At 36.1% G+C, this 57,671-nt stretch carries 52 protein-coding genes (2 of these 52 only partly in view); 27 read left to right on the forward strand and 25 right to left on the reverse strand.

Going from position 1 to position 57,671, the window contains the following annotated elements:
- On the forward strand, positions 1 to 468 hold the 3' portion of the coding sequence (locus HYG87_RS00855) for a DEAD/DEAH box helicase (RefSeq protein ID WP_211533359.1). It extends 2,331 nt beyond the left edge of the window; only the last 468 of its 2,799 coding nucleotides appear in the window; its start codon lies off the left edge, out of view; its stop codon occupies positions 466 to 468.
- A 211-nt stretch (positions 469 to 679) separates the two neighbouring features.
- Here HYG87_RS00855 and HYG87_RS00860 read toward each other — a convergent pair whose 3' ends face one another.
- Positions 680 to 1,189 (reverse strand): PsbP-related protein, encoded by a 510-nt coding sequence (locus HYG87_RS00860; protein ID WP_211533360.1) that lies wholly within the window; start codon positions 1,187 to 1,189, stop codon positions 680 to 682.
- A 318-nt stretch (positions 1,190 to 1,507) separates the two neighbouring features.
- On the opposite strand from HYG87_RS00860, the gene HYG87_RS00865 reads away from it, so the two are divergent.
- The 3 genes from HYG87_RS00865 (at position 1,508) to HYG87_RS00880 (ending at position 9,908) form a co-directional block, all read left to right on the forward strand.
- Entirely contained in the window at positions 1,508 to 2,488 is a 981-nt protein-coding gene (locus tag HYG87_RS00865; protein WP_211533361.1) for a ribonuclease H-like domain-containing protein, read from the forward strand.
- Between the two features lie 169 nt (positions 2,489 to 2,657).
- Positions 2,658 to 7,649, forward strand: coding sequence for a DUF3320 domain-containing protein (locus HYG87_RS00870; RefSeq protein WP_249164864.1), 4,992 nt, complete (start codon positions 2,658 to 2,660; stop codon positions 7,647 to 7,649).
- 165 nt (positions 7,650 to 7,814) lie between these two features.
- Positions 7,815 to 9,908, forward strand: a complete 2,094-nt coding sequence (locus tag HYG87_RS00880; RefSeq protein WP_211533362.1) for a PAS domain S-box protein — start codon at positions 7,815 to 7,817, stop codon at positions 9,906 to 9,908.
- 71 nt (positions 9,909 to 9,979) lie between these two features.
- Here HYG87_RS00880 and HYG87_RS00885 read toward each other — a convergent pair whose 3' ends face one another.
- Complete coding sequence (locus HYG87_RS00885; protein WP_249164865.1) at positions 9,980 to 10,750, reverse strand: hypothetical protein; 771 nt, start codon at positions 10,748 to 10,750, stop codon at positions 9,980 to 9,982.
- A 277-nt stretch (positions 10,751 to 11,027) separates the two neighbouring features.
- Between HYG87_RS00885 and HYG87_RS00890 the strand changes: the two genes are divergently transcribed.
- Positions 11,028 to 11,309: an ATP cone domain-containing protein gene (locus HYG87_RS00890; RefSeq protein WP_211533363.1), complete on the forward strand. Its 282-nt coding sequence runs from the start codon at positions 11,028 to 11,030 to the stop codon at positions 11,307 to 11,309.
- 116 nt (positions 11,310 to 11,425) lie between these two features.
- Here HYG87_RS00890 and ppcA read toward each other — a convergent pair whose 3' ends face one another.
- Entirely contained in the window at positions 11,426 to 12,883 is a 1,458-nt protein-coding gene (gene ppcA / locus HYG87_RS00895; protein ID WP_211533364.1) for a phosphoenolpyruvate carboxylase, read from the reverse strand.
- Between the two features lie 429 nt (positions 12,884 to 13,312).
- Between ppcA and HYG87_RS00900 the strand changes: the two genes are divergently transcribed.
- The gene (locus HYG87_RS00900) at positions 13,313 to 14,515 is read left to right on the forward strand and encodes a transposase family protein (RefSeq protein ID WP_211532611.1); all 1,203 of its coding nucleotides are present in this window, start codon (positions 13,313 to 13,315) and stop codon (positions 14,513 to 14,515) included.
- Positions 14,516 to 14,605: 90 nt separating this feature from the next.
- On the opposite strand, the gene HYG87_RS00905 is transcribed toward HYG87_RS00900, so the two are convergent.
- The 4 genes from HYG87_RS00905 to HYG87_RS00920 form a co-directional block, all read right to left on the reverse strand.
- The gene (locus HYG87_RS00905; RefSeq protein WP_211533365.1) at positions 14,606 to 15,406 is read right to left on the reverse strand and encodes an ATP-binding protein; all 801 of its coding nucleotides are present in this window, start codon (positions 15,404 to 15,406) and stop codon (positions 14,606 to 14,608) included.
- Between the two features lie 239 nt (positions 15,407 to 15,645).
- The gene (locus HYG87_RS00910) at positions 15,646 to 18,654 is read right to left on the reverse strand and encodes a PAS domain S-box protein (protein WP_211533366.1); all 3,009 of its coding nucleotides are present in this window, start codon (positions 18,652 to 18,654) and stop codon (positions 15,646 to 15,648) included.
- 192 nt (positions 18,655 to 18,846) lie between these two features.
- Positions 18,847 to 19,908 carry a TIGR00341 family protein gene (locus HYG87_RS00915; protein WP_211533367.1) on the reverse strand — a complete coding sequence of 354 codons (1,062 nt, stop codon included), beginning with the start codon at positions 19,906 to 19,908 and terminating at the stop codon, positions 18,847 to 18,849.
- An 82-nt stretch (positions 19,909 to 19,990) separates the two neighbouring features.
- Positions 19,991 to 20,965, reverse strand: coding sequence for an ARPP-1 family domain-containing protein (locus tag HYG87_RS00920; RefSeq protein WP_211533368.1), 975 nt, complete (start codon positions 20,963 to 20,965; stop codon positions 19,991 to 19,993).
- 730 nt (positions 20,966 to 21,695) lie between these two features.
- On the opposite strand from HYG87_RS00920, the gene HYG87_RS00925 reads away from it, so the two are divergent.
- Positions 21,696 to 22,574, forward strand: a complete 879-nt coding sequence (locus tag HYG87_RS00925) for a type II CAAX endopeptidase family protein (RefSeq protein ID WP_211533369.1) — start codon at positions 21,696 to 21,698, stop codon at positions 22,572 to 22,574.
- A gap of 121 nt (positions 22,575 to 22,695) precedes the next feature.
- On the opposite strand, the gene HYG87_RS00930 is transcribed toward HYG87_RS00925, so the two are convergent.
- From HYG87_RS00930 to HYG87_RS00945, 4 genes are all read right to left on the reverse strand, one after another.
- On the reverse strand, positions 22,696 to 22,875 hold the full coding sequence (locus HYG87_RS00930) for a hypothetical protein (RefSeq protein ID WP_211533370.1): 180 nt from the start codon (positions 22,873 to 22,875) through the stop codon (positions 22,696 to 22,698).
- On the reverse strand, positions 22,872 to 23,219 hold the full coding sequence (locus HYG87_RS00935) for a ribbon-helix-helix domain-containing protein (RefSeq protein ID WP_211533371.1): 348 nt from the start codon (positions 23,217 to 23,219) through the stop codon (positions 22,872 to 22,874). The genes HYG87_RS00930 and HYG87_RS00935 overlap by 4 nt, the downstream gene beginning before the upstream one ends.
- A gap of 368 nt (positions 23,220 to 23,587) precedes the next feature.
- On the reverse strand, positions 23,588 to 23,914 hold the full coding sequence (locus tag HYG87_RS00940; protein WP_211533372.1) for a HEPN domain-containing protein: 327 nt from the start codon (positions 23,912 to 23,914) through the stop codon (positions 23,588 to 23,590).
- A complete protein-coding gene (locus HYG87_RS00945; protein ID WP_211533373.1) occupies positions 23,907 to 24,209 on the reverse strand; it encodes a nucleotidyltransferase domain-containing protein in 303 nt (100 codons plus the stop codon). The genes HYG87_RS00940 and HYG87_RS00945 overlap by 8 nt, the downstream gene beginning before the upstream one ends.
- A 729-nt stretch (positions 24,210 to 24,938) precedes the next feature.
- Here HYG87_RS00945 and HYG87_RS00950 point away from each other — a divergent pair.
- Positions 24,939 to 25,118 carry a Glu/Leu/Phe/Val dehydrogenase dimerization domain-containing protein gene (locus HYG87_RS00950; RefSeq protein ID WP_211533374.1) on the forward strand — a complete coding sequence of 60 codons (180 nt, stop codon included), beginning with the start codon at positions 24,939 to 24,941 and terminating at the stop codon, positions 25,116 to 25,118.
- 23 nt (positions 25,119 to 25,141) lie between these two features.
- On the opposite strand, the gene HYG87_RS00955 is transcribed toward HYG87_RS00950, so the two are convergent.
- The gene (locus HYG87_RS00955; protein WP_211533375.1) at positions 25,142 to 27,064 is read right to left on the reverse strand and encodes an alkyl/aryl-sulfatase; all 1,923 of its coding nucleotides are present in this window, start codon (positions 27,062 to 27,064) and stop codon (positions 25,142 to 25,144) included.
- A gap of 259 nt (positions 27,065 to 27,323) precedes the next feature.
- On the opposite strand from HYG87_RS00955, the gene gdhA reads away from it, so the two are divergent.
- Positions 27,324 to 28,658: an NADP-specific glutamate dehydrogenase gene (gdhA, locus tag HYG87_RS00960; RefSeq protein WP_211533376.1), complete on the forward strand. Its 1,335-nt coding sequence runs from the start codon at positions 27,324 to 27,326 to the stop codon at positions 28,656 to 28,658.
- A 678-nt stretch (positions 28,659 to 29,336) separates the two neighbouring features.
- Positions 29,337 to 29,627 carry a nucleotidyltransferase family protein gene (locus HYG87_RS00965; protein ID WP_211533377.1) on the forward strand — a complete coding sequence of 97 codons (291 nt, stop codon included), beginning with the start codon at positions 29,337 to 29,339 and terminating at the stop codon, positions 29,625 to 29,627.
- 53 nt (positions 29,628 to 29,680) lie between these two features.
- On the opposite strand, the gene HYG87_RS00970 is transcribed toward HYG87_RS00965, so the two are convergent.
- Both HYG87_RS00970 and HYG87_RS00975 read right to left on the reverse strand, forming a co-directional pair.
- Complete coding sequence (locus HYG87_RS00970; protein WP_211533378.1) at positions 29,681 to 30,109, reverse strand: hypothetical protein; 429 nt, start codon at positions 30,107 to 30,109, stop codon at positions 29,681 to 29,683.
- Positions 30,106 to 30,285 (reverse strand): hypothetical protein, encoded by a 180-nt coding sequence (locus HYG87_RS00975; RefSeq protein WP_211533379.1) that lies wholly within the window; start codon positions 30,283 to 30,285, stop codon positions 30,106 to 30,108. The genes HYG87_RS00970 and HYG87_RS00975 overlap by 4 nt, the downstream gene beginning before the upstream one ends.
- A 160-nt stretch (positions 30,286 to 30,445) precedes the next feature.
- Between HYG87_RS00975 and HYG87_RS00980 the strand changes: the two genes are divergently transcribed.
- On the forward strand, positions 30,446 to 30,754 hold the full coding sequence (locus tag HYG87_RS00980) for a nucleotidyltransferase family protein (RefSeq protein WP_211533380.1): 309 nt from the start codon (positions 30,446 to 30,448) through the stop codon (positions 30,752 to 30,754).
- Between the two features lie 94 nt (positions 30,755 to 30,848).
- On the forward strand, positions 30,849 to 31,121 hold the full coding sequence (locus HYG87_RS00985; RefSeq protein WP_211533381.1) for a HepT-like ribonuclease domain-containing protein: 273 nt from the start codon (positions 30,849 to 30,851) through the stop codon (positions 31,119 to 31,121).
- A 385-nt stretch (positions 31,122 to 31,506) separates the two neighbouring features.
- Here the strand turns inward: HYG87_RS00985 and HYG87_RS00990 are convergent, their stop codons facing one another.
- Both HYG87_RS00990 and HYG87_RS00995 read right to left on the reverse strand, forming a co-directional pair.
- The gene (locus HYG87_RS00990; RefSeq protein WP_211533382.1) at positions 31,507 to 31,797 is read right to left on the reverse strand and encodes a hypothetical protein; all 291 of its coding nucleotides are present in this window, start codon (positions 31,795 to 31,797) and stop codon (positions 31,507 to 31,509) included.
- 52 nt (positions 31,798 to 31,849) lie between these two features.
- The gene (locus HYG87_RS00995) at positions 31,850 to 32,212 is read right to left on the reverse strand and encodes a hypothetical protein (RefSeq protein WP_211533383.1); all 363 of its coding nucleotides are present in this window, start codon (positions 32,210 to 32,212) and stop codon (positions 31,850 to 31,852) included.
- Between the two features lie 252 nt (positions 32,213 to 32,464).
- Here HYG87_RS00995 and HYG87_RS01000 point away from each other — a divergent pair, with 252 nt between their 5' ends.
- The 4 genes from HYG87_RS01000 to HYG87_RS01010 all read left to right on the forward strand — a co-directional run bounded on the left by HYG87_RS01000 (position 32,465) and on the right by HYG87_RS01010 (position 34,433).
- Positions 32,465 to 32,800: a DUF5518 domain-containing protein gene (locus HYG87_RS01000; protein ID WP_211533384.1), complete on the forward strand. Its 336-nt coding sequence runs from the start codon at positions 32,465 to 32,467 to the stop codon at positions 32,798 to 32,800.
- Positions 32,801 to 33,049: 249 nt separating this feature from the next.
- Complete coding sequence (locus HYG87_RS11025) at positions 33,050 to 33,178, forward strand: hypothetical protein (RefSeq protein WP_256438692.1); 129 nt, start codon at positions 33,050 to 33,052, stop codon at positions 33,176 to 33,178.
- 26 nt (positions 33,179 to 33,204) lie between these two features.
- Positions 33,205 to 33,399 (forward strand): P-II family nitrogen regulator, encoded by a 195-nt coding sequence (locus tag HYG87_RS01005; RefSeq protein ID WP_211534175.1) that lies wholly within the window; start codon positions 33,205 to 33,207, stop codon positions 33,397 to 33,399.
- Positions 33,400 to 33,539: 140 nt separating this feature from the next.
- Positions 33,540 to 34,433 carry a tetratricopeptide repeat protein gene (locus tag HYG87_RS01010; RefSeq protein WP_211533385.1) on the forward strand — a complete coding sequence of 298 codons (894 nt, stop codon included), beginning with the start codon at positions 33,540 to 33,542 and terminating at the stop codon, positions 34,431 to 34,433.
- A gap of 102 nt (positions 34,434 to 34,535) precedes the next feature.
- Here HYG87_RS01010 and HYG87_RS01015 read toward each other — a convergent pair whose 3' ends face one another.
- Positions 34,536 to 34,754: a TRAM domain-containing protein gene (locus HYG87_RS01015; protein ID WP_211534176.1), complete on the reverse strand. Its 219-nt coding sequence runs from the start codon at positions 34,752 to 34,754 to the stop codon at positions 34,536 to 34,538.
- Between the two features lie 212 nt (positions 34,755 to 34,966).
- Positions 34,967 to 35,653, reverse strand: coding sequence for an SGNH/GDSL hydrolase family protein (locus HYG87_RS01020; RefSeq protein ID WP_211533386.1), 687 nt, complete (start codon positions 35,651 to 35,653; stop codon positions 34,967 to 34,969).
- Between the two features lie 137 nt (positions 35,654 to 35,790).
- Here HYG87_RS01020 and rnc point away from each other — a divergent pair, with 137 nt between their 5' ends.
- Together rnc and HYG87_RS01030 are read left to right on the forward strand one after the other, a co-directional pair.
- Positions 35,791 to 36,450, forward strand: coding sequence for a ribonuclease III (gene rnc, locus HYG87_RS01025; protein WP_211533387.1), 660 nt, complete (start codon positions 35,791 to 35,793; stop codon positions 36,448 to 36,450).
- A 60-nt stretch (positions 36,451 to 36,510) separates the two neighbouring features.
- The gene (locus tag HYG87_RS01030) at positions 36,511 to 36,933 is read left to right on the forward strand and encodes a rhodanese-like domain-containing protein (protein WP_211533388.1); all 423 of its coding nucleotides are present in this window, start codon (positions 36,511 to 36,513) and stop codon (positions 36,931 to 36,933) included.
- Positions 36,934 to 37,161: 228 nt separating this feature from the next.
- On the opposite strand, the gene HYG87_RS01035 is transcribed toward HYG87_RS01030, so the two are convergent.
- Entirely contained in the window at positions 37,162 to 37,371 is a 210-nt protein-coding gene (locus HYG87_RS01035; RefSeq protein WP_211533389.1) for a hypothetical protein, read from the reverse strand.
- Positions 37,372 to 37,430: 59 nt separating this feature from the next.
- Between HYG87_RS01035 and HYG87_RS01040 the strand changes: the two genes are divergently transcribed.
- A complete protein-coding gene (locus tag HYG87_RS01040) occupies positions 37,431 to 37,829 on the forward strand; it encodes a DUF2085 domain-containing protein (protein WP_211533390.1) in 399 nt (132 codons plus the stop codon).
- A 143-nt stretch (positions 37,830 to 37,972) separates the two neighbouring features.
- Positions 37,973 to 40,411 (forward strand): PAS domain S-box protein, encoded by a 2,439-nt coding sequence (locus HYG87_RS01045; protein WP_211533391.1) that lies wholly within the window; start codon positions 37,973 to 37,975, stop codon positions 40,409 to 40,411.
- A 93-nt stretch (positions 40,412 to 40,504) separates the two neighbouring features.
- Here HYG87_RS01045 and HYG87_RS01050 read toward each other — a convergent pair whose 3' ends face one another.
- On the reverse strand, positions 40,505 to 40,807 hold the full coding sequence (locus tag HYG87_RS01050) for a carboxymuconolactone decarboxylase family protein (RefSeq protein WP_211533392.1): 303 nt from the start codon (positions 40,805 to 40,807) through the stop codon (positions 40,505 to 40,507).
- A gap of 98 nt (positions 40,808 to 40,905) precedes the next feature.
- On the opposite strand from HYG87_RS01050, the gene HYG87_RS01055 reads away from it, so the two are divergent.
- Genes HYG87_RS01055 through atwA form a run of 3 tightly spaced genes read left to right on the forward strand, consistent with a single transcriptional unit; the run spans position 40,906 to position 43,502 of the window.
- Positions 40,906 to 41,274, forward strand: a complete 369-nt coding sequence (locus tag HYG87_RS01055; RefSeq protein ID WP_211533393.1) for a NifB/NifX family molybdenum-iron cluster-binding protein — start codon at positions 40,906 to 40,908, stop codon at positions 41,272 to 41,274.
- Positions 41,275 to 41,306: 32 nt separating this feature from the next.
- The gene (locus tag HYG87_RS01060) at positions 41,307 to 41,897 is read left to right on the forward strand and encodes a DUF134 domain-containing protein (protein WP_211533394.1); all 591 of its coding nucleotides are present in this window, start codon (positions 41,307 to 41,309) and stop codon (positions 41,895 to 41,897) included.
- A gap of 12 nt (positions 41,898 to 41,909) precedes the next feature.
- Complete coding sequence (atwA, locus tag HYG87_RS01065) at positions 41,910 to 43,502, forward strand: methyl coenzyme M reductase system, component A2 (protein WP_211533395.1); 1,593 nt, start codon at positions 41,910 to 41,912, stop codon at positions 43,500 to 43,502.
- Between the two features lie 103 nt (positions 43,503 to 43,605).
- Here the strand turns inward: atwA and HYG87_RS01070 are convergent, their stop codons facing one another.
- Positions 43,606 to 44,169 (reverse strand): methylated-DNA--[protein]-cysteine S-methyltransferase, encoded by a 564-nt coding sequence (locus tag HYG87_RS01070; RefSeq protein WP_211533396.1) that lies wholly within the window; start codon positions 44,167 to 44,169, stop codon positions 43,606 to 43,608.
- A gap of 197 nt (positions 44,170 to 44,366) precedes the next feature.
- On the opposite strand from HYG87_RS01070, the gene acs reads away from it, so the two are divergent.
- Positions 44,367 to 46,271: an acetate--CoA ligase gene (acs, locus tag HYG87_RS01075; protein ID WP_211533397.1), complete on the forward strand. Its 1,905-nt coding sequence runs from the start codon at positions 44,367 to 44,369 to the stop codon at positions 46,269 to 46,271.
- A gap of 523 nt (positions 46,272 to 46,794) precedes the next feature.
- Positions 46,795 to 47,595 carry a nitroreductase family protein gene (locus HYG87_RS01080; RefSeq protein ID WP_211533398.1) on the forward strand — a complete coding sequence of 267 codons (801 nt, stop codon included), beginning with the start codon at positions 46,795 to 46,797 and terminating at the stop codon, positions 47,593 to 47,595.
- Positions 47,596 to 47,791: 196 nt separating this feature from the next.
- On the opposite strand, the gene HYG87_RS01085 is transcribed toward HYG87_RS01080, so the two are convergent.
- Complete coding sequence (locus HYG87_RS01085) at positions 47,792 to 49,951, reverse strand: response regulator (protein ID WP_211533399.1); 2,160 nt, start codon at positions 49,949 to 49,951, stop codon at positions 47,792 to 47,794.
- Between the two features lie 465 nt (positions 49,952 to 50,416).
- Positions 50,417 to 50,635, reverse strand: a complete 219-nt coding sequence (locus HYG87_RS01090; protein WP_211533400.1) for a TRAM domain-containing protein — start codon at positions 50,633 to 50,635, stop codon at positions 50,417 to 50,419.
- Between the two features lie 426 nt (positions 50,636 to 51,061).
- Between HYG87_RS01090 and HYG87_RS01095 the strand changes: the two genes are divergently transcribed.
- Positions 51,062 to 51,874, forward strand: coding sequence for a DUF368 domain-containing protein (locus HYG87_RS01095; RefSeq protein WP_211534177.1), 813 nt, complete (start codon positions 51,062 to 51,064; stop codon positions 51,872 to 51,874).
- A gap of 108 nt (positions 51,875 to 51,982) precedes the next feature.
- On the forward strand, positions 51,983 to 52,582 hold the full coding sequence (locus tag HYG87_RS01100) for a GNAT family N-acetyltransferase (protein WP_211533401.1): 600 nt from the start codon (positions 51,983 to 51,985) through the stop codon (positions 52,580 to 52,582).
- Between the two features lie 34 nt (positions 52,583 to 52,616).
- Here the strand turns inward: HYG87_RS01100 and bchH are convergent, their stop codons facing one another.
- Positions 52,617 to 56,198, reverse strand: coding sequence for a magnesium chelatase subunit H (gene bchH / locus HYG87_RS01105; protein WP_211533402.1), 3,582 nt, complete (start codon positions 56,196 to 56,198; stop codon positions 52,617 to 52,619).
- A gap of 96 nt (positions 56,199 to 56,294) precedes the next feature.
- Positions 56,295 to 57,671, reverse strand: partial view of an ABC transporter ATP-binding protein gene (locus HYG87_RS01110; protein WP_211533403.1) — the 3' portion only. It continues 105 nt past the right edge of the window; the window shows 1,377 of its 1,482 coding nt (coding positions 106-1,482); its start codon lies beyond the right edge, outside the window; its stop codon occupies positions 56,295 to 56,297.

Genomic DNA, 57,671 nt, shown 5'->3' on the forward strand with positions numbered 1-57,671 from the left:
GAGTCCTATATAGAATTTGATAGTGTGGATAAACTTAAGTGTAGATCCCTGGAATTAATGGAATCTGAGAAACTGGATGAAGCACTATTTCTGGTGGATAATGCCCTGGATATGCAACCTGAAAGTTGGGAACTATTAAAAATAAAGGGCCAGCTTCTGGACTTAAAAGGGGATAGTGCTCAGGGAGTTGAATATTTATCTAAAGCCCTGCAATTAAAACCCTCGAATTTACAGTTATCTTACCTTTTATCCATTGCCCTCTACCACAGCGGAGAGTATCTGGAGGCTAAACTCAATTTACTGGATATTATTAAAAAGGATCCTCAGTTTTATAATGCCTGGTATCTTTTAGGGGTGATATTACAATCCCAGGGGGATATACCAGGAGCTATACAGTACTTCAGCCGGGTTTTAACCTTAAACCCGGACCATGAGCAGGCTTCAGATAGTCTGCGCAAATTACTGTAATTTTAATAATAAAACCACTTTTAATCTTACAAAATAGATCCCGGATTAAAATTTGATTTCATAGCACGTATAATCAACTAAAAAAAACACTTTATGGTCATCAGGATAACCAAAAAAGGAATAAGTTTTTAATGACCTTTTTAGGAGTACAAAATTCTTAAAATATAGAATATTATTATTTTTCTAAAAATAAAAAAATAAAATTAAAAATTTAAGTGGTTTTGAAAGTGTTTAGAATTCTCTCAAAGGTTTCTATGCCACTCTTCTCAGAGGTATATACTGTAATATATAAATCTTCATTTTTTATCCAGAAGGCTACATTAGTGTATATACCATCAGTGGGGTTGGGTGATGAGAGTAATTTGGCACTTACACCATCCACCATGATATCTTTTTCGTTGGTTAATCTTAGTTCAGTTTTATAGGTTTCTATAAGGTCATTTATCAATTTATCTTTGTCTGCTGCTGATAAAACACCAACATCCACTACTACAAAACCAAAGATTTCATTATCTTTACCAAAAGCTACTCCTGATTCACCAAAAGTATCTACCAGCATGGGGTCATTACTCTGATCAGTCCAGGTCCCGGGATAATCAAAGCTTACTCCCATCCCGGAGTAAGTTTTATTGGAGGACCAATCATCACCCTCACTGGTACAGCCAGCTACCAATACGGAACATACTATTAATAACATACTCAAAATCTGTATTTTCTTCAAAGGCAACACCTTAATTTTGTTTTTTAATAATAACAAATTAATAGGTTATAGTTAATAAATATGCTGATTATGTTTTATAGACAAATGTTAACTCCAGTAATCAGCCTTCTTCCGGAATGTTACCTGCTTTATTCTCCCCCAAAACTTCTTAATAGTTTTTTTTGGGGAACTTAATTTATGGTACTAATCCCATTTTTTATGCCGGAATTATTTTAAATTAATTTCCACATGCTCTCTAAAACTATTTTAAGGATTAAATAATAATTAATAAGCAAGATTATCTGATATTGATTTTAAGATTTATTTAAGATGATTAAAATGCCACTCCACCAGAATAATAGTCACCAAGACCATCTCCGGGAATCATTAGACCCGGTGACTGATTTAAAGCGCCGTCTTTTAAATGAATACCAGGATAAAACCCTGGATGAGGTTTTTGGTGGAGAGGAAATAGAAACCACTTATGGAACTACTTATCTCATAAAATCCCGGGATAAAATTGATTTTTGTCTAAAAAAGTGTGATGACATAAAAAAATCAATGATAGGTGATCTTAAACTCATCCCGGGTATTGGTCCGGCCACCGAATCTCGCTTAAAAAAAGAAGGATTCACCGATATAGAAAAACTACAAAATCACCCTAAAATTGGCTGGAAAGCTGAAATGTTCCTTAATAAACTGGAAGAGAAGGATAGTTCCTCTATTATAGAACTGGTTAAAAAAAACTACCCCTCCTCCCATGAACGGGTGCTGGAGTGTGCCGGATATAAAAACCCGGAGCATTTTATTTTTATGGATATTGAAACCCTGGGATTAAACCACCAGCCAGTTATCCTTATGGGGGAAGCCACCCTGAAAAAAAATGAAATAGAGGTCCGGCAGTACCTGTGCCGTGATCTGGGTGAGGAACCCGCGGTTTTATCCGGGATAACCTCTCATTTATGTGAGGAATCTGCTTTTGTATCTTTTAATGGGGCCAGTTTTGACTTACCCTATATCAAAAACCGATTCGACTACTTTCAAATAGAACAGGATCTTTCCAGAACTCATTTTGATTTATATCATTATTCCCGTCGTTTTTGGGGATCTTATCTACCAAACTGTCGGCTTACCACTATAGAAAGGCATTTATTTGATATAGAACGGGTGGATGATGTACCAGGTAGCCACATACCCGGTTACTATAAAACCTATCAAAAAGAGGATAATATCGGCCCTCTGGTACCTATCATTGAACACAACCGGATGGATATTGTTACCCTGGCCCTTATCCTGTCCCGGATGCATGATGAAATTTAAGGTTAAATACATTACTCCCGGGTTGTGAAGATACACCTATTTGTTTCTATCCTCAAAATATTTATTAGATAAGTTATTTAAGTAAATATCACAAACAATGTACCTTGCCCGGGCCTGGTAATTAAATAAAATTGAATAATTTTTAAAAATTAATATGAGGGAACTTAAGATGGGGAATAAAAACACAGCCGCTATTCAAAAAGAATTTAAAAGTCTAAGGAGGAAACTCCTGGATTTAAGTATGCGTAACCAGCTTTTAAAATTTCGCCCACGTTCCCGTACTATTGAGGTAGTAGAAGGTGACCTCAACCATATCTATGATTTTCTACTTTTAAAAGAAAAGAAAATGCAATTTTTACCTCGTAAAGAAGCAATAGAAGAAGAGAAGGAAGATGAAGTTGAAATAGAAAATAAGAGTTCTGATTTATGGGAACTACCTCCTGTTGAAGTGGAAATCACAGAAGAAAATAAGTCCCGATTTTTAGAAACTGATTTAACCCCTTCTGAACTACAAAGAAGACTTTTTTATATTAATCAAAGGGCCCGGACCATGCTTCAGGAGCAGGGATATAATATTCTCTATTTAGGGCTGGGTTTTTTAGAATGGACTGAACCACATGAACCAGATGTGCGCAAGGCCCCTCTGATATTAATCCCCGTAATCCTGGAAAGAAGAAAGGTAGGCAAATCCTTTTCCATACACTGGGATGGTAATGATATACTAACCAATATATCCCTCCAGGCCAAGTTAAAGGAAATGGACCTGGATTTACCGGAATTTAAAATGCCTCTTACCCCGGAGGGTGTGGAAAAATACTTAAAAAAAGTAAAAAAATCCATAAAAACCATGAAAGACTGGCAGGTCCTGGAAGAAATCCAGTTAGGATTTTTTTCATTTACAAAATTTGTAATGTACCGGGACCTGGACCCGGCCTCCTATAAAGAAGGGGTGGATATCACTGAAAAACCATTAATAGAGGCCTTGTTCAATCCAGACCCCCATAAAAGAAAATCAACTTTCCAGGAAAGTGAAGTGGATAGTAAACTTCAGTATGAGAACGTCTACCACGTTATGGATGCTGATTCTTCCCAGATTGCAGTTATTGAAGATGTAAAATCCGGAAATAACCTGGTGGTGGAAGGACCTCCAGGTACAGGTAAGTCCCAGACCATAGTAAATCTCATAGCTGAACTTATGGCCCATGGAAAAACAGTACTGTTTGTCAGTGAAAAAATGGCGGCACTGGAAGTGGTTAAAAACCGGCTGGATGGTATCGGCCTGGGTAAATTCTGTCTGGAACTCCACTCCCATAAAACCCGTAAAAAAGACGTATTACAGGAATTGGAATCATCTTTAAATGAATCATCCCCAGAAGAACTGGATATTGAACGACAGTTAAACCGGCTAGAAACCCTGCGGCGACAGTTAAATGATTATAACCAGGGATTGCACCAGCCGCTCTACCAGATAAGATTATCTCCTTTCCAGTTATTTGGGATGAAGGAAAATGCTGAAAAACACTTTAAAAATCTACCCCCGGTAAGAATCCCTTCTCCAGAGACTATAACCCCGGAAGAATGGGAAGAATCAATTATTGAACTGGAAAACCTGGCTAAATTAGCCCAGTTATTACCTCCTCTTTCAGATAATACCTGGTCTGGTACCGACCCGGGGATGATTTTACCTCCTGATGCTCAGGGTATAGAATTACTTATTCAGGAAACCCGGGATCTTTTAGAATCCTTACGTAAAAAGGTACGAGCCATGGAGGACTGCTATGGGATTAAACCATCTAAGAATTTTAATGAATTTGAAAAATCCATTCAAGCCGCTGATGTGCTGGCACAGTCCCGACCAGTTGACCTGGCAGTTTTAAATTCAACAGTATGGGATGAACATGAAAATGATGCTTTCCTGCTTTTGGATAAACTTAAAAAACTGCACAGCACCCGTAATATTCTGGATAAATTTCATGACTCCGCCCGGGAAAAAGACCTGGACCGTCTCCTGCAGGAGTACCTGGAACAATCTTCCAGTAAAATTAAATTCTTAAGTGGTAAATACCGTAAAATAAAAAATGAAATAGACTCCCTTTACCTTAAAACACCCCCCACTAATGATTATGAGATAATACAGGATTTAGAATCTTTAAAAGATTACCTTAATTTGTACAATGAACTCCTAAGCCATGAAGTGAAGGCCCGTAAATTCTTTGGCTCTATGTGGAACCTGGAAAACGCTTCTTTGACTGATCTTAATGCCACCGCCCGCTGGATAGTGCTCTTGCGAAAACTGGTCCAGGATAAAATTATCACCGATAAAACTATTGAACTGGCAGCCCAGGGAATAGAAAAAAGCAAAGTACTCTCCCATAAAAAAGAGGTTTTAATAGATGCTGATCGCTTCAGTATCAGGTTAGATAAACTAAAAAATCGTCTTAACACCCACAGTCATGTCATATTTAATAAAGAAGGAGAATATGTTACTTATAATCAGTGGAAATCTAAATTAAAGGACTGGCAGGAAAACTTAAGTATTTTACCCTTATGGTCCCAGTACCTGGAAAAGAAAAGATTGTGTATGAAAACCCGGGCGGCGGCCTTCATACCCTCTGTGGAATCAGGTCAAATAAAACTGGAAGATGTGGAAAGTGCCATGGAGGGTAACCTCGCTGATAGTTTACTGGCTATGGCCTTTAAAGAGTTATCCATACTCTATACTTTTATTGGAGATTTGCACCAGGGAAGAATTAAGGAGTTCCAAAAACTGGACTCCCGTATTATTGAATTAAATCGTAAACGATTATTCCATAAATTGAACCAGGAAATGCCCCTGGTATTTGGAGGTGCTGCACCTAATTCCCAGGCCAGTATCTTGAGTGGGGAGCTCACCCGTAAAAGAGGACACCTGCCTTTAAGAAAATTATTAAGCAAGGCGGGTGGACTCATAAAACAAATCAAGCCATGTTTTATGATGAGTCCCTTATCCATTGCCCAGTACCTGGATCCCACCACTTCCCGGATGCAGTTTGATGTGGTTATCTTTGATGAGGCCTCCCAGGTGAAACCAGAAGATGCCCTGGGAGCTTTCTTAAGGGCTAAAACTGCAGTGGTAATGGGTGATACCAACCAGTTACCCCCCACATCTTTTTTTGATCAAATGATATCTTCAGAAGAAGAAACAGAGCAAATAGCTACTGCAGCTGATATGGAAAGTATTCTACATTTATGTAAGCGCAGTTTCCAGGTTAAAATGCTCCGCTGGCACTACCGCAGTCGGCACGAATCACTAATAGCAGTTTCCAATAAGGAATTCTATGACAACCACCTCCTGGTATATCCTTCACCCTGCCATGAAAGTCAAGAACTGGGATTAAAACATGAGTATCATCCAGAAACAGTATATGAACGAGGAAAAAGTAGATCTAATCCTTTAGAAGCTAAAGAAGTGGTTAACATGATTTTTAACCACTTCCAGGAATATGGTGATACCCGGAGTTTGGGGGTGGGCACCTTCTCGGTGGCACAGATGAATGCCATTTTAGAAGAACTGGAATTAAAACGTAAAGAAAACCCTGCCATGGAAAAGTACTTCCAGGAAAAAAATAAGGAGCATTTCTTTGTTAAAAATCTGGAAACCATCCAGGGAGATGAAAGGGACGTAATATTAATCTCCATTGGTTATGGTTTTGATGAAAATCATAAAATATCCCTTAATTTCGGACCTCTGAATCAGGAAGGTGGTGAAAGGCGTTTAAATGTGCTTATTACCCGGGCCCGTGAAAAATGTGTGGTCTTCTCTAATTTCCAGTCCATGGATCTCCATGTAAATTCCGGCACTCCTTTTGGGGTTCGTGCCCTTAAAAACTTCCTTCAGTACGCTGAAACCGGAACTATGGAAAGAGAATCAGGAAAAGATGAATACCAGAGTACCTTTGAAAACTCTCTCTACCAATTTTTAGTGGATAATGAATTGGATGTAGAGCGTAATGTGGGTTGTGCTGGATTCCGGGTGGATCTGGCTATCCTGGATGAGCAAAATCCTGGTAGATATCTCCTGGGAATTGAATGTGATGGGGCCATGTACCATAGCTCCCCGGTTGCACGGGACCGGGACCGGCTCAGGGAACAGATTCTGGAGGGACTGGGATGGAAGATAATTCATGTGTGGTCCACTGACTGGTACCGTAACCGGGAAGAGACCCAGAAAAAAATTCTTGTGGCCATAGAGAAGATTAGAAATGATTTAATTAAGGAGGAAGTGCCGGATATCTGGGAGGATGTTCTGGGTGAAGGGGAGAAAATAGAAGGAAATGGGGGAGAGTCATTAGATTCAGATTCAAATGGAGGGGAAGTATCAGTTAATGTGAACCAGCCTACGAAGGTAGATTATATGGCTGAGGATATAAGTACCCCTCAAGATGAGGATTTAAATGATAAAGAACCGGTTACTGGTTTTAATCCTGATGCAGGTAATGATACTGGTGATAGTTTTGATAAAGAACCAGGTACCGGTATTAGTTCTGATTTAGATGATGATTCTACTTTTAATCCTAATGTAGATAAAGATCCTGTTTTTACCCCAAGAATAGATGAAGTACCCGAGGATGCTCCTCCCCGGCTGGAGGATAAACTGATACCCTACCAGACCTATGATACTATTAGTCTTAATAGTGGAGATGATCTGTACAAGTCTTCCATACCCACCATATCTTCGGTGGTGAGTGAGATTGTATCCACAGAAGGACCTATACATTCAGAAGAGGTAATTAGAAGAATCAGAGAAAGTTGCGGACTAAGAAGAGCCGGTAGTAAGGTGCGAAATATCATTTCCAGTGGAATGGAAATGGCAGAAAACAATGGTAACATCCGCCGAAGTGGTGATTTCCTTCTTTTAAATGATACTTCCCGGATAGATGTGCGCCAAAGGAAATATAAAGTAGATATTACCTATATATCTGCTGAAGAGATAAGAGAAGCACTGAAAATGGTCTTAGAATTTGAAAAAGAAATTAATAAAAGGGAACTAATTATTAAAACCTCCCGGTTATTTGGGTTTAAAACCACCAGTAAAAAAACCTTTGACCGTATAGAGAATGTTCTGGAAGATATGTTAAATAAAGGAGAATTAAAGAATAATGATGGTTTAATCTCCTTTTAGATACTATTATTGGTATTAAGGAGCTAATTTAATCTCCTTTTAACTAATTTATCTTTGGATTATATAGATAAATGAATATCCTTAGATATTTTGTATTAGCGGTAAGTATTAGATACTATTGGGATTAACTTTTTAAATAACAAAAACAATAACTATTAGAGACTTATGTTCAATGAATACTCTCTTATTTCACTCTTAGCAGCCCTCACCTCTTTTTTTATTGGGAATTTCATTTATTTTCGTAACCCAGAAAACTCTCTTAATCGGGTAATAGCAATTTTTAGTGTTATGGTTTCATTTATGGCCATAACTGAATTTGCCTACCGACTGGTAGAAAATCCAGAGTCTGCCTTATTCTGGTTAAAGGTGAGTACATTATGGCCCCTGATACCTGCTATTATGCTGCAGATTGCACTCATATTTACCAACAGAGGACATATCTTAAAAAATAAATTTGCCTACCCTTTAATCTATGGACCTGCCCTTATATTCATATTATTTGGTTTTACCACCGATCTTTTAATTGGACCCCCTATACTAGAATACTGGGGTTGGACTTACTCCATACCAGAAAACCCCATCATATATTATTTATTTTCAGCCTGGACCGTAATAATATCTTTAAGTGCATCTATTCTGGTTTTTTCGTATTACTTTAAAGCCGAAGGTATGGATAAAAAACAGGCACTCTACCTGGCTTTAGGCTTATTTACCCCTCTGATATTAAGTTTAATCACTGATTTTATTTTCATTGAACTATCCATCCCCATCCCGGAGTTTACCCAGACCATGCTCACCCTGGGTCTAATATTCATTGTCTATGGTATCTGGAGGTATAATTTTCCTTTACTCACCCCCACTCTGGCGGCAGAGAAAATAATTTCCACCATGCCTAATTTCCTGCTACTACTAGACCGCAAAGGGCGCATATCCAAGATAAATAAGAGTATAATCTCCCAGCTGGGTTACAGTGAAAAGGAACTTCTAAAAGAAAGTATTTATGATATTTTTACCCTGGAAAATAAACCACAGCTGGAAAAGGCCATCAAAAATGGAGAGAGCTTCAATGGAGAATGCACTATTATATCAAATTCAGGTAAGGCCGTGGAGGTATTAATTAATCTGGCCCCTATTTACAGTATCATAAAAGAACCTACCGGTTTTGTAATTATTGGTACGGATATCACCCAGCGTAAAAAAGCCTTACAAGAAATTTTGGAAAGTGAATTAAAATTTAGAAGTGTAATAGAACAAACTTCTGATGGGGTGGCCCTGGCTAATCATAGGGGAGAGATTATCTACTGGAACCGTGCCCTGGAGAACATCACCGGATACAGTAAAGAAAAAGTAACAGACCGTTATCTTTATGAAATATTGTATAAAATGATGACTCCCGAAAATAAAGAACTGATAAGTGAAGAAAAAATCCAGAAGATCTTTAAAAAGGCCTTTGCATCATCGAAAATCCCCAATAAATTACATGTGGAAGAAAAGGTGATAATGCGTGCTGATGGTGACTTCAGGGATACTCAGGTAACTAATTTCTTTTTAGAAAAAACGAATCCTTCCCTTTTTTGTACTGTAGTCCGGGATATAAGTGATAAGAAAAAAGCAGAAAACATTCTTAAAAATTCCCTTAAGGAAAAAGAGGTTATGCTTCGAGAAATCCATCACCGGGTGAAAAATAACCTGCAAATTATTTCCAGCCTGCTGAATTTACAAACAAATTATGTAAAAGATGAAGAGGCACGAGATTTATTTAAAGAAAGTCAAAACCGGGTTAAATCCATGTCCATGATTCATGAGAGTTTATATCAGTCCCGGGACCTGGCCCAGGTAGATTTTTCTATTTATATCTCCCGGCTTTCCTCCGAATTATTCTCCTCCTATGGAGTAAATTTTAATCAGATTCGATTGGAAACCAGTGTGGAAAAAATCAATCTGGATATTAATACCGCCATACCCTGCGGATTAATCATCAATGAACTGCTTTCAAATGCCATTAAATATGCCTTCCCCCACCAGGAGGGGATAATAAAAATTAATTTCCTCCAAAAAGAAGATTTATATGTACTGGAAGTATCAGATAATGGGGTGGGATTACCAGATGATATTGATTTTACCGGGACAAACACCCTGGGTTTAAGGCTGGTTAGTTCCCTGGTGGATCAGCTGGATGGTACTATTCATCTGGATAAAACAAAAGGCACCAGCTTTATTATGGAGTTTCCTGAATTAGAATATGAACCCCGTTTATAATAGTTATTTTTAAGCCTTATCTAAAAAAAAAATAAATTAAAATTATTTTTAAGTGAGGGAAATGGGATAAATTATTTTTCACTTTCCTCTAATTTACAGCTTTTTTCATTATCAGGGAGGCTTTTTTCATTATTAGCTTCATCTTCTTTTTTTAATCCCTCAAAATGAGCAATTCCATCCACCCACTCCACACATTTACCCTTTTTTTCCGCTCTTTTTATGAGCACTACCCCCAGTAATGCCCCGGCAATACCACCTATTAGATCTGTAAATAGATCATACATGGTGTCGCTGAGGGCGTCCATGGTAGGTGATCCTTGAGTTAATCCGGTGGGGAATACATGGGAGATATGCAGATAGAGGAAGTTATCATAGAAGTACTCCACCAGTTCCAAAAGGGCCCCTATCCCCAGGGTGACCATGACTATTAAAAAGGCCATAATCCAGTAATTGGTCCTTAATCGGCCATATAAGTAGGCAGTGTACATGAACATCATACCACTTAAAGCTACAATCATGGGGATGGTAAAATGCATGAATTTATCATAGTTATCAATTCTACCATACAATCCAAAGGTGTTTCCCAGGATGTACTCTAAAATCACCACCACCAGAAAGAGTATCTCCACTTCCACCGGAATAATCTGCAGGTGCTTACGGTTAAATAGAGTGGGAAGATAAATCACCCCTAATGCTAAAAGGGTCATCAAACCAAATACCTTGGTACCTCCACTACCAAATATAATGATACTGCTCCCTAAGAGTAGAAGTGATATACGCATAATTATGAGAAGTTTCTTTTTCCAGGGACTAATTTTAACATTAGGATTGGTAAAACTCATTTTTTTCACCTGAATTTTATAATACAAACCAGTTTCTAAAAATAGATTATTTTGTAATTAATCGGAATGATATTTAATATTTTATCCAAATATCAGCATTTATAATTCTTTATATTAAGTTATCTTTTGAAATCTTAAATGATTTAGCTAATTTATGGTAATTATAAACATTATTTATAAATTTAAAGCATATAAATTACAGGGGGAAGTAATAATTTCTACTAAAAAATAAATTTTAATCCTATAAAGTTTATATTAAATAGCACAAGGTGATTAAATGGTGAAAGTAATTAAAAAAAGAGGTTCAGTGGAAGGATTTAAACCATCTAAAATAAAAAAGTCACTGGAAAAAGCAGCTATTGATGCTGGTTACAGTGTTAATGAAAAAAAAGAAATACTCGATTCGGTATATGCTACTATAAATAAAAAATTAGATGAAAAAGATGAAGTTAAAACAGATACCATCAGAGCCTGCCTTTTAAATGAACTGGATAAATGTGAACCCTATATCGCCCGTTCCTGGAGGAGTTTTGATAAGCGATATAAATCCCCGCTTTAACCTGAATTTTTCATCCCCTTAATACCTTGAGATTTAATATAGGGCTTTTATATTATTTCTTTATAATTCCCCCCTTATGATTAGAGGAAGATTTATTTCTATCTTTTCTGGCTTAATTAACCCAGGAACTTCCTCAAATTGGCCCCTCTTAAGATCTTCTCTCCCATTCCTTCAGTTTGATTGGTGGATAGGGATTTATTAATATCCCTGGTTAATTCCAGGTGGGAGTGATCCTGATCGATTTCAGGGTAATAAAGGTTAAGATATTCTTTTAGTTTTGGATTTAATAGTTTAGAATCCCGGTCCAGGTATTGAATTGCTTTTTTAAGGTCCAGGTCAAAGTTTTTATAAACCTCTTGAAGATAATCCCGATCAGCATCAGTTATTGCATTTAAACCCAGGACTTCGGGAGGTATTCCCAGAGAATAAAGAGCACAGGTAAAGGTTATGGCCCGGGGAAGTGAAATTTCACCAATGCTGCGGGAATAACCAAATAAACCAATATGTAATTTTCTTTTCCTGCGGCTGGGTACATACTTCGCCACCCGGTTAATAATAGGGGCCAGTTTGATTATCTGTTTTTCATATTCTGCAGCATATCTATCTATGATATCCAGTGTTTTTTCTTCATCCATTTCATGAGGGGTGGTGGTTTTCCGTTTTTTTAACTTATTTATAGCATCCACCACTTCTGCATGGGGGTGATCATATTTAAATGATGACTGTAGAGTCAGGGTATGGGCACTGGGATATTCTAATCCCACTTCTTCTACCCGGGACGGCTCCAGGTTACCTCTAAATGGAGCAGAGCCCATACCAATTATGGGATAAATATCAATGCCCAAATCTTCGGATAGTATATTAAATCGCTCCAGTGCAATCTTATTTAATAAAACAGCGCTTATTATACCGTAATTCATGGCAGGGTCAGATCTGGCTAAGAATACCCTTTGATATTCCACATTTTTATCTTCCAGATAGTTCCGGGTAATAGAATCGGCCTGGAGCATGCCAGGTTTATCCTCAAAAAGAGGTATTACATTAATGTTTTCTGGTTTGAATTCACCAATCCAGTCTTTAATAGTAATGTCTCCTTTTTTAAATGGCTGGTTTTGTTTTCCCACCACAAAATCAAGGTAGTACTGGTAAATACGGTCCAGACATTTAGTAGAAGCAGCCATAGGGAGTATCACTTCAAATACCGGAGCCCTTTCCTCCCCATAAAACAAGCGGGCAGTATCATAGGAACGGGGTATGCTTTCCAGGGTCTCCAGTAAGATTTTGGCCTCTGCTTTTTCCACGGTGGGATTGGGAACCCTTAATGTAAGAAAGAAGTCTTCCCCTAATTTATTATCTCTGAAAAATGGTTCATATTTGGTTAATAATTTTTTAACCACGTAATTATCCACTTCTTTTCCTTCACAGTCCCACATTTGTTCATCACAGCCTAAGTGGGAAAAAACGTAGTAGGCTTCAGCTATTTCATCTTCACCACTAATTTCATTACCCTCAGCAAAAAAGGGAGGGTTGACATTATCCGGGTGCTGGGTACTCATACATTTTGGGATTTTCATTTTTTTCACCAGATAGTAGGGAATATCCTGTCTGGATAATTCTATCTCGCCATAGTTTAATTATTTTTTAATACCACAGAGGTTCTTAATTTAAAGTAAATCTCACTTTTTTTATATTCACTTACTATTTATAATGATTAATAATGATTAGTTTTTGCTGCTACTTAAATCTTACCCGGGAGATAAAATTAAATTTGAATTAATTAATCTGTAAATTAAGAATAAACTAATATTAACCATTAATAAGATTATTTAAGATTTAAAAGAAATATTACAATTTAAGACTTGCTAAAAAGAGACTGTAAAGTTTATGGGTGTTGAGGGTTTGCGGAAAAAAATTTCAAAATCTTATTTTCTAGATCCTCTGACCCCATAATTCAAAATTAAAGAGGTTAAATATAAGTATTAAGTGAGAGTAGATATATTATCATGCGAAATCAAATATTAACTACTCTCAATTGTAATATTGACTCCATACAACTTAAACTTTCCGATTTTTTCACAGGAAAAAATGATTTTGAAACAATTCTCAATGATAGATTAAAACCGGTTAAAAACACTCAAAATATTAATCAGAAACTTTATCTCCATGAAAATAATCATTTCGAATATATTAACCTACTTTGCCCATATTGTGGTTCAAAAAATGTTATTAAACAAGAATATCGTCAAAGAAAACTGTTAATTGACGATAAAGAACCTTTAAATGTTTATTTAAGAAGATATCTGTGTAAAACTTGTGGGCGAAAATTCACCACAAACATTAAATCGATTATAAAACCTTATAAACGATATATTAACTTATTTAAAGATAAATTAGAATGTTTTTTGGAGACAGGTTACCGTTCGCTTCGAAAAACTCAGAAAGATCTGCAGAACTTCCTGGAAAATTCACCATCACACCAAACCATCAGAAATTGGCTTACCATAAACAATAAAAACATGATCAAAAACACTGAACGCTTTTATTCAGGATATTACACTTATGATGAGCAATTTTTACGAATTAATGGCCATAGAATGTACAGATTAACATTATACGATCAAATACGCAACATTCCAATAGCCGAACAAATAGTCCCTAAAAGAACACCACAAGCCATTACACAGTTTATAGAAGAATCAACTATTAATCAACCATTAATATCAGTCACCACCGACCATATGCCACTTTATAAAAATATAATGGATTATATTGGTGTTAAACACCAATTATGCGTATTTCACTTGTTTAAAATGATTGGTGACAAATTATACAAAAAATTACGCAGTAAAAAAGTCACAGAACGTGAAAAAATCAGTTTATGCCTATATTTCACCGATATCAAAAACATATTCCGCACATACAACTCAAAAACCAGTCAAAAAAGACTAGAAAAACTATTAAACGATTTCAATAGAATTCCACGTTTATTACAGCGTTTTATTAAACAAAAAATCATTCCAGACTATAAAAGACTCACCACGTTCATGGAAAACAATAAAATACCACGAACATCTAATACTGTGGAAAATTACTACAGACAAACAGAACCAGAACAAATAAAAAAGAAATACAAAACCAAAAAAGGAATACTCACTTATCTACACTACAAAATGAAAAATTGGACAAAAAAGCACATAAAAAAATAACAACACCCACAAACTTTACAAACCCGCTAAAAAAAATTATTTTAATAGGGGGAACTGGACTTACCTTGAGGGAAAAAAGGAAATTTTAAATTAAATTATCTCCCCACTTATAGAAATGGTGTAGTCCTTGATAATTATATTTTTTCCTGCTTTTTCCAGGGCCCGCTGCACAATTACCCCTATCCCGGAACAACAGGGCACCTCCATATGTACCACCGAGATGGAATTAATGTCCTGAGTGGCAAATATTTGAGATAGTTTATCCACGTACTGGTCTATGGTCTTATCAAGTTTAGGGCAGAGGATAATCAGAACCTTATCCTTTAAGAATCTTTCATGGAAGTTTGGATAACTAAAGGGCACACAATCAGCAGTAATAAGTAGATCTGCATTTTTAAGATAAGATGCCTGGGGGTTTAATAACTGTAACTGTATGGGCCAGTTACGAAGTTGTGCCTGAAAAATACCCACCTCTTTATCCTCCCCGGGTTGAATTTCCTGGGCCAGGGAGCTGGGACAGCCACACTCCATGGTTTCATAATCAGGTATTTCTATTTCGTTTTCTTTTAAATAGTCCCGGGCCTGATTTAGATATTCTGTTTCCCCGTGCTCATGTAAATGTTGTAAATGGGCTTTTATAAGGTTGGATCCTCCTTTAACAATATTTTCCATCACCTTATATTCATCATAGGGTTCTGCTTCCCTTTTTATAACCTCAATGGCTCCTTGAGGACAAGTTCCAATACACGCCCCTAATCCATCGCAGAATAAATCACTTACCAGCCGGGCTTTACCATCAATAACCTGCAAGGCCCCCTCAGGACATCCCGGTATACAGCTACCACAACCATCACATTTTTCTTCATCAATCTGGATGATTTCTCTTTCCATGGTTACCACTCCCTGTAGTATAAGTATTGAAATTGAAACCGTTTTTAATATATAATTATGTGCTTTTCAGGTAAATCTATTTTATTCTCCTAAAGAATAAGGCAACTTCAAAAATAGATGGTAAGAAGAAATAATAATTCGCCGGTTTTAATAGGTAATTTAATCCGGTTATTATAAAATTAATTCGCCAGATTTTAATAGGAAATTAATCCGGTTATTATAAATGTAGAGGAAAATAATTACAGCCGGTTTTTATAGGATAGTTCCTTGAAGTTGATAGTATAAACTGTTCCAGAAGTCTCTTCCAGTTCCAGAGTTCCTTCAATTTGTTTTACCAGGCTTATCACAATTTGCAGTCCCAGGGTCTCCACCCGATCCAGATTAAATCCAGGTGGCAGACCAATACCATCATCACCAATCACCAGCTGATACTCACCAGATGGTAGTGATTTAAATTTAATGGTTATAGTTCCTTTATTGCCATCAGGAAAAGCATATTTCAGGGAATTGGTTATCAGTTCATTTAAAAGGAGTCCGCAGGGTATGGCAGTATCCAGATCCAGGGATATGTTATCAATATCCAGATTCAGTTGTACTATACCGGGATGGGTGGTATAATTGTAAAAAAGGGCCTCGGTTAAACTTTTCACATAATCATAAAAGTTTATCCTGGATATATTAGGTGATTTGTAAAGTTTTTCATGTATAAGGGCCATGCTACGTACTCTGTCCTGGCTTACCCGGCAAAACTCCTGGGCTTCTTCCTCCTGGGTTTCTGCTGACTGTAGATTAAGTAAACTGGCAATAATCTGCAGATTATTTTTTACCCGGTGGTGGATTTCCCTTAAAAGCAGTTCTTTGTCCTTAATAGAATTTAGAAGATCATCTTTAAATCTCATCCTTTGAATGGCCAGGGCATAAAATTCAGCTAACCTTTTCAGGGCTTCCAGATCATTGTCATCATAATCATGGCGGGAATTGGCCAGTGCAATCTGTCCCAATAATTCTTTTTCAGCCATAACAGGAACGGAAATAAAGTTAGTAACTTTAATATGGCCTGAAGGTGTCCCTCGGGAAGTTTTATGGGTTTCTGGTTGGTTAGTATATATACCCTTACCCGTATTCAGGCTATGGCCCCATAAAGCAGGATAATTGCCATTTTTAGAAGGAGGAAATCGAATTTTATCATCTAAATCCACCATTTCACACCCCACCATCATACTGCTATGGGTTAAAACTACCATGTCCTGATTTTCAGGGTCCACCATACCCACATAACCATTCTCACTGTGGGTGAGTTTTAAAGATTCCTGGAGTATGATATCTGCCACATCCTCCATGGAAGAACTATCAGAAATAAGGGGAGCATATATTCGGGAGAGTGACTGGTTAATTTCCAGTTCCCTTTTTAAATCCTCCAGATATATTTTTTCCCGACTGATATCCTGGGCAGCACCATAGATACGCCAATTTCCATTTTCTTCCACACACTCTATATGGTTTCTAAGCCAGATTATCTGCCCCTGGCTGGAGATAATCCGGAATATCTTAATATTTTTCTCACCGGGTTTTATATCCTGTAACTGTTGTTGTGCTTTGGGAGTATCATCCGGGTGCACGGTGAACATCCAGCCAAATTGATTATCCATATCTTTTTTACTAAATCCTGTTATATGGTAAAAAGAACCGGTAATCCAGTCCACCCTGTATTCTCCATCCTTCTGGATGCAGGAATAGGCAAAATCAGATATCAGTTCACCCACCATACGATGTTTGTGTTCTGATTCTTTTAAGAGATTTTCAGCCCTTTTTCTTCCAGTGATATCCATTACAATAGCCTGAAGCAAATATTCTTCACCTATTTTCAAGCGATTTAGACTAACCTCGGTAAAAAATACAGTGCCGTTTTGTTGCTGGTGTTTCCATTCAAAGTGCTGGGGTTCACCAGAGAGGGCTTTTTCCATCAATTTTTTGGCTTTCAGATCTGAAGGTGTTCCATCTTCCTGGAGTGGTGGAGAAAAATCAGCAGGGGTTTTACCCAGTATATTCTCTTCTAAAACCCCAAAAATCTCTAGAACTTTTTGATTACACTCCATAAAAAAGCCATCACGAATTAAAAAGATTCCACTTTCTGCATTATCAAAAAGAGTATGATATTTGTTTTCGCTGATTAAAAGCTCTTCTTCCACCTTTTTACGGGAACTGATATCATTGATAAAGGAATAATAATATTTCAATTCTCCCTCATGGTTGTAGGAGGGGTGGGTTAATATTTCTATGGGTACCCGGGTACCATCTTTTTTAAGATATTCTTTTTCATAGCGTACCGGAAGACCAGTTTTTTCCATTTCCTGCAGGATAATCTTTTCCTGATGACGACATTCTGGTGAGGTTAAATCTTTATCCCAGTTTAAGGACTTTATTTCATCAGGACTGTAACCAACCAGTTCATTAAAAGCAGGATTATTAAACAATATTTTTCCATCAGAAAGCCCGATAACAAATGCCTGAGAAGATTTACTCAATACTTCAGCATATAATTCTTCCCTGAGGCGGATTTTATGTTCTCTTTTTATATTATTAAGCCAGATTTCCACTTCCTTTTCTGCCAGGGGAGTATCCTGGAATTCATGGGCCGGTACATGATAGAAGTTCTTATAAATTTCACCTCCATTTATCAAATACGGATGAGTCATAATCACTCCTTTTATGATTTCCGGGTCAAATTTTTGCATATCAAACTGGCAAATGGCTAAAGATGGATATTTAGAAGTAAAGTTCTGGTTTAACTGGCTCTCATATTCCATTAATCTATCTAATCCGGATTGATCATGCAGCACCCAACTCATCTCTCCACAAATTCTTAGAGCTTTAAAGCCCTTATCCTTGGCTATCTGAGCTTCAGTTTTAATTAAATGGATCCTGGTATCAGAATTAAAATCACCATCTTTAGTGTAGGCCTCACTTTCATCCAGAATAACTAACTGTCCTGATTTTTCACAGAAATTTACTTCCACTCCCTCTTTTTTTAAATACTCCTGTAGCTTATTATCCTGGGAAGAGTCCCGGATATACACACATTTTTCACCCTTTTCCAAGCCCCACTTAATAAAAGGAATAATAGTTTCTTTCCATTCCCGGGGGTTATTATAAAGAAGAGCTATATGCTGATGTGGTTTTAGAGAGTTTAAATCATCCTCTAAAGTGCTAAAGCTTTTAATTTCTCCTAAATAGTTATCTTTTTCCAAAGAGTATCCCCCATATTATATTCATAAATATATTATTTTTTTAATATAAGTATTATAATAATTATGATGCCCCGAATTTGATCCTGTAGAGTGAATTTGTTATTAACTCCCGATTCTCAGTTTATTCTTATTTAAGATTATAATTTGTTAGAACCCTCTAAATGACTTAATTATTTTTTTATTTAGCCCATTTTAACCTAATAGTAAAAGATCCAGTGCTCCCCGGTACTGTAAAATCAATACCATGAGTAACAGTAAGAGTGCAGTCCACAAAATCAGGGATAGTCTTATCATTTTCCGGGATTTACTTATCTGCTCGGGATAGATGGCTTTTATACCCTGTATCTTAAAGGTTAAAACTCCGGCCAGATTTACACAAACCAGGTTAATAAAGAATAGTAGAAAAGCACCCGAAGCCAGGGCATATTCTCCAGAACCAAATAGTAAACCAGAGGTTACCAGTGGTGGTAAAAGAGCCACCGCCACCATGACTCCGATTAGAGTGGTGCTAAATCCCACTGTAAAGGCCAGAGCACCGGCAATACCTGAGGCAAAAGCCAGGGTTATACTCCCCAGATTGGTACGGGCCCGTAATAATATTTCTGGAACTGAAGGGTCCACGCTAAATAACATTCCCAGAAGCAGGGATAAACTAAAGGCAATTACAACACCCACATAGTTACTTTTAATGGAATCTTTAGCTAACTGCACATCCCCCAGATTGGTGGCCAGAGACAGGGCCATGTTAGGCCCTAAAAAAGGGGCAATTACCATGGCCCCGATTATCACCGCTACATTGTTATTCAAAACGCCGATGGCAGATACAATAGCCGATAGGATAACCATGGTGATGTAAATAGGGGATAATTTAGAAATATCTGACAAACTGGCATATAATTCATGGCGACTTAAGCGGTTAATCAATTCCTGGGGATCCAGACGGTCTTTCAAATCATCCAGGGTGGTATCGGTAACTTCATCCTCTTTTTTATTAAAAATAGGTTCTGGAACTGGTACTGATGCTTCAATAGGTAAAAGGTTTATTCTAAAACCCTCTAAATAAGAGAAACGTTTTTGCAAAGTATTTATTAATGATTCAGTTTTGGCCCGGCGTATAATCACATGATAAATAATCTCATTTTCCCGGGAACTGACTTGCCAGGAGTTTAGTACATCATATCTATGGATGATACTCTTTAGTTCATCTAACTCCTTTTTCTCAGGTAGTATGATTATAATTAAGCGATAAGCCATAAAATCACTAATATATTATGTTAATTTAATAATTAATTTTTTGCTATAACCTCCCGGGGTGAATTTTAAGTATAATTATTAACTACCTCCTGGCCCTGAATCTGCGCCTTTTAGAAAAACTCTCCATATATTCTACGGTCCTTTCTTTTTTGAAAAAAGCAGTATGTATAATCTTATCATTATGGATTAAGGCAGATCCAATAGTGTTTTTACTCTGGAATCTATGATCCTTTCCATAGCCCACGGATTCGTGCACCTCTTCACTGGATTTTAGTAGATCATCTAAGAATTCAGTGAAAAGAGATTCTTCCGGTTTTATGGAATTATCTTTCTTTAAAGCTGCTTCCAGAGCATAACTTTTCACCAGCTTAGGGTGAAGTAGATTATAGGCCGCCCGGGATGATATGATATCCAGGCCCACCACTTCCCCATTTATCATCACCAGTATTCCGTTTTGATTATCTAAACTGGAAAAAGCTTCCAGGTATTTATTCAAATCTTCTTTTTGGGATAGGTAAACATCACCCAGAGCACGGGTGGGGGATTCTACCTGGGCATCCCGGGAAATTTCTTCAATATCACTCCAGAGAGCTGTCTGATTGGAAAGGTACTCTCCACATGAGTTAAGGGATAAGGATACTGATGCTGATTTTCTACGCCGAATCTTGCTGGCTGCTACATGCCCTGAATCAGAAAACTGATTGCTGTTGTAACTCCATCTACCCTGCTCGGTACAGCTTACCGGTATAATGGTTTCAGATTTTTCTTGTAGGAGTATGGATGTATTTAAAACCCGGTTTTGCTTAGCACCCCAGACTTCCTCCCCATCCACTAAAAGAACCGGAATATCCCCCTTATTATGAACTTTTAATTCCGGGACAGATCCCTGCTGGCTTATTTCACTAATATGTAAAGAATTTGATTCCAGAGCTTCTTGCAGGGTTATGTAAGTAGAATCTTCTATTTTCCCCACTAAAGGCAGAACTGCCATATTGGCATGGGACTGAATTTTACCCATTTTCAGAGTGGAGAAATATTCCGATAATACTTCATTCATTTTAAGTTACACCTCATTTTAATTATTTTCATACAATTTTAAGTGATTAGTATAAAATTACAGACTATGATAGACAATTATTTAAAATTTAATAATTGTAATAATGAATACTATTATTTTAATAAATAGTATACAACTTATATTATTGCTCCGGATAATGTTGAACTAATATATTATATTTAATTAATAGTATATAAAATTATATATTAAATATATAATAATTAAATATTATATGTAAAATTTTTTATTTTAATTACTAATCCAGATAATAATTCAAATAATATTTTTTTTAGTAACTTAATCTCACTAATCCTAAAATCATAAGTTTGATGGTATAAAGAGTATTAAACACATAAACACTTCATGAAAAATAGATATTTTTATTGAAAATTTGCTGATTTTAAAAAATGAAGAAATCACTGAAAATGAATTAACTGGTCTATATGTACCCTGTGATTTAGGCCTATTTTGGAAATTTTTTCTAATGATGAGTAATTTATCCTCACAACCGCTAGATTTTCATCAGTAAATAATACCCTGAAGAATGTTTTTATTATATTTTAAAAAGATATTGCATCCGGTGAAAGTTAAAAAAAATAATGCATATTCAAATCAAATAAAGCCCATAAAAAAATAATTTATAAATCTAGATTTTTCTTTAGGTGAAATCGGAATTTATCACCATACAAAATATAAGAATAATTATATAAATTTAAATTAAATACTATTCATGAATTCAAATACCACCCAACCCCCTGAACCTGTGCAGGTATCTGAAAAAAGGAACTTATATTTATTTTTTATAATAACCTTTCTATTTTCCTGGTTTTTCTGGATACCCCCCATATTAATTGGTCAGGGAATACCATTCCCCTCCATTTTAGCTGACTTTTTCCTGGGACCCTTTAATTTAGGTGCCTGGGGTCCCTTTGTCGCCGCATTTTTATTAACCTACTACAATAAAGGTAAAAATGGTGTTATTCAATTATTAAAAAGAGGAGTAGACTATAAATTTCATAAAATATGGTATTTACCAATCTTATTACTGATGCCCTTTATTACCGGAGCCGCACTACTTATTGCCTCAGTTCTGGGAGATCCCCTGCCTAATTTAAGTATTTTCTATGAACCCTGGTTAATATTATTCTGGTTTTTTTATCTCTTGCTCCTGGGAGGTCCCCTGCAGGAAGAATTTGGATGGAGAGGCTATGCCCTGGACCGCTTGCAATCAAGCCGCAGTGCACTAACATCCAGTATCATCCTGGGTGTAGTATGGGCGGTGTGGCACTTCCCCTTAAACTTCGGCACAGGAGCGGCCGGACCACAATATGGCATGGCCCTATCTCTATTTATAGGGGCTCTTATAACCATGAGCTTAATGTCCATCTTATTTACCTGGATATACAATAATACCGGTAGAAGTATCCTGGCTGTTTTACTATTCCATGCTTCTTTGAATTTATCCACCTTCATCCTGTTCCCGGTTTTTGAAGTACAAAGCGCCCTATTATTTTATTTGATATTGATGTTAGTTACCGTGGTGATGGTTCTAATAATCTGGGGTAGGAAAACTTTGATGAAGGATAAAAAATTTAGGGTAAAGGAATAATTACCTTAGATATTAAAATTAGGAAAAATGAGGGCTAATGAGGTCCTTGTTTTTTCTATAATATTTTTTTTAAAGTTAAGTGTTTATAAACGATATTAGAATTAATGAAGTTGAATCAGGATTATTTTATAAATTTATATTTTTTAGCTATCCTACACATAGCATTATCTTTTAAGATTATTCTCTGTGCTTTATGTCGTCCACTTTTTACTATTATGATTGGATCTGAAATTTTCCTGGCTTCTGAGACGATTTTATTCCCCTTTAAGGTGTCACCTTCTTTAGTGTAAATTTGGCTCATTTAGTTACCCCTAAACGTCCTTCCAGTTCCAGTTCTTCGGTTATTTCACAAACCAGTTCATAATCAAGTTCCAGATCATGAGCAACTTCATAGTCATAGGCTTCTTCATAGCTACGGTAATAACCCAGAATTTCACTTTTAGCCGATTCGTAGTCAATATTTCGAACTTTTATAACTTTAATTGCACGAAGTTTATCTCTAACCGCTTCTCTTATAAAATCTGAGACACTAAGATATATTCCTGCATCAATTAAACCATTTATTTCTTCAATTTCTCGGGGTGTGACTTTAGTACCTATGGCTTTGGCCAACGGTGTTTTTGATTCTGATTCGGTCCCTGACATATGAAGTTATATATAGTTAACTATATATAAATTCTTCATTTTTGGGCTAAATTAGAAAAAAATAGTGAATTTTAAAAATTTGAGAAATATTATCTATCTTAATAATCTAATCTATATGAGGTAGTTCACATATGCCGGATCTGGATAATTTTCATTTGGTGAAAAATCAGTTTTGTAAGAAAAATAGGTAACTTCGTTTAACCTAGATTTAACGAAGTAGAATTTGATTTTTTTTTTGAAATTATCTCTGGTGATATTGATTGTAAATTTTATTTCTTATTTTATGAATAATAAAATCAAACATGAGAATATATTATAAGAATATATTATAAATTAAGCTCACATTCATTTAAAAAAGATTCAGCACCTTAAATTATAATTTTGGCCTCATTTTGATCTATACTAGAGAATAAACCATAATCCGCCTCTTCTCTATCTTCCTGAGCCCTGGCAAGCAAGTCAAATAATTCCTTTTTAAATTCATTTTTCTTCACAAATTCTATTCCAAATTGAGAAATTAATCCCCGATGGGTCTTGGGATGAATATTTTTTTTAAATAATAATGCTTTAGCAGAAAAAAACATTGCATAATATGCTCTGCTCACAGAATCATTATAAAATCCATTTTCAAATAGATTTTTTGCTGCTTCAAGCTTTTCATGAGCATTATTTATTAGAATCTTTTTCTCATCCAATCACTACACCTTCTTTATTAATTGTTGAAATAAAATGGGTGTTTTTAAGGTTTTCATATTCTTTTTGAGATATTACCTTTGCAGAAATATATATGCCTCCTTCAAGTAAAGCATCGGTAATTTTAGCCATGATTTTATTCTTTGTTTCGGCTTTTTTAGTAGAAACAATAAGAATATCAATATCCGAATCCTTATTATCTTCGCCACGGGCCACTGAACCAAATAGAATTATCTTTTTTATTTCTGGAAATCCCAGAGAATTTGCAAATTTAATGGCTAAATTTTTCCTATTCATTCCATCACCAAATATACTATAGTTTATTCTTAGTTTAAATAAATATTATTTTATTGGTTTAATTATCCAGTGCTCTAAAGAATTATTAAGATTTGAAAGGACTATTCCAAAAATGAAAAAGGATGATTATATTTTGTCTGGTGCTGTTGAAATATGGTCTGACGGTGGGGATGTCGGATCTGGAAGAGATCTAGGCCCAGGACGAAGATTTAGAAGAAAATAAAACTGAAAATAGGTCGGCTAAAGAATATTTAAAAAGGGATTATAGGGAGTATTAAAGACCTAAAAGTGGGATAAAAAGGTGGATTATAGTCAAAAATATGGGAATAATATCAAAAATAAGAATCAGACCTGGAAGTACTGTTAAACGTGCACCTCAAGGTACACTGACTCCCAGGTTTTACCTGTTATATAAAGATTGTTTTTTAGATATAAATAATTTACTGGAAATAAATTAATGAATTTTTAATCATCTCCAACTAAGAATTAGTTAAAACCGGTCCCATAATCCTGAGAAACCTCGTTATTATATTAGCAAAAAACCATGCCCCTGGTCCTTTTAGTCATCACGGGTTCCTTTAATTTATAAACCTATAATAACCGCACATATGCTTTTGAAGAAATTAATAGGACTTAAATGTGCAATGGTCCGATGTGGTAATATTCAAGGATCCAATTCTAGAAATAGTTTTTCTATAATTCACTCTACTTTAACTGAAAAGAGTGATTATGTTTAGAGTACCCTGGGTTGATGATAATGGCAAAGTTCAGGTAAATCGAGGTTTTCGTGTTCAGTTTAACAGTGCATTGGGCCCTTATAAGGGCGGGCTTCGTTTTCATGAGTCTGTAATTCATCACACCTTAAACTTTTTTAAAGTCAATAGATTTAAAAATCATCATGGCCAGTGATAAGTACCAGGCATCAGCAATATTTATGGCGTAACTATTGGTATGTCTATTTCAAATGTTAGTAATGCACTTTGAAGTTGATTTATGGTATTTTTATCTCCATGAATTTTCAATGCTCCTTCAGATTCTAGGTCTTCTACTGAATGAAAACCGGTTAATGCTGCTAAAAGAATTAATTTAGACCCTTCAAGAGTGACTGTTGATCCAGTATTAAATCCACTTCTATTTATCAATACGCGGTTAGGGGTGATTTCCAAGTTTCGTTTTTCTTTTACATCCGTAAAGTTCAAGTTAATTTTTAATTGTGGCAAATCAATGGATGAATCAAATCTAACACCCAAAAAGTCTAATAATTGCTCCGGGTTAAGTCCAGCTGATAATTCTTCAGAGATTGTGAAGATATCCGCATCAACATGGTTTTGTCTTAATTCCTTTGCACCTTGCAGATACATGTTACGTCTAATACCTGACTCTTCTTGGTATCCTTGTTGTTCAAATGCATCGGCAAGTAATAATCTTATTTTTTCATTTTCAGGACAGGCAAATACTACTTTCCCAAGCAATTGTGCAGTCCACAAATACTCACCATCTTCAAATGATTCTGCTGCTTTATCAATTAATTGATCAATACCGCCCGCTAATTTAACTAGATTTTGACCTTCTACTTTTGGTGCAACTTCACGGTAGGTAGCAGGGTTCCCATCGTACCATCCCAGATAGTACTGGTAAATTGCCTTGGTGTTATGCCATTGGTGACCATAGTATCCCCTGGTATGCCAAGCCTTTTCTAATTCTTCTGTTATTACAAACTCGTAGGGTAGCTCGCTGATGGTAACCCCTGAGTTTATGAGTCGCATGGTTTGGTTGTGAAGGTAAAAATAAATATCTCTTTGTTGCTCCAGGAATTTCAATACATTTTCATTTCCAAATTCTGGCCAGTGATGGGTGCTAAAGAATGTTTCTGCCTCTGAACCGAATTTTTCAATCACGCGGTTGATAACTTTCGCCCACTTTAATGAAGATCGAATTTGTGCTCCTCGTGGAGTTAATAAGTTATGCTGGTTTCTTGTAATAACCTCAGCTCCACATATTGCTTTGTATTTAGGCACATAAAATAATGATTCGCTAACTGCTTCAGTATCATTGGCTTCGGAGAAGATAAATTTAACACCATCGATGGTAACTTCTTCGTGTTCTAGTCCTTCCAGTTCGTGATTTGGCTCAATTAAACCCACTTCACCAGTGGAAACAGATACACCTAATCCTGCGCCTATTGTTCCTTTTTCATCATATTGGAGGGGGTTTCCGCCTTGATAAACCGAACGTCGATTCATCATTGGCCCGGCAATAACATTTTCCGCTCCAGTTTCGAACGTAAAGTTATATGGTGCAATTAATGGTAATTTTCCACTTCTTACATCTTGTTCGTTTTCAATAACTCCATGAATACCTCCAAAGTGGTCTAAGTGTGAGTGAGTTATATAAACTCCAGTTACCGGCAAGTCTTCCACATAATTTCTTATCATAGAAAGTGCCGCAGCAGCTGTTTCTTTACAGGTCAATACATCCACAATAATCCAACCAGTTTCACCCCGAATTGCTGTCATATTAGCCAAGTCAAAATTACGGACCTGATATATGCCATCTGTAACTTTAAATAAACCATATCTACTTAACAATTTTCCCTGACGCCATAAAGATGGATTTACAGAGGCCGGTGCATCAACATCTTCATGTTCTTTGAACAAATCAAGCCTTTTGAAATCCCAGACCACAGTTCCCTTTTCATCTTTAATAGTATCTTCATCCCAAGTGGCAATAAATCCTCTTTCGACTAATTCATAATCTCTACGATCGTCAAAATCTAATTTAGAAATCATCTCTTTATTTGCAGCTTTTGTAAAGTCGGAAGCTTCTTTTCTACTTGAATTAAACTCATAAACCATAATGTTCACTTCTCCTGGGATTTACATCAATATACTACATATATTATCTTTTTTCATTAATAAAAATTTTAATTTATATATAATGATTTTTAGTTTTACGTGGTTGGAAAAAGTTTTTCATGAGGGGGTGTACTTACACTTGAAAACAAGGTTATCATCCAAAAACAATATTAATCTATTAAAATAATTAAAAAAGAAAGATAATGATATCAGGCAAATAATATTTGTTAATCTGTTTTTAAAATAAGAAGGTGAGGATATGACATACGTAGATGATGTATTAGAAGATCTAAAGAGAAAAAATCCTTATGAAGGAGAGTTCATACAGACTGCCACTGAGATTTTAAGATGTCTTAATGTAGTATTTGAAAGGCATCCTGAATTTCAGGAAGCAAAGATTTTAGAAAGATTTTTAGAACCTGAAAGAGTGATTATGTTTAGAGTACCCTGGGTTGATGATAATGGCAAAGTTCAGGTAAATCGAGGTTTTCGTGTTCAGTTTAACAGTGCACTGGGCCCCTATAAGGGCGGGCTTCGTTTTCATGAGTCGGTTAATTTATCGGTTTTTAAATTATTAGCATTAGAACAGATTTTAAAAAACAGCCTTACCGGCATGTCAATAGGCGGTGCAAAGGGTGGAAGCGATTTTAATCCAAAAGGAAAATCCGATGCTGAGGTTATGAGATTCTGCCAGAGTTTCATGACTGAACTTAAAAATTATATTGGTCCTGAAATTGATGTCCCAGCAGGGGATATTGGTGTGGGTTTAAGAGAAGTGGGATACCTATTTGGGCAGTATAATAGAATTGCAAACAGGCATAATTGCGTATTAACCGGTAGTGGAATAGAATATGGTGGATCTCTTGTAAGAAGAGAAGCAACAGGCTATGGCCTTATTTATATATTGGAAGAAGCTTTAAAAGCAAGGGGAGAAATTTTGGAAGGTAAAAAGATAATAGTTTCTGGTTCAGGAAATGTGGCCCTATATGCAGCTGAAAAGGCTATACAACTTGGAGCAACAGTTATTGCTATGTCTGACTCAAAAGGTTACATTTATGATGAAAATGGAATATCTATTCCATTTGTAAAACATATCAAAGAAGAAAAAAGAAAATGTATCTATGAATACTTAAATGATTTTCCTGATACCATCTATAAAGAAGGAAGTAAAGGTCTTTGGAATATAAAATGTGATATAGCTCTTCCCTGTGCTACCCAAAATGAGTTAGATGAAGAATCAGCAATAAAACTTATTAATAATGGAGTAAAATATGTCGCAGAAGGAGCAAATAAGCCATCAACGCCTGAAGCTACTAAATTATTCTTAAAATCCGGATTAATTTTCTTACCAGGAAAAGCAGCTAATGCGGGAGGAGTTACAACCAGTGTACTGGAAATGGCACAAAGAAGCTCAAATATGCACTGGTCATTTGAGGAGGTTGATTCCCGATTAAAAAGAACCATGGTTGACATATATAGAAATATTGATAAAATGGCTAAAGAATATGGATTTGAAGGCAACTATGTAGTTGGAGCTAATATTGCAGGATTTATTAAAGTTGCAAAGGCAATGATGGCTCAGGGAATTGTCTAATAACTATATGCGTATATGAGTAAGATACTTAAAAATTCATATATAATTTAGTTGAGTATTAACATATTTCTATTTTCATTGCCTTTAGTCGGATTCTGATGAAGGATCCCGATTACTAATCCTTTTCTAACCTAATCTTATTCATTTCCTAGCAAACTTTAAATTAAAAACGCACTGGTTTACCAGTAGCTTATGTAGATTTAGCTGTACTGTTCGTGGGCTGGTTTAATCTTAACCAAAAAAAAACCCTTTGTATTTTTTTATTTTTTATTGAATTAGAAGTCCATTAAAATATATTAACCAATTATTATTTTTTTTTATGCCTTAAAGCTAATCATCAATTTGGCAGTGTATAGCAATTGGATTTAACCCTTTATTAAATTCTCTGGATTTTAAATACTTTTTAGTAAAAACTTTATTCATCAAATGATCTAAAATAAGAATCATCACCTGAAAGCACTTTTCAAAGGGTACCTCAAGGTACAATGACTTCCCGGTTTATCTGTATAATTAATCTAGTTTAAATTAATAAATATTTATGATTAATTATAATAATTACTAAATCAATAATTAAATAATAAAATCAATATTGTGGGTTTCATGAGAAGAAAATCTGAAGCATCAATTACCTTGTAATGCCACATATTTGAATGATATGGAATCATAAGAGGGATTAAAATGGAAAAAGAAGAAATACTCAAACTAATTAGGAATTTAAACCCTCAAATTCAGGACAAATACAATGCACAAATAAAGGCCATTTTCGGCTCGTATGTGCGTGGGGAAGAAACTCCTGATAGTGATCTTGATGTTTTAGTAGAATTCAATGAAAGTGCTAATCTACTGGATCTAGTAGAATTATCTCAGTTTCTAGAAGATGAAATTCATATAAATATTGATGTGGTCCCTATTGATACAGTTCGCAAGGAAATAAAAAAACAGGTCATGAAGGAGGCCATTCTAGTATGAGGGATCCTAAGCTTTATCTAAAAGATATTTTAGAAGCTATGGATTCTATCGAACTATTTATTGGTGAAATGGACTTTCATGAATTCAAAGAAGACGATAAAACTTCGTTTATATCCATCCAAAATAATTTCAGTTATGCTTGAAGGATCAGCATCATCAGGACGAGGAGAATCATTAATCATGGGGTATTGATTAAACCTTCTTACCAACTCATCATTTTTTGCCTTTTGTCTAAACTCACTTCGCTGGCCTGTTTGTTCTATTGTATCAATAATTTTGTTTAATTCACTAACTTTCCGATTTGTATATTTTTCATAATTATGTTGATATTCCAAATCAACAGGGCGTATATTGCTGGAAGATATATAACCTGTAGTGGATACCCATCCCTTTCCAGGTATATATCTATTAACTGTAGTTTGTGGTTTCGTATATTTATTGGTGGGTTTGCCAATCGCACGATTTCCAATTTGATTATTCACCGTATATTGTTGAGGAGAGATGCAGGGGCAGCAAAAGGTACTCCTATTGCAACAATATGTAATAAAACTTTTCCTAATACTATTACTGCAGGTATAGAAACAGCTAATTTAAATAATGGAGCTAGTGCAATAATCTCTTTATACATCGATGAATATGTTCCTTTAATATCTTGCATTTGTTTATTGGTTAAAACTGTCCCGTTCAATGTATTGGTTGAATTATTGGTCACTACTAATACATGGCATTCTAAGTTGAATTAATAAAATCAATTATGATAATTATAATAGCATTAAAAATCAATAATTAATCAGAGAATTTATTAATTATGTGGTTTTATGAAAACAAAATCAGAAGTATTAAAAATACTTGAAACAGATTTTCAGTTCTTAAGAGAAAACTTTCATGTAGATAAAATAGGCCTATTCGGATCATATGCCCGCCAGGAACAAAGCGAAAAAAGTGACCTGGATTTACTAATTAATTTTGAAACCACACCTGATTTTATTCAGTTAGTAGAATTAGAAGGATATTTATCAGATTTACTGGATATAAAAGTAGAAATATTGACCTCTGGTGGTATTAAAGATCGTGTGAGGCCCAATATAATGAAAGATATGGAATTTGTTAAAGTAAAATCCAAGTGATTAACTGGAGTAATTTCATGTCCTCTAGAGACCAAATATTATTTATTGAAGATATTTTAGAATCCATTCAATTTATTGATCAATATATAGTGATTTGGACTATTCTGATTTTATAAATGATAGAAAAACATTCGATGCTGTTTTAAGAAACTTAGAAGTTATTGGTGAGGCTGCTAAGAATATATCAGACCAAGTAAAAAGTTCAAATGATAATATTAACTGGAAAGGAATGGCCGGAATGCGGGATAAACTAATCCATGGCTATTTCGGAGTTGATCCGGAAATAGTCTGGGAAACCATTAAAAATAGGCTTCCTGAAATTGAAACACAAATTAAAGATATTTTAAAAGATATGGAAAATTCATAATACAATTTCTTTTCAAATAAGTTTCTAAAAGATGAAATCCATATAAAGATTGATGTGGTTCTTATTGATACAGTTCGCAAGGAAATAAAAAAAACAGGTCATGAAGGAGGCTATTCTACATATACTCCTTTAGATCCGTATATCTTACGACTCAAAGTGATTTAGTTTACTTTATTGGAGCAATTATTTTTTTCATACTTTTTGCAACACTCCCTGTTATTAGTATCAAAACAAATTTTCTAGAAAAAAAATAATCAGATTGTTGAATAAAAAAAAGAATAACTTATCATTACAACTTTTATTATAGCTATTTTATAATTTAAGTGAGCATATGTAATTAAATGGTTTATAGAGAAGTGATTGGCCTTAAGAGTGGACCCAGTAATCAAATTAACTGTTTCTGGCCGTCATCTTTTTTGATTTTTTTCAGGTTTTCCTGGGTTTTTTTTATCCAGTTTAAGGTTCTCTGGGCATCCACCCGGGGGCCATGGGTGGAATTGTTATTTCGGGAATCATTTACTATTTTCAGGGCAGCTTCCAGGGACTTTTGCACATCCCCTTGAAATATTAAAAAGTCATTCAAGGAAAACACAAGGATTTCCTCATCAGCCGGGAATACTCCGTGATGATAGAGCATTAATTCATCATCTGGTTTTTTCATTTTAAGGGACTTCATCCGATTATCTCCTGGTCAATTTTCTTAAAGAAAAAAATAGTATATCCTAAGCTCAAAATAAGGCCGATTCATATTTATTAGAGAATAATCTTTTTCTTTTTCGACTAATCACCACCGGTTTTTGATATTGTAGAATGGATGATTGTAATTTAAATTTACCCATAGAATCAATAAGAGCATAAGCCCTGCTTAAATCATCACCAAATTTACTTAAAGCCTGTTTTTTATATTTAACATGGCCTCTGGTGATTTTTTCACTGTTTTTTTCTGCTTTTTCTAAATATTCTTTCACCTGTTGCAGGGTTTCTTCTAGTTCTTTTTTAGGGAAAACAATAATATTATCCCCCAAGGGTATTGATTCCCAGTTACAGGAGATTAGTTTTTGATCCTCAATTTTTATAATAGCATAATCCATTTTTTATCACTATTATTTTTAGATGAGGACATGATTAAAAGAGATTAAGATAGAGAGCCGGGGATAAGTAATTTCGAAAGGCTCTTTAAAAAAAATCAATGAATAGAACAAAAGAAAACTACTCTTTAATCTTTTAATACCAATAAACATTTCTAGAAGTCTTATTTTATCTGGAAATGGTTTAAATTTTAAGTATATATAATATGATGATATATACAGGTTATTAGTTATGAAATTTCAAGAGTCAATATTATGATAGATTGGAAAAGTGTCCTTATTTGTTCTGGCATGGCCATAGTGCTTAGTATTATTCTTTCCATAGGCGGATATATAATCGCCACCCTGTATGCTGGTTACCGGGTAGGGGGACAATACCCTACCGGGGCTATTCATGGTATCCTGGTTGTCTTCATAGCTACCATCTTTGTTTTAATGATTAACTTATTACTTTTTAAAGCCATTCCCCTGGGACTAATAGGAGTACCCGGAACTTTTATTATTTCATTTTTTGTACTGGCAATATTTTCTGGCATTTTTGGATCAATAGGCGGTACCCTAGGTGCCTATATTAAAAAAAGAACTTATTAGTAACCTTGGAAGACCTTATTTTACTGGATATTTATTAAAAAAAAGTATTTTAGTTTCCTGATTTTATATAAATATCATGAGATATTGCCCTCCAGACCTATAAAAAGCTGAGCATCCCGGAAAAATAATACAAAAATTATTTTTTAAGCTATTTTAAATTTTTAGGGGGCCTGCATAAGTTAAGGGGATTATAAGAATAAGTTTAATTAGTTTTTAAACTATAAATAATGGATAAAGGAGGCCTGGATTTTGGTTGAAAACACACAATTAAAGGTCATATTTGCTATTGTAAAAGTAGAAAAAGCAAGTAAAGTTCTGGAAAAAGCACAAGAAGCCAGAAAGAAGGGGGAACCATTTTCTATGGAAGGGGAAAAGTAAAACATAATAAAAAAGAATTCCTGGGGATGCCTATAGAGCCTCGCAAAGAAATAATGATGATTCTAATTCAGGAAAAATATGTGGACCCTGTACTCCAAACTATTCGCCAGGAAGGAAAATTAGATAAACCTGGAACCGGTCTGGCCTTTGTAATGGATGTGGATCAGGTGGTAGGCCTAACCCCCTATGGGGTGGATGGATGCAATATAGAAGAATTCTAATTAATAATAGTCACTGAAAACTTGTAAATCCCCAAATAAGACCTTTTTTTTAATAATTTATGAAAAATGAATTTTTGAGATTATTTTTATAAAATAGGTGAAACTTATAATCTACACCTTTTTTTTTAAGAGACCATAATATGATAGCTGAAAACGAATTTAATGAAGCCCTGGATTACTTTGATAATGAAGAATATGAAGAGGCCCTGGAATATTTTGAAAAAATAATTAATATGGATTTAGGTAACCAGGAAGCCTGGTTTATGAAGGCACTCACTTTAATAAACCTGAAAAGGGATAATGAAGCCCTGGAGGCCATAGAAGTTGCTCTTGAACTGGATCCCGATGATGCGGAAGCCTGGATAAAAAAGGCCTGGATTTTAGAATTACTTCATGACGTCCCTGAAGGTTTGCATGCTGCTCAAATAGCATTGGATTTAGATAAAGATCACCCTGATGCTGTGTATCTTATGGGAAAATTCTTACTGGATTCTGGTAATTACTCAGAATCGGTGGAGTATTTTAAAAAATATCCAGAAAACGAATTCCTATTTCCCGACGCCCTTTTATACCAGGGTGAGGCTTTATTTAAACAGGGCAAAAGTGAAGAAGCAGAGAAAATACTCGATAAATTATTGAGTATAGAAAGTGAGAATCCTGAGGCTCTAAATTATAAGGGACAGTTACTTATGAGTAGAGGAGATTATCCTGGAGCCATAGAGTTTTTCCAAAAAGCACTGGATATTAGTCCTGGTTTTATTTTATCTAACTTCAATCTGGGTATTATAGAAAAAGAATCCGGTAATTTTGATAAAGCCCTGAATTACTTTGATAAAGTTTTAAAAGTGGATCCAGAATATGCAGAAGCCTGGTATAATAAAGGAATTGTTCTAGAAAAATTACAAAAAAAAGAGGATTCAGTAAATGCTTATAAAAAATTTATACACCTAGCCCCTGAAAAGGATGATATCCCTGAGAGCTTAAATAATAAAGTAAAAGAACACCTGGCCCGGGAACTCCCGGATATGAAATAAATAAAAAGAAATTTAATTTAAATGTTAAAGTATTGAATAATGAAAAAAGGTGTAATATAAACCTGGAAATTGGTTTATAATATCCTTTTTTTTAGAATAAAATTATTCTACTACATCAGCAAAGGCAAAATTCCTTCTAATAGAGTTAATTTTAATTTTTACTTCATCGCCTTCTTTGGCGCCTGAAACGAAAACTACAAAACCTTCTATACGAGCAATCCCATCTCCATCTCTACCGGTATCTTCAATCTTAACATCATATTCTTCACCTTCTTTAATAGGTGCAGAACTATCTCTATTATTATAACTATCTCCAAACAAATGTATCACTTCCAAATTTTTGCCTAATAGGCAATACACTATTGATTTTTTAAGCTTATATAAGTATTGTAAATCAATTTAAAATTTTTTAGGATAATATAAAAGTAAGGGGGAGGGATTTTATTTTTATCCAGGATAACTTTTAAAATTCTAAAAAAAATAGGCCAGGCAAAAATATTCTGGTGGGGTAAAAAAATTTTTAATTGTATTTTTTATTCTGTTTTTTGGATTAATCGGGCCAGGTTTTGTGCCCCATTTTTATTTAAGTGCACCCCGTCAACAGTCACCACCAGCCTTCTAATTTTACTGATAAAATCAGAGAGTCCTAATCTGGTGGTTAAAACTGAATCAAACATTAGGCCATAAGTGGATGTGGATATAAAATAAGGAGATCTAAATTCACTCAGTCCTAGGGCCATTTTTTGCCATTTATTAAAATCAATATACCTCAGGTGATATTTTTCACAGAGTTCCTGGATGGAATCATTATATTCATCCACTTTCTGATTCAAATTACTGTTTAAAACTTCGCCTATACAGGGGATACTTATAATTTTAACATTTTTATCCTCTAACTTCCAGATTAACTTTTCATACTCCCTTTTAAAATCCTGAACCTCTTCTAAGGGTATGCTTCCCCGGAGAATTAGTTTTTGGACTTTGTGATTCCAGGCCAGGGAATGGTCTTTTAAATAGGGTAATAAAATATCATTTACGCCTATTTCAATTATAAAATCATCATAGGATTGGCTAATAAAACTATCAATTCTACGGGATAATCCAGATAAAGTCTCACCACTGCATCCATGGTTATGGTAGTCACGGGGTGAATCCATATATTTAAGATATGATTCACCAGGGCGACCGACGGTTATACTATCTCCCAGGCAGGCTATCATGTAAATTTATCCTTTATTTTGAAAATAATTATGTTTTTAGTATTAAGGTAAACTATTAGAGAAATTAAATTTTGTTTAAGGTCATATTATCCTGGTGAAAATTTAATTTTATTAGGTTTAAAAATCAATGTGATATTATGGAACTACTCGAAAGATATTCAATTAAACCCCTTAATCCTCATCTTTACCATTTGGCTTTTATACATGAGTCTTATTCCAATGAAAACGGCCTGGATGAGTGCTATGAAAGATTGGAATTTCTTGGTGACACCGTACTGGATCTGGTGGTATCTGAATATTTATATAATATGGATTCTTCCTTAAGTGAAGGGGAATTAACCCGTCTTCGCTCAAATTATGTGTGTAAAAAAGCACTCTATACTTATTCTACCAAAATAGGCCTGGATAAATATATAAAAATTGGTGCAGGGGTGGAATTAACCACCAGAGAAATTGATTCAGTTATCAGTGATGTATTTGAGTCCTTTGTTGGTGCAATGTATCTGGACTCCGGTCTGGAAACCACCAAAAGATTTCTCTACCAAACAGTAATCCCCCACATACGCCAGGGAGAAATCTTTTTTTATGATTATAAATCCCAGTTAAAACATTTATGTGATCAGAAATCACTGGAATTAAGTTATGAGTTAATAAATGAAGTAGGGGAACCTCATGATAAGATATTTACCATGACCGCGGTTATTAATGGTAAAAGAAAGGGTACAGGTAAGGGTGGCAGTAAAAAGGAAGCTGAACAGAATGCGGCTAAATTTACTTTAGGCAATCTTAGATACTAAACCTGATTTTCAAACTTCCTGGCATAAATACTTAAGATTTAAAGTTCAATTATTATTATTATGAAACCCAAAACTATTCTGGTTTTACTGGTTTTAATTTCAGGTCTGGTAATGATATCTGGTTGTACCACCAATAACGTTAACACCACCAATGAGACTGGTATCCCAGGCTATATGGATGTTACTCCTGCAGAGGCACAAGTACTGATAAATAATACACCCGATATTGTGATAATTGATGCTTCGCCTAAATTTGATGAAGGACACCTACCTGGCGCTGTAAATTATCCAGTTTCTGATGGTTCATTGGATAATGCTATACCCACATTAAATAAAAATGATACCTACCTGGTATACTGTCATGTGGATAGTGTTGCCATTGAAGGAGCCCAAAAACTTGTAGATGCTGGATTCACCAAAGTATATCGGTTGGAAGGAAATTATCAGGCATGGGTAGATGCAGGATATCCTGTGGAAACTTGAATAATTTAATTATTTTTATTTTTATTTTTTAAAATCAATTTAAGTGCCACTTTCTATCATAAAGATGTCAGAAATCAGGAATTTGCTTAAACTTAATCCAGAATATCTAAAATATAATTTTTCATCTTAATCTTGTACTAAATAGGATAATATTAAGAATAAATAAATTATTTTTTTTAATATTAGGCCCAATAGCCTTACTTGGATGAAATTTTAAACTGGACTAACTTATTTAGATCCGGCACAGCAGCATATTCCCACAATTAAAACTGCCAGAATGACCCATCCTAAGGGATTATTTAATAGAAAACTTAAAAATCCAATTAACAATATTAAAACGGCAGGCACCAGAAAAAGTACAGCCACTGCAGCTACAATAATCACTACAATTATACCAATAGTCACTGCTCCTATCTCTGCCAGGGCATCAAAAACCATAATATCCACTCTCCCTTAATAGTATATATAATATATTTTCAAGACACATATATTTGTATATGTCCAGTAAAGGATTTTTTCGTGAAAAATTTTTTAAGGGCCATATAATATGTCATGGCTGCCCGGAGAGGTCTTTTAAAATTAAAGGACATCCTTTACCAGTATGTGCCCGGTGCACTGGTTTATATCTGGGGAGCTTCTCTTATATCATTATACTGCTTATTTTTAACTGGGGATTCAATTTAACCCTATTTTTAGCAGGGTTATTATTAATAATTCCCACCCTATGTGATGGAATAACCCAGTACTTTACTTTAAGAGAAAGTAACAACAGACTCCGCTTTATAACTGGAATCATAGGGGGAGTGGGATTAGGGATTATAATTACCAGTATACGCTTTTTAGGTATAATGGAGATTTTTTTTATTGAAATAAAGCATGATTATTATTTTTTTTAATATTCTAAATCTCATTTTATTATAGAATGTTAATCCCCAAAAATATAACTTGAGTAACTACCAATATTAAGATGTATATGTAATTTATGAATAAATTTAAGTTTAATCACCAGGTAAAAATTACTATTTCAGGGGTTAAAAAGATGGGAAAAAAAGCAGAATCATCCCTTACTCCCGACCATGTTATTAAAAATTGGGAAGAATTAAAGGATTATATGCAGAAGGGTTATCCTGCCGATGAAAAAAGGGAGCAGGTTTTTGAGGATCTCTATCACATGGTGCGCTTGATGTGTGATAATGTGCCGGATATGATCTGGGCCAAGGATAGGGATAAGAAATTCATTTTTACTAACCGGGCTATAGCTGAAAAATTATTAAATGCCCGGGACACCATGGAAGCCCTGGGTAAAACCGATATGTATTTTGCCAACAGGGAGCGCTCACTTCATCCAGAAAACAAAAAATGGCATACCTTTGGTGAGATTTGTACCGATTCAGATGAATTTGTACTTAAAACCGAAAAACCAGGTCGTTTTGATGAGTTTGGAAATGTTAAGGGGGAATTCTTATTTTTAGATGTTCATAAAGCTCCTTTTAGGGATGAAAAAGGGGAGATAATCGGGACTGTGGGTTGTGCCCGGGATGTAACCCGGGAAAAAGAAATAGAAAAAAATCTAACAGAAAGTGAAAAGTTATTCCACTCCCTGATTGATAACATGTTAGATGCAGTTATAATATTAGATTTTGAAGGGTCAATCCTTTTTGCCAATCGAGCCGCATTTGAACTGGTGGATATTGATCCCCGGACTCCTTTGCAGGGTTTTCATGTTAAAGATTTTGCCCTGGGGCAATCCATGATGGATATTGAAAATCATCAGCAGATGGTAAAAGAGGATAAATTTGGTTTTCTGGGAAACTACCAGATTAAAGACAAATACGGTCAGGTTAAATGGGTGGAAGGACTGGGTAGAAAAATAGAATTTCAGGGTAAAGTGGCTAATCTGGTTAATTTAAGAGATATAACCCCTCGAAAAAAGGCAGAAGAGGAATTAAAAAACCGGGAGAAACTACTAGAAGGTGTGGCCCGGATGAATCATATCCTCATAAACAGTCCTAATCTAAAGGCAGCTATTCAGGATTCCCTGGAGGAAATTGGAAGTGCCACCCGGATTGACCGGGCTTATATTTTTAAAAATCATGTAGAAGAATCTACCGGACGTTTATTAACCAGCCATTGGATGGAATGGACTAATGGTCAGGTTGAGGCCCAGTTATATAATAATGATTTGCAGAATATTCCCTATGAAAAACTATCCCCTGATTTAATAACCAATTTCACCCAGAAAAAACCATTTTATAGTTTAAGTCGTGATTTAGATTCTTATACCCATGAAATAGTAGAAAAGCAGGGTATCTTATCACTGCTTCTGGTTCCAGTGCTGGTGCAGGATAAATTATGGGGTTTTATTGGATTTGATAATTGCACTCAGGAGAGAAACTGGAAGGAATATGAACTCACCATTTTAAAAACAGCAGCAGATTCTATTGGCAGTGCCCTGGATCGATATGATTTTGAAAAAGCATTAACAGAAAGTGAAAATAAAAGTAAGAAGCTTATAAAGGCCATCCCGGATATGATGCTGGTTATAAGTAAGGAAGGGTTTATCCAGGATTATTCTCCTAAAAATCCAGAATTGATGTCCATTCCGGAAAAGGAAATTGTTGGCAGTAATATCTCCCAGATGGGCTTATCACCGGCTGATTTGGAGCAGATATTAAAAATGATTAAAACTACCTTAATTACCAATACCCTGGAAACAATTGAATATGCACTGGATGTTCCTGCTGGTAATCGGTATTTTGAAGCTCGTTTTATTAAATTAAATGAGGATAATGTTTTATCCATTATAAGGGATATAACCGGCCGGGTTCGTGATGGGGAGATGATAAAATCCTCTCTGGAAGAAAAAGATATACTCTTAAGAGAGATCCATCACCGGGTGAAAAATAATATGCAGATTATATCCAGTCTCATGAATTTGCAGATAAAGTATGAAAATTCCCCGGAGGCAATTAATATCCTGAAAGAAAGCCAGGGCAGGGTAAAATCCATGGCTATGGTGCATGAAAAACTTTATAAGTCCAAATCTTTTTCTATGATTAATTTTAAGGATTATCTAACTCGTTTAGTGTCTGATATATTATACACCTATGATCTTATTTCCCATATCGACTGGAAACTGGATATGGATGAAATAAAAATTACCATGGATCTGGCTATACCTCTGGGACTTATTATCCATGAAATGGTATCTAACTCAGCTAAATATGCTTTTAAAAAAGACGAAAATGGTAGAATTGATATATCTATGAAAATGGTGGATGATAGATTCTTTTTAAGGGTGGCTGATAATGGTGTGGGAATTCCGGAAGATATTGAGTGGGGAGAAACCGATACTCTGGGGTTGCACCTGATTGATGCCCTGGTTAAACAGATTGATGGAGTTATTAAACTGGATAATAGTCAGGGCACCAGTTATGAGATTATATTTCCCCCTATGAGTTATGTAAATAGAGGATGATAGCGGGATTTGCCATAACTTTTCTTAAAACGATATCAACCCCTATCGAGTTATGTAAAAAAAGGATGATTATATCCTCTGATTTTTTTTATATTATTCTTCCAGCAAGTAGGATGCAAAAGTAAATCCAGATCCTAATCTTACCTGGCCAGCTACTGCAGCGGCTTCCAATATTTCTTCCCGGGAACATCCTTCTTCCTGGGCTTTTTTTTCATGAGCTTTTATGCACTGCTTGCATTTAACCGCCACAGCACAGGCCAGAGCAATTAAAGTTTTTTCCCGGGTGGAAAGAGCACCATCTTTCATTATTTGAAATGATAGATTATTAAATGCTTCTTCCAGGTCACCATTTATGGCTTTAGCGAATTGGTACGGTCGGGGTTTATCCTTTTTCAAAATTTCACCTCCTGTTTTTTTTGTAAATTTATTTAATTTTAGCCAAGATAAATCTTATATAAGATTAATGAATATATATTCATAAAGGAGGATTAAACATGAAAATTGCCATAGCTTCCCAGGGAAGGGACATAGAATCCCAGACCAGTGATCTTTTTGGCCGTAGCCGGGACTTTATAATTCTGGAAATGGTAGATGATAAAATTGTAACTATTGAATCTGTGGAAAATCCATTCAGAAAGGATAAAGCTGCAGGCAACTTAGCTGCTCAATTTCTGGCTGGTGAAAATATAAATATTCTTATAACCGGTAAACTGGGACATGTAGCCTTGAGAGTATTGAATAATGCCAGTATAACCGCCTATAAAAGTCACAGAGGAACAGTTAAACAGAATATAAATTTATACCAGCAGGGTAAGTTAACCAAACTTAGCAATCTGCAGGCCGGGTTCCCTACCGGGAAATAAATTTATAACTGTAATTGAATATATATTCATTTATGTCCAGGCCACGACGTATTAGGAAAATAAGAAATCAACCCCGTATTAGATGTTTTAAACCGGAAAATGATGAAAAAGCCCCATTAAGTGTTATTGAAATTACTATAGATGAGTTTGAAGCAATAAGACTTCGGGATTATCATGATATTCAACAAAAAAAATCAGCGGAATTAATGGAAATATCCCAACCCACATTTCACCGCATCATTTCATCAGCCCGAAAAAAAATTGCCCGGGCTCTGATTGAAGGAAGCACCATAATAATAACTGGAGATGATTTTATGACAGAAAATAAAGAATATAAATGCAATGTCTGTGCCTTTAAGTGGAGCAGTCCCAAAAAAGTATATGAGAAATGTCCTGATTGTGATTCAGAAAATATTCAAATTATTGAAAAAGAGGAAGATGATTCAAAACAGGATATCACACAGCGCCGATCTTTTGGAGGTCCTGGTTTAGGTGCAGGAGCCCCGACAGTATGTAAATGTCCTAACTGTGGCTTTGAATCTCCCAAAAAAAGAGGAGTACCATGTAGAAACACCAAGTGTCCGGAATGTGATATGCCCCTTTGTGGATCCGATTCTATCTGAAATGGTGATAATTTGAACTTCATTGAACTAAAAAATGTTTGTAAATCCTTTCAAGACCATTTAGCCCTCCAGAATATAAATTTAGAACTGGAGGAAGGGAGTGTACTGGGTATTTTAGGAAAAAGTGGATCAGGGAAATCCATACTCATTAACATGTTACGGGGTATGAAAGATTACCGTCCTGATGAAGGCCAGATAATTTATAACCTGGCATTGTGTCCTGATTGTCTTAGAGTAGAACCACCATCCCGAAAAGATGAAAAATGTTCCTGTGGAACCCGGTTGGAATTACAGAGAGTTGATTTCTGGAACTGCCACCGGAGTTTATTTGCAGCTATTCGCCGCCGAATATCCATCATGCTCCAGAGAACCTTTGCCCTGTATGAAGATGATACAGTGATAGATAATGTCTTAAAGGCTTTTCCAGATGATTCAGCTGAGAGTACCTATCAGGCCCTGGAGCTTCTGGAAATGACCCATATGACCCACCGGGTAACCCAGATAGCCCGGGATTTAAGTGGTGGGGAAAAACAAAGAGTGGTCCTTGCCCGTCAAATGGCTAAAAATCCCATGCTTTTTTTAGCAGATGAACCCACCGGAACCCTGGATCCTAAAACTGCAGAACTAATCCATGAAACACTATTAAACGGGGTTAAAAATAAGGGTCAGACCATGCTAATCACTTCCCACTGGCCGGAAGTGATGAAATTATTATCTGACCAGGTTATATGGTTGGATAATGGTAAAATTATCCAAAAGGGAGATCCGGAAACTGTAGTAAAAAGTTTCATGGACACTGTGCCACTACCTGAGAAAAAAGACCACACCCTGGTTGCTAATCCTATTATAAATATAGAAAACGTGAAAAAACATTATTACTCCATTGAAAGGGGAGTAATTAAGGCAGTAGATGGAGTTAATCTGGTGGTAAATGAAGGAGAAATATCCAGTATTGTGGGTTTAAGTGGAGCAGGTAAAACCACCCTTTCCCGGATGCTATGCGGTTTAACAGATCCCAGCTCAGGTAAAATAAATGTTAGGCTGGGTGAAAACTGGATAGATATGACTCAAAAAGGGCCACAGGGTAGAGGTAGAGTAACCCCTTATATAGGACTCTTACACCAGGAATACAGTCTTTATCCACATAAAACAGTTATAGAAAACCTGACCGATTCTATAAGTCTGGAATTACCTGCTGAATTTGGAAAAGTAAAGGCCATATTTGTCCTGCAGGCGGTTGGTTTTACAGAAAACTATGCTCAACTCATGCTCCATAAGTACCCGGATGAGTTAAGTAGTGGAGAGCGCCACCGGGTGGCTCTGGCACAGATATTGATTAAAGAACCAAAAATTGTTATTCTGGATGAACCCACCGGTACCATGGATCCTATTACCCGGGTGCAGTTAACAGATTCTATAATAAAAGCCCGGGAGGAATTAAATCAGACTTTCCTGATTATTTCCCATGATATGGATTTTGTACTGGATATTTGTGATGTGGCCACCCTTATGCGAGGAGGTAAAGTCCTGAGTAGCGGGGCTCCCACAAAAATAGTGGCGGATTTAACCCAAGGTGAGAAAGAAAAAATGCTAAAAAATACTTAAATTAATTCCAGGTGATTTCATGGAGAAGTTAATAATTATGGGAATAACCATTGCCACGGTGGTAATGGCCTGGATAGTTGATCCTGCCAAAAAATATTAAACATTATTCATAATAAAAATCTTTGCAAATTACCCGACCATTATGATCAAAAATAAGACCTTCTGCTTCCAGTAGTGCCCGTTTCATATCCTCGCCACCTTGAAAACCTCCCAGATATCCATCAAAACGAATAGCTCTATGACAGGGGATAATAACAGGAAAGGGGTTACGGGCCAGGGCATTTCCTATGGCCCGGGCACCCTTATCTTTCCCAAGATAAGAAGCCAGGGTCTTATAGCTGGTAATTCTACCCCGGGGGATATTATATTCAGCTTCTAAAACACTTCTCTGGAAAGGAGTGCAACTTTCCAAATCCACCCTATCTAGTGAGAACAAAATATCCTCCCCCCTTAAAAAAGATTTTATTTTAGAGGAAACCTCATCAATTTCAGGACAACTACCTCTTTTAATATCCCTGTACAATTTACTTACCCTTATCCCGGCACTTTCCTGAGGATGGGATAAGATTATTAGATTAATAAGTGGTTCATATTTTTTTAAGGACCAGATGATTGCTACCGGGCCAAAAGGAGTGGATTTGATGAGTTTTAATTTAATGTTTTCCATATAATCAATTATAATTTATGTTGTTTCCCCTTAAAAAAGGATTAAAAAAAATGGAGATTATTTTATAAAATAACTGCTGCTTCAGGTGATTAATAAATTCCTAAAAGTTTATATAGCATCTGCAAGGTATCTTTAGGTGTAGTAGAACTAATAAATAAATTATTACTTTAGTATATGATTACAGGTGGTGTATATTTTTGAGTAAAGATACTTCTGTTCTTCTGGATGAAAAAAGACTTTTTAAACCAGATTATCATCTGGTGGAAGAGGCTCATATAAAAAATTGGGAGGCTGAACTGGAGAAGGGTAAGGATATTGAAAAGTACTGGGAAGAAAAAGCCCATCAATTTGAATGGTTTAAGAAATGGGATAAGGTCCTGGATGAGAGTAAAAAACCATTCTACCAGTGGTTTGTCAATGGTAAAATCAATCTATGCTACAATGCTGTTGACCGCTGGATAAACACTGATAAAAGAAACCAGGTGGCCATCCTCTATACCAATGAAAGAGGAGAAGAAATAAAACTTACCTATTATGAGTTATATCGAGAAGTAAATAAGATGGCCAGTGCCCTGAAAAATCTGGGCATTAAAAAAGGAGATACGGTATCCATGTACCTGCCCATGTGCCCGGAGCTGTTAATCTCCATGCTGGGTTGTACCCGTATCGGGGCCTTGCACAGTGTGGTCTACTCCGGGTTAAGTGTGGGAGGTTTAGTAGAGCGTATAAACGATTCAAAGGCCAAGGTACTCCTCACCGCTGATGGAACCTACCGCCGGGGAAAAATTATTGATCTAAAGAAAATAGCAGATGAAGCCCTCCTGCAGTGTCCCACCATAGAAACAGTAGTATTAGTACGTCACACTGGAAACCCCATAAAAATATCCGAATTAAGCGGAAGGGAAATCCTCTACACCACTCTCCTGGAAGGAGAAAATGAACTTTGCCCGGTAGAGGAAATGGACGCTGAAGACCCCTTATTCATCCTTTACACCTCTGGTAGTACAGGTAAACCTAAAGGGGTGCTGCACACTACAGGGGGCTACATGGTAGGTGTGGCCACCACCCTTCAAAATGTCTTCGATATTCATAACGGGGATTTGTGGTGGTGTACCGGAGATATTGGATGGATTACCGGCCACAGCTATTTAATATACGGGCCCCTCCTTTTAGGTACAACCACCCTGGTATATGAGGGTGCCCCTGATTATCCGGACCCCGGGGCCTGGTGGAAAATCGTGGAAAAATACGGGGTGACCAAATTATACACCGCCCCTACGGCCATACGTCACCTGATGAGATATGGTAATAAATATCCCCAACTCTATGATTTATCCTCTCTTAAAATACTGGGAAGTGTGGGAGAACCCATCAATCCCGAGGCATGGATGTGGTTTTATAAAAATGTGGGAAAAGAGAAAATACCCATCATGGATACCTGGTGGCAAACTGAAACCGGTATGCATATGATTGCTCCCCTGCCAGTATCCCCCTTAAAACCAGGTAGCCCTACCCGGGCCTTACCTGGTATTGAGATGGATGTGGTGGATGAAAAGGGCCAGAGAGTGCCTCCAGGTAAAGGAGGATATCTGGTGATTAAAAAACCATGGCCGGCCATGCTACGTACCCTTTATAAGGAGGAAGAGCGTTATGAGGATACTTACTGGAAGCAGATACCAGGCGGAGTTTATATGGCTGGAGATATGGCCCGGATAGATGAAGATGGATATATCTGGATTCAGGGAAGATCAGATGACGTACTTAAAATCGCCGGGCACCGTATAGGGACTTCCGAGGTGGAATCAGCCTTTGTATCACATCCCTTAGTGGTGGAAGCAGCAGTAATTGGAAAATCAGACCCTATCAAGGGACAGGTCATTAAATCCTTTTTAATACTAAAAGAAGGCCACAAACTGAATACCGCCCTTATTGAGGATTTACAAAAACATGTACGTTATGAAATGGGACCGGTGGCCGTACTGGGGGAGATGGTCCAGGTTAATAAATTACCTAAAACCCGGAGTGGTAAGATAATGCGACGTATACTCCGGGCACAGGAAGAAGGAAAGGATTTAGGAGATACTTCCACTTTAGAAGATTAAAAAAAAAAATATTAAATAAAAGTATTTATTTTCTCCAACCTTTATTTTCATTTTAAGATTAGCATGGAAAAAGTATATAAAGCTCTATTAAAAAAGATAAGAAGAACTAAGTAATGGCGAAAAATATCAAATACTATTTTATATCTTCGTCCTTAATGATTCAGGAAGGATTAAAAAAGACCTTCCCTATTTATGTGCCCTTCTGGGCGAGAATATACTTTAAAATTATTAAATTAAGAGTTGAATACCATGGCAAAAGTTAAAGGAACTAAAAAAAGAACTAGACAAAAAACAGGTTACAGAAAGGCTGGAAATAAAAGAGGAAGAGGAGTTAAACACTCTAAAAAATAATTAATTTAAGGGCTTAATATTCTTAAATTATTTATTATATTTTTATAAATTAATAATTACTTAAAATCATTACTTATTTTTAGATTACTATTTTTTTTATATCTTAATTACAGGGCATCTTTATATTATTTCAAAATTATAGATTAATCCAGAAAGTAATGGAGAAAGCCCCATGCCAGAATTTAATTTAAATGAGAGTAAATGTAATAGTTGTGGAACCTGCAGCTCCCTTTGCCCCACAGGGAGTATTCAAATGAATCAATATCCCCACCAATCACCGGATAGTTCCTGTATAAGTTGCGGGCACTGTGAAGCCGGATGCGAGGGAGGTGCATTGCAGATTAATAACCCTAATCTGGAACCACCCTTAACCAATATCAGTTCTAAAATAAGCCCGGAAGAGCTGGGAGCTTATATGAGAAACCGCAGATCAATACGTAACTATAAAAATAAACTGGTTTCTCCAGATACCATAAAAGAAGTAATGGATATTGTCCGTTATGCCCCCACGGGAATGAATAGTCAACCAGTCAAATGGGTTATTTTAGAAAACCCTTCTAAAGTTAAAGAACTCTCCAGCATATGTATTGATTGGATGAAAAAAGAGGTGGAAAATGATTCTCCCCTATCCCAATATGTACCTATGGAGTCCCTGATTACGGTATGGAATACCGGGATAGATCCTATATTAAGAGGAGCCCCTCATGTTTTCATAGCAACTGCAAGTGATTCATCAGCAACAGTGGATGGAATTATAGCTTTAAGTCATTTAGAATTAGCCCTACCCGCATTTGGCCTGGGAGCCTGCTGGGCAGGATACCTTAAAATGGCAGCTACTGGTTATGAAAAGGTAAATGAATTTTTAAATCTAAAAGATGATTCATTTATTGGAGCTTTAATGGTGGGATACCCGGAGAGTAAATATTTCAGAATACCAAAAAGGAATAAGGTAGATATTAGATTTTTGGATTAATGATTTAAGAGTTAATCCCCAATAATCCCTACCTACATAAACCTGAATAGAGTTAATCCCCAATAATCCCTACCTACATAAACCTGAATAGAGTTAATCCCCCAATAATCCCTACCTAAAGTTAATCCCCAATAAAACCGGGATTATAATCTACTCTAATTTTTTTATCCATCCCCATCTATTAAAATTCTTTTTTTTATGATTCATCCCCGCCGTGATGAGTTTTTGCCCATTTCCTATCTTTACGAGTAACCATGTGGAAAAATGCAGCAAAAAAGAGAGGTATGAGGTAGAGGCAGTAAGCCCAGTACTCCACTGCCCGTATTAGTCCGGTTAAAAATGATTCATTATCCCGGTAAACTCCCAGTATTACCCCGGGGAAAAATGCAGCCATGGACAGTAAACCAATTGCTACCGGTGCCTCCATGAAGAAGGTTAAAACTCCTCCCAGGTTTAAAATGGCCACCACATATCCCAGCATCACAAAGGCTATGAATAATAAAAAGAAGAGGTACTGGATAGAATCTATTTTTTTATATAATGGTATTTTAGCATCTATAATGGGTGCCAGGTAAATGAATAATGTTTCCAGGTTACCGGTAGCCCACCTGACCCTCTGACGGAAAAAAGGCTTCCAGTAAGGAACAGCTTCCTGGAATACATGGGCTTTTCCACAGTACCGGATTTTATATCCCTTGATCATTAACTTTATACTCATATTGAGGTCTTCAGTTACCGCAAATCCATCCCAGCCCCCAATTTCTTCTATGGCTTTCCGGGTGGTAATCTGGCCATTTCCTCCCAGAAAACCATTTTTACCCATGATATCCCGGGACCTTAAAATAATATTACCAAATATGGAAAATTCCACTTCCTGCATCCTGGTTAAGAGGTTTCTATCAGCATTATACATCCTGACCCGGGCCTGCACCCCGGCCACTTTTTCCTCATTAAGATAGGGAATTATTTTAGATAAAAAATCAGATCCCACCCGGGCATCTGCATCAAAAACTGCTATAACATCTCCTTCTGCCATACGGATACCATCATTTAATACATATCCCTTTCCATTTCCAGAGCGAGGTGGTTTGCGGGTGATAATACGCAGACAATCCACTTCTTTTTTCAGATTATCCAGTATTTCGCCGGTTTTATCTGTGGAACCATCATTGATAACCAGTACCTCGAAATTCTTTTCTCCCTTATGATAATAATTCATGAGGGATAGTGATCTGACACATTTTTCAATGGTCATCTCCTCATTATGGGCCGGTATGATTATGCTTACCCGGGGAGGTTGGCTAAAGGGTACTGCCGGTGCGGGTTTTTTAAAGCTCAAGAATACCAGGAACATATTATAACAGGCGGGTATAAATAAAAGATACATTAACCAGGTCATACTCCTACTTACCATACCATAGATGGCCAGGGAACATATAACCGCAGTTACAAAGAAAACTCCTGTTTTTTCCATTTTCAATTCATCTTCTTTGGTATGGATGGTTTCTTCCATTTTCTCCTTTTTCTTTTTATCTGTCTTTGATTTTTCCAAAGCAACTTCAATGGCACTGTGGAGTTCATCAGATTTAAATGGTTTTATCAGGTAGCCATAAGGGGATGTTTCAAGTATTTTTTCCATGGTTTTTTCATCAGCATAGGCGGTGAGAAAAATAACCGGTATATCCTCCGGGGCAATTTTATGGGCTACCTGCACACCATCCATATCTCCTTGAAGCATTAAATCCATTAAAATTAAATCAGGCTGGTGTAATTTGATTTTTTCCAGGGCCTTATCTCCAGAGGCCACCATATCCACTACCTGATACCCCATATCCTGTAATTTATCTTCCAGATCCATGGCCGTGATGAATTCATCTTCCACAATGAGTATACGGGGTGGTGGTGCAGGGAGATTTTGTTTATCTCGACTTTTTAATGCTTCCTCTTCACTACGGGTGATTCCATCATACATTTCCTGGATATCAGCTTGATGCTTTTTAAGGGCGGTTTCTATGGTAAGCTGCAGACTCTTAATATCAAATGGTTTTACCAGATAACCATAGGGTGCGCTTTTTTTGGCTTTTTTTAAGGTTTTATCATCTGAATAAGCACTGATAAATACCACCGGGATGGATAAAGAAGAAATCTTTTGGGCAGCTTCAGTTCCATCCATCTTCCCCTTTAAAGATATGTCCATTAAAACTAAATCCGGCCGATACTCTGCTGAGAATTTTATTGCTTCTGTGCCAGTTGCAACCAGATTTACAACTTCATAGCCTAATTTAACTAGTTTCTCATTGATATCAAGAGCAGTGATAGCTTCATCTTCTACCACCAGTATACTGGCTTTTACCATTCATACACCCCAGTTTATAAATTAAAATAGTATTAACTTGCTTACATGAAGATTAAATTGTTATATTATGTCTATTTAATCCAGCTGTAATAAATATTCCGAGAATATTTAAAATTAAAGTTTCCGGGGGTAGTAGAATAGGCCAAAATAACCGGGAGTAAAAAACTAATTTATGGATTAGAATATTGTAATATTATATAATCAAAATAAAGGAAGAATTTTTTAGTAAAATGATGGAAATAAAATTTTAAATAGTCTAATTCCCTATTAACCTTATAAAAGTAGTTTAAAGGATTATATAATAAAAAATAGTTACTTAAAACTTATAAAATCAATCAGAATAGTTATAAAAAATAAAAAGTAATTAAAAAATTAAGTATGATAAGTTGAATAATTATAAAAAAATAATAAATTCTTAGAAAATTCAAAAATTACTTTGATTTTCCAGAAAGATATTTAATCTATTTATTCAATTATTTCAGCAAAAGCGAATTTTTGGCGGACTGCGTTAACTTTTATTTTAACTTCGTCTCCAACACCGGCTCCAGAAACAAATACCACAAATCCTTCGATTTTTGCGATACCGTCGCCGTCTCTACCTAAATCTTCTATCTTAACATCAAATTCGTCACCCACATTAATTGGGGAGTCGTTTCCTCTTCTATCGTAGTCATTTCCAAACAAAACATCACGTCCTAAAGTCAAAAATTAATTGAAAACCTGGTTTCCAAAATTTATGACCATCTAATGCACACGGCATCATAAAATTTATTCAAAACAAGATAAAAAAATATCTTAAATCAAATTACCTATGACCCTATTTAATGTACATCAATTAAACTTAGCTTTCATAATATATAAAGGCATTGATTAAAAAGTTAAATAAACCTCTGAAAACATATAAAATCAAGTATATTTAATTAATAAATTATAATGTTCATAAAAAAAGGTTCATTTAATTCTAAATTAATAAATTAATTGTTACCTTAAAAAAAGTGTATTTAACTCTAAATAATAGATTATACTATTCCAAATTAAAGGAGATGAATGATGATCAAACTCAGTAAAAAGATGGAAGATTTTTTCCTCATATTCATAAGAGGGCTATTCATGGGCACCGCAGATATCATGCCCGGTGTTTCTGGAGGAACCATAGCCCTTATTACAGGTATCTACGAAAGACTGGTGCATTCCATAAGTAAAATAAATTTTAAATTTATTAAACCTTTCCTGAAGGGAGATATGTCTCTTAGCTGGAAAATATTAAAAGAAGAAGTTGATTTCTCCTTATTTATTCCATTGGGATTGGGTATCGGATTGGCCATAATATCCATGGCCCAGGTAATGTCCTTTATGCTGGAAAATTACACGGCATTTACCTATGCCTTTTTTTCCGGGTTAATTCTGGCCTCCGCCTATATTGTTTATAAAGAAATTGATGGCATATGTGTAAAAGGATTCATTTCACTACTTGCTGGATTAATTGGGGCCTTCCTTTTTGTAGGCCTTAACCCCATACAGGCTAACCATTCTCTACCAATTATCTTCTTATCAGGTTTACTGGCCATATGTGCCATGATACTGCCCGGTATATCCGGTGCATTTGTGTTATTACTCCTGAATCAATATGAATACATGCTTAATGCTTTAAATAACGTTTCCTTACCGGATATTTTTGCCTTTGGTGCTGGTGCCGCCCTGGGTATCGTGGTATTTTCCCGGGTACTGGACTATCTTTTAAGAAACTACGAATCATTTACCATGGCCTTTCTGGTGGGATTGATGTTAGGAACCCTGCGCTTACCCTACCAAAAATTAGAAATAACCGATTCAGGATCTCTTCTTCCTCTTTTAATAATAGGCCTAGTTGGTTTTGGATTGGTAATGGTTCTAGAAAAAAAATTCCGCTATATTGATTATTAATTCCCTTATTTATTTTTTAGTAAAAAGAGACTCAGATTGCCTTGAATCCAGGGTTAAGAATATTTAAATGAGAAATATCATTAAAACCATAGGGAGGTTGCCTAATAAATGAGTTTTAGAATGGAAAAATACAATCCCCAAAAGCATGATCCCCAAAAAGTGGCGGAAATCATATATGCTGCTGATGTGGAATTAAATTCTTATGTATTAGGAGAAAAAAAAGAAGCAGTACAGACTATAATTAAATTGCTGGAGATGGGCAATAATTATTTTGCATCCCCCTATCTGGAGTGTGCCCTCTATCAGGATAAATTGGTGGGTATAGTGGTAAGTTCCACAGTTAAAGACAAGCTCAAGCTGGATAGATCGTCTGGTATGGCCTTTTTAAAAGCCTTTGGTTTATGGACATTTTTAAAGAGATTCCCTACCATGATAAAAATGGATAAGATAGTAAATTCCAATCTAGATGATGATGGATTTTTCATCCACTTCCTCTCCGTGGATTTACCCTATCAAAACCAGGGCATTGGTACTAAAATAATAGAAAATATCCTTAAAAAACATGAAAAATTGTATGTGGATGTAAATATCAATAATATGCAGGGTAAAAACTTTTATGAAAAAATGGGTTTTAAGGTCCAGTCTAAAAATTTGATTAAAATAAAAAATAAGGAGATAGGGACTTATTCCCTGAGGACTAAAGAATAATAAAATTAAAGCTATTTAAAGCTTTCAGAGGGTTTTATTCCACTTCAGACTCCAGATTCATTACAATTTCCTTTAATTTTTTAATTTTTTCTTCATCTGCTTCCCAGTATCCCCTGCTTTGGGTTTCCATTAATAACTCCCCCATTTTTATGGTGGCATAGGGATTATTTTCCTGTAATTTTTTTCGCATTTCTTCATCAAAAATTAATTTATCAGCCACATTGTCATAGACCCAGTTATCTACTTTTTTGGTGGTGGCAGAGAACCCTAATAAATGTTCCACGTTGTCTTTTATTTTCTTGGTTCCATGGAAGTCATGGTTTAACATACCCTCCAACCATTTTGGATTAAGTAACCTGGTCCGGGTGGCACGATTTATAGTATGAGATAGGTCTTCCACATAAATTTCTTCCTCAGTGGAATCTGAAACCATGATCTCTGCTTTTTCACCCCGGAACTCCTCCACCGTCCGGGATAAACCTCCTAAAAATTCATAATAATGGTCCAGATCAGTAACCTCATACTCCACATTATCCCTTTCCTGGGTTACCAGATCTACCCGTCCCAATTTACGAGTTAAACCTGATTTATCCGGTTTAATTTTCCCGGGAAGGTACGCATAGGACATACTGTGGGAGTAACTTTCCACCAGCTCCTGCTCTTCTTCCCAGCTACTATTTTCCACCAGGTTAGGTAGTGAAGTGGCATATTCAGAGGGGGAAGGACCATAAATTCGGGCCAGGGCCATTTCATCTTCATCTTCTTCCAGAAAATGCCCTCGCAGGTAATTGAATTCAGGGTCTTCCTCTAAGGAGGCCACCTGTTTTATGGCCCGGTTAATTAAATCAATATGAGTTCCCAGAGTATCCCGGAATATGCCACAAATATTAATGGTAACATCAATCCGGGGACGTCCCAGCTCTTTTAGAGGTATAATTTCTAATTTCTTGATCCAGGCACCCTTTTGATGTTTTATTTTAACCCCCATTAAATGGAGTATGGTGGAAATGGTATCACCACCTGTTTTCAGGGTCTCAAAACCCCACAAAACCAGACCCACACTGCGGGGATAACTGCCGTGTTTTTTAAAGTAAGAATCAATAAGCATCTCAGCGGTGGCCTTGCCCCGGGTATCAGCAGCTACAGTAGGTATCTGTCTGGGATCAAAGGCATACATTGATTTACCAGTAGGATACACTTCCGGGTCCCTTACCGGATCTCCACCCCGGGCAGGTATAATATAAGAACCCTCCAGAGCTTTCAGGAGAGCTTCACTTTCCTGACTAAATTCCATCTGGGAAGCTATATCCTGGACATAAGAAGAGTATCCTTCTTCCAGATTAATTTCCTTTTTATCCAGTATTTCACCGATGATTTTCCGGGCCTCTTCTTCTATTTCCTCTCCGGCGGAGGTGTCCTTAATATTTTCCCAGATTAGATTTTTTTGGCGGGAAAGAAGCTTCAACACCGAAGGGTATTCCCGGTCAATACGTAACACCCCCAAAAGGTAATCCACCATATCCTTTTTTGGTGGAGTTTTATCCAGTATATGCAGCCCCATAGGAATCAGTCTTCTTTTCATCCGGTATAATTCCTGGCTGATGGAATCCACATCATTCTCTAAATTCAAATCTTCTGCCTTTTCCATAATCAGCTGAAGGGTTAATTCCTGAGGTGATTCACGGTACTGGCTTAAAAGATCCTCCAGTAAAAGATAGTCCTCATATATTTGAGAACTTTTCATGGGAGGGGAGGCATGGGAAACACAAAGTGCATAGGATCTCCTTTTAGCTATGGTGGACTCCGAGGTATTGCCCACCCAGTAATAGTAGATATTAGGTAAATTACCAATTAATATATCCGGGTAACATCGGGAGGACATTCCCACTTCTTTACCGGGTGTAAATTCCAGGGTGCCGTGCATACCAAAATGCAGTACGGCATCGGCCTGGAATACCTTTTCCAAATAATAATAAAAGGCCAGATACTGATGATGGGGAGGCAATTCTTTATCATGATAAGCATTTTCCGGGTCTTCATGCACCCCCCGGGTGGGCTGTACTCCTAAAAAGATGTTTCCCAGTTCCACCCCGGGAATAAGAAAGTAATCACCCTCCACCATTAAATCCCCTGGTACTTCACCCCAGGAACTTATAACCTCCTTTTGAATTTCCAGAGGTAGATTCTGGAACCATTCCCTATAATCATCCACCGGTATCTGTATACCTCTTTTAGAACTATATTGGGGACTGTTAAGAATACCTTCCTCCAGGAAAAGGTCTTTAAGGTTAGATGGAGGTATCTCTATATGATAATTCCTATTTTTTAGTTTTTTCAGGAAAATTTCCAGGCTTTTAAATACATCCAGATAACCAGAACTGGCCAGGTTTTCTTCTCCAGGCGGATAATTATAGGTTAAAAGGGCCACTTTTTTTGAGGAGTTCTTCTTGTTTTTTAGTTTAATCCAGTTAATTATACGCCGGGCAAGTTTATCTATCCTTTCTTCAATGACCGATACCACCTTTATGGTACCCATTTCCTCTTCCTGGAGTGTCTCCAAAGCAGAAGTAAATACCGGTTCAATACCTCCATCTAACTCAGGTAAGGTCACCCCTAGAATAATCTCCATGGGATTGAGAGTTTCCTCCCTCTTTGACCATTTCTCTATATCAGTTTCATAGCCCCGCAGGGATATCAAATAAGGAATATTATTTTTATGGAAAAACTCGTGGGTGGGAGCAGGATCTCCCCCCATGGGGCCTCCATTTAGCTGGAAGTACTGTAAATTAACAAAAAGATCTATATCAGATAGGTAATCATTTAATACCTGCAGGTTGTGCTCCACCTGGGAAAATGCTATAATCAGATTACATTCATCCCTTAATTTTTCATACAAGGCCTCTGCCATAGGCCGGGTATCATCAAAATGCATCCCCCCGTAAAATAGAACTCCTATGGTGGGTTGATCCATATTGAAAAGTGATGCCTTTTTATAATCATCTAAATCCGTATAGATTCCTCTGTAAGGAAGATATAAACCATATTCAGGCATTTCCTGGGGAGGTTCCACCTTTTTTATTTGGTCCATATCTGCATATTCTCTTAAGAGAAATAGTAGCATATTTTTCAAGTTCTCTGCATCATTCTGGCCATAATATTCCCGGATTTTAAACCAGTTTTTTATATCCCTTCTTAAATCATCACCAGCACAGTCCAGGATTTTTTGTAACTTATTACTCCTTACCATGGACTCCAGATCCAGGGAATTCTCCTGAAATCTTGTACTTAGAGTTTGTAGAGATAAGTTACCCAGGCGGGTTAAGTTCATAATAAGAGGGTTTCCCCAGACCAGAGTTACCACTGTTTTAGGTTTATTATCCAATACCTGGATTAATTCTCTTCCAATACGTTCATCACCCCGGATATCAACAAGTATGATATCTGACATTCCGATATCTTCTTTTAAAGAATCTAAAGATACCTGGGGGTCTTCATAATCTTCTAAATAAATTTTTTTAAGAAAAATAAGGTTACCATATTCTCTTTTAATTTTATCCAGGGCATCTCTCAGGGAAAGTGTATTGGTAATGGTGGTAATGGCCAGTACTTTTATCATTTCAAAAAACCTCTTTAAAGATCAATCATTAATTATCCTATTAACCATAAAATCATCATTTAGTTTATTTATATTTAAAATCGTCATCCACTTTTTCTATTTAATGGATAAGGACTGGTAACCTTCAAAGCAAGTATCCAGTTTATCCTGACTTAGAATATCCCCGGTGGGCCCTTCCTGGATTATTTTTCCCTGGGATAAAATAATGACCCTCTGGGTGGTCTGCTGCAAGAACTCCAGATCATGGGAGATAATCATAATCCCCATATTACGTTTTTTTAGTCTTTTAATCTCATAAACCAGTCTTTGCATATGATAGTAATCCATACCTGTGGTGGGTTCATCCATAATCAGTAGATGGGGTTCCCGAACCAGAAATGCAGAAATCAGGGTTCTTTGTTTTTCTCCCCCACTAAGGGAATGGGGATGGCGTTTTTGCAGTTTTTCCAGGTTCATGGATTTTAAAACCGGGCCAATATTAAGTTGTGCTCCTGGAACTTCCTCTAAACCAAAATTCAATTCATTATAAACTGAATCCATGAATAGCTGATGATCCGGGTTCTGGAATACCATACCCACTTTAAAGGTAGAATCTTCCCTTTCCCAGTTCAGGGTTCCTTTTAGTGGTTTTAATATACCAGAGAGCACTTTAGCCAGAGTGGTTTTACCGGATCCATTGGAACCTACCAGTCCCACCACTTCTCCCGGATATATCTGCAGATTAATATCCTGAATGGAAAAACCATTATCATAACTATAAGAAAGTCGGGAAATATCTAAAACAGGATTCTGTTTTACAATCTGATATTCTGGAGCCTGGTAGTTTTCATCCAGCACCCGGGGATTGCGAATACCATAGGACTCCCGGGTGTGAGCATCATAGAGGATTTCTGGTTCATCATCTTTTATGATCTTACCCTTATCCATGATAAGCACCCTATCGGCCAGGGGCAGGGCATGGTGGGTACGGTGATCAATAAGTATTATGGTTTTTTTCTGATTTTTCAATCGTTTTAATATTTCAAATAATTTGTAGGCCCCTGGTGGATCCAGGTTAGAGGTGGGTTCATCCATTACCAGAATCTCTGGTTGGAGTGAAAGATTGGCCGCCACAGCAATCCGTTGTTTTTGACCTTCTGATAAATTGAAAACATTCATATCCCTATTTTCCAGCATATCCACTGAATTTAAGGCCTCATCCACATTTTTAGATATTTTATTACTTTCCCATCCTAAATTTTCCGGCCCAAAAGCCACTTCATCTTCCACCTTGACCGTGAAAAACTGGGACTCTGGATTTTGAAAAATGAATCCTAAATTTTGAGCTAGATCACTTACTGAGTTTTCCCTGGTATTTTTATCTAAAACCTGGATTATTCCATCTATTTCACCCCCTAAAATTTGAGGTAGGGTTCCATTAAGACAGCGGGCCAGGGTGGATTTACCACAACCACTCTTACCAGTTAAAAATAC

The organism is Methanobacterium alkalithermotolerans, assembly GCF_018141185.1.
Classification (GTDB): Archaea; Methanobacteriota; Methanobacteria; order Methanobacteriales; family Methanobacteriaceae; genus Methanobacterium_F; species Methanobacterium_F alkalithermotolerans.

What these genes read in the sequence shown, in the direction of transcription:
- HYG87_RS00865 (WP_211533361.1), top strand. Translation starts at nt 1,508, where the DNA reads ATGCCACTCCACCAGAATAATAGTCACCAAGACCATCTCCGGGAATCA.
- HYG87_RS00870 (WP_249164864.1), top strand. Translation starts at nt 2,658, where the DNA reads ATGGGGAATAAAAACACAGCCGCTATTCAAAAAGAATTTAAAAGTCTA.
- HYG87_RS00880 (WP_211533362.1), top strand. Translation starts at nt 7,815, where the DNA reads ATGTTCAATGAATACTCTCTTATTTCACTCTTAGCAGCCCTCACCTCT.
- HYG87_RS00885 (WP_249164865.1), bottom strand. Translation starts at nt 10,750, where the DNA reads ATGAGTTTTACCAATCCTAATGTTAAAATTAGTCCCTGGAAAAAGAAA.
- HYG87_RS00890 (WP_211533363.1), top strand. Translation starts at nt 11,028, where the DNA reads ATGGTGAAAGTAATTAAAAAAAGAGGTTCAGTGGAAGGATTTAAACCA.
- ppcA (WP_211533364.1), bottom strand. Translation starts at nt 12,883, where the DNA reads ATGAAAATCCCAAAATGTATGAGTACCCAGCACCCGGATAATGTCAAC.
- HYG87_RS00900 (WP_211532611.1), top strand. Translation starts at nt 13,313, where the DNA reads ATGCGAAATCAAATATTAACTACTCTCAATTGTAATATTGACTCCATA.
- HYG87_RS00905 (WP_211533365.1), bottom strand. Translation starts at nt 15,406, where the DNA reads ATGGAAAGAGAAATCATCCAGATTGATGAAGAAAAATGTGATGGTTGT.
- HYG87_RS00915 (WP_211533367.1), bottom strand. Translation starts at nt 19,908, where the DNA reads ATGGCTTATCGCTTAATTATAATCATACTACCTGAGAAAAAGGAGTTA.
- HYG87_RS00920 (WP_211533368.1), bottom strand. Translation starts at nt 20,965, where the DNA reads ATGAATGAAGTATTATCGGAATATTTCTCCACTCTGAAAATGGGTAAA.
- HYG87_RS00925 (WP_211533369.1), top strand. Translation starts at nt 21,696, where the DNA reads ATGAATTCAAATACCACCCAACCCCCTGAACCTGTGCAGGTATCTGAA.
- HYG87_RS00930 (WP_211533370.1), bottom strand. Translation starts at nt 22,875, where the DNA reads ATGAGCCAAATTTACACTAAAGAAGGTGACACCTTAAAGGGGAATAAA.
- HYG87_RS00935 (WP_211533371.1), bottom strand. Translation starts at nt 23,219, where the DNA reads ATGTCAGGGACCGAATCAGAATCAAAAACACCGTTGGCCAAAGCCATA.
- HYG87_RS00945 (WP_211533373.1), bottom strand. Translation starts at nt 24,209, where the DNA reads ATGAATAGGAAAAATTTAGCCATTAAATTTGCAAATTCTCTGGGATTT.
- HYG87_RS00950 (WP_211533374.1), top strand. Translation starts at nt 24,939, where the DNA reads ATGTTTAGAGTACCCTGGGTTGATGATAATGGCAAAGTTCAGGTAAAT.
- HYG87_RS00955 (WP_211533375.1), bottom strand. Translation starts at nt 27,064, where the DNA reads ATGGTTTATGAGTTTAATTCAAGTAGAAAAGAAGCTTCCGACTTTACA.
- gdhA (WP_211533376.1), top strand. Translation starts at nt 27,324, where the DNA reads ATGACATACGTAGATGATGTATTAGAAGATCTAAAGAGAAAAAATCCT.
- HYG87_RS00965 (WP_211533377.1), top strand. Translation starts at nt 29,337, where the DNA reads ATGGAAAAAGAAGAAATACTCAAACTAATTAGGAATTTAAACCCTCAA.
- HYG87_RS00975 (WP_211533379.1), bottom strand. Translation starts at nt 30,285, where the DNA reads ATGCAAGATATTAAAGGAACATATTCATCGATGTATAAAGAGATTATT.
- HYG87_RS00980 (WP_211533380.1), top strand. Translation starts at nt 30,446, where the DNA reads ATGAAAACAAAATCAGAAGTATTAAAAATACTTGAAACAGATTTTCAG.
- HYG87_RS00990 (WP_211533382.1), bottom strand. Translation starts at nt 31,797, where the DNA reads ATGAAGTCCCTTAAAATGAAAAAACCAGATGATGAATTAATGCTCTAT.
- HYG87_RS00995 (WP_211533383.1), bottom strand. Translation starts at nt 32,212, where the DNA reads ATGGATTATGCTATTATAAAAATTGAGGATCAAAAACTAATCTCCTGT.
- HYG87_RS01000 (WP_211533384.1), top strand. Translation starts at nt 32,465, where the DNA reads ATGATAGATTGGAAAAGTGTCCTTATTTGTTCTGGCATGGCCATAGTG.
- HYG87_RS01005 (WP_211534175.1), top strand. Translation starts at nt 33,205, where the DNA reads ATGCCTATAGAGCCTCGCAAAGAAATAATGATGATTCTAATTCAGGAA.
- HYG87_RS01010 (WP_211533385.1), top strand. Translation starts at nt 33,540, where the DNA reads ATGATAGCTGAAAACGAATTTAATGAAGCCCTGGATTACTTTGATAAT.
- HYG87_RS01020 (WP_211533386.1), bottom strand. Translation starts at nt 35,653, where the DNA reads ATGATAGCCTGCCTGGGAGATAGTATAACCGTCGGTCGCCCTGGTGAA.
- rnc (WP_211533387.1), top strand. Translation starts at nt 35,791, where the DNA reads ATGGAACTACTCGAAAGATATTCAATTAAACCCCTTAATCCTCATCTT.
- HYG87_RS01030 (WP_211533388.1), top strand. Translation starts at nt 36,511, where the DNA reads ATGAAACCCAAAACTATTCTGGTTTTACTGGTTTTAATTTCAGGTCTG.
- HYG87_RS01035 (WP_211533389.1), bottom strand. Translation starts at nt 37,371, where the DNA reads ATGGTTTTTGATGCCCTGGCAGAGATAGGAGCAGTGACTATTGGTATA.
- HYG87_RS01040 (WP_211533390.1), top strand. Translation starts at nt 37,431, where the DNA reads ATGTCCAGTAAAGGATTTTTTCGTGAAAAATTTTTTAAGGGCCATATA.
- HYG87_RS01045 (WP_211533391.1), top strand. Translation starts at nt 37,973, where the DNA reads ATGGGAAAAAAAGCAGAATCATCCCTTACTCCCGACCATGTTATTAAA.
- HYG87_RS01055 (WP_211533393.1), top strand. Translation starts at nt 40,906, where the DNA reads ATGAAAATTGCCATAGCTTCCCAGGGAAGGGACATAGAATCCCAGACC.
- HYG87_RS01060 (WP_211533394.1), top strand. Translation starts at nt 41,307, where the DNA reads ATGTCCAGGCCACGACGTATTAGGAAAATAAGAAATCAACCCCGTATT.
- HYG87_RS01070 (WP_211533396.1), bottom strand. Translation starts at nt 44,169, where the DNA reads ATGGAAAACATTAAATTAAAACTCATCAAATCCACTCCTTTTGGCCCG.
- HYG87_RS01080 (WP_211533398.1), top strand. Translation starts at nt 46,795, where the DNA reads ATGCCAGAATTTAATTTAAATGAGAGTAAATGTAATAGTTGTGGAACC.
- HYG87_RS01085 (WP_211533399.1), bottom strand. Translation starts at nt 49,951, where the DNA reads ATGGTAAAAGCCAGTATACTGGTGGTAGAAGATGAAGCTATCACTGCT.
- HYG87_RS01095 (WP_211534177.1), top strand. Translation starts at nt 51,062, where the DNA reads ATGGGCACCGCAGATATCATGCCCGGTGTTTCTGGAGGAACCATAGCC.
- HYG87_RS01100 (WP_211533401.1), top strand. Translation starts at nt 51,983, where the DNA reads ATGAGTTTTAGAATGGAAAAATACAATCCCCAAAAGCATGATCCCCAA.
- bchH (WP_211533402.1), bottom strand. Translation starts at nt 56,198, where the DNA reads ATGATAAAAGTACTGGCCATTACCACCATTACCAATACACTTTCCCTG.